At 52.2% G+C, this 57,671-nt stretch carries 50 protein-coding genes (2 of these 50 cut by a window edge); 29 read left to right on the top strand and 21 right to left on the bottom strand.

Going from position 1 to position 57,671, the window contains the following annotated elements:
• Positions 1-959, bottom strand: the 5' portion of a protein-coding gene (locus HUF19_RS15455; protein ID WP_260997456.1) for a protein adenylyltransferase SelO. Its footprint begins 574 nt before the window's first position; the window shows 959 of its 1,533 coding nt (coding positions 1-959); it begins with the start codon at positions 957-959; the stop codon falls past the left edge of the window.
• A gap of 105 nt (positions 960-1,064) precedes the next feature.
• Positions 1,065-1,643, bottom strand: a complete 579-nt coding sequence (locus HUF19_RS15450; protein WP_260977984.1) for an NnrU family protein — start codon at positions 1,641-1,643, stop codon at positions 1,065-1,067.
• A 66-nt stretch (positions 1,644-1,709) separates the two neighbouring features.
• Between HUF19_RS15450 and ansA the strand changes: the two genes are divergently transcribed.
• Both ansA and HUF19_RS15440 read left to right on the top strand, forming a co-directional pair.
• Positions 1,710-2,744, top strand: a complete 1,035-nt coding sequence (ansA, locus tag HUF19_RS15445) for an asparaginase (RefSeq protein ID WP_260997455.1) — start codon at positions 1,710-1,712, stop codon at positions 2,742-2,744.
• 46 nt (positions 2,745-2,790) lie between these two features.
• Complete coding sequence (locus tag HUF19_RS15440) at positions 2,791-3,165, top strand: hypothetical protein (RefSeq protein WP_260997454.1); 375 nt, start codon at positions 2,791-2,793, stop codon at positions 3,163-3,165.
• Between the two features lie 2 nt (positions 3,166-3,167).
• On the opposite strand, the gene HUF19_RS15435 is transcribed toward HUF19_RS15440, so the two are convergent.
• Both HUF19_RS15435 and HUF19_RS15430 read right to left on the bottom strand, forming a co-directional pair.
• Complete coding sequence (locus tag HUF19_RS15435; RefSeq protein ID WP_260997453.1) at positions 3,168-3,989, bottom strand: hypothetical protein; 822 nt, start codon at positions 3,987-3,989, stop codon at positions 3,168-3,170.
• 131 nt (positions 3,990-4,120) lie between these two features.
• Positions 4,121-5,527 (bottom strand): amidohydrolase family protein, encoded by a 1,407-nt coding sequence (locus HUF19_RS15430; protein ID WP_260997452.1) that lies wholly within the window; start codon positions 5,525-5,527, stop codon positions 4,121-4,123.
• Positions 5,528-6,190: 663 nt separating this feature from the next.
• On the opposite strand from HUF19_RS15430, the gene HUF19_RS15425 reads away from it, so the two are divergent.
• The 6 genes from HUF19_RS15425 to HUF19_RS15400 all read left to right on the top strand — a co-directional run bounded on the left by HUF19_RS15425 (position 6,191) and on the right by HUF19_RS15400 (position 13,215).
• A complete protein-coding gene (locus HUF19_RS15425; RefSeq protein WP_260997451.1) occupies positions 6,191-7,243 on the top strand; it encodes an ABC transporter substrate-binding protein in 1,053 nt (350 codons plus the stop codon).
• A gap of 137 nt (positions 7,244-7,380) precedes the next feature.
• Complete coding sequence (locus tag HUF19_RS15420; RefSeq protein ID WP_260997450.1) at positions 7,381-8,445, top strand: isopenicillin N synthase family dioxygenase; 1,065 nt, start codon at positions 7,381-7,383, stop codon at positions 8,443-8,445.
• Between the two features lie 578 nt (positions 8,446-9,023).
• Positions 9,024-10,112: a cytochrome c oxidase subunit II gene (coxB, locus tag HUF19_RS15415; protein ID WP_436317771.1), complete on the top strand. Its 1,089-nt coding sequence runs from the start codon at positions 9,024-9,026 to the stop codon at positions 10,110-10,112.
• A gap of 62 nt (positions 10,113-10,174) precedes the next feature.
• Entirely contained in the window at positions 10,175-11,788 is a 1,614-nt protein-coding gene (gene ctaD / locus HUF19_RS15410) for a cytochrome c oxidase subunit I (protein WP_260997448.1), read from the top strand.
• Between the two features lie 2 nt (positions 11,789-11,790).
• Positions 11,791-12,336, top strand: a complete 546-nt coding sequence (locus HUF19_RS15405) for a cytochrome c oxidase assembly protein (RefSeq protein ID WP_260997447.1) — start codon at positions 11,791-11,793, stop codon at positions 12,334-12,336.
• Positions 12,337-12,357: 21 nt separating this feature from the next.
• Positions 12,358-13,215 (top strand): cytochrome c oxidase subunit 3, encoded by an 858-nt coding sequence (locus HUF19_RS15400; protein ID WP_260997446.1) that lies wholly within the window; start codon positions 12,358-12,360, stop codon positions 13,213-13,215.
• A gap of 24 nt (positions 13,216-13,239) precedes the next feature.
• Here HUF19_RS15400 and HUF19_RS15395 read toward each other — a convergent pair whose 3' ends face one another.
• Complete coding sequence (locus tag HUF19_RS15395) at positions 13,240-13,431, bottom strand: DUF2909 domain-containing protein (RefSeq protein WP_260997445.1); 192 nt, start codon at positions 13,429-13,431, stop codon at positions 13,240-13,242.
• Here HUF19_RS15395 and HUF19_RS15390 point away from each other — a divergent pair.
• Genes HUF19_RS15390 through HUF19_RS15375 form a run of 4 tightly spaced genes read left to right on the top strand, consistent with a single transcriptional unit; the run spans position 13,430 to position 16,728 of the window.
• Positions 13,430-14,185 carry an SURF1 family protein gene (locus HUF19_RS15390; RefSeq protein WP_260997444.1) on the top strand — a complete coding sequence of 252 codons (756 nt, stop codon included), beginning with the start codon at positions 13,430-13,432 and terminating at the stop codon, positions 14,183-14,185. The genes HUF19_RS15395 and HUF19_RS15390 overlap by 2 nt on opposite strands.
• The gene (locus tag HUF19_RS15385) at positions 14,182-14,781 is read left to right on the top strand and encodes a redox-active disulfide-containing membrane protein (RefSeq protein WP_260997443.1); all 600 of its coding nucleotides are present in this window, start codon (positions 14,182-14,184) and stop codon (positions 14,779-14,781) included. Before HUF19_RS15390 ends, HUF19_RS15385 begins: the two co-directional genes overlap by 4 nt.
• Positions 14,774-15,820: a COX15/CtaA family protein gene (locus HUF19_RS15380; protein ID WP_260997442.1), complete on the top strand. Its 1,047-nt coding sequence runs from the start codon at positions 14,774-14,776 to the stop codon at positions 15,818-15,820. The genes HUF19_RS15385 and HUF19_RS15380 overlap by 8 nt, the downstream gene beginning before the upstream one ends.
• The gene (locus HUF19_RS15375; protein WP_260997441.1) at positions 15,817-16,728 is read left to right on the top strand and encodes a heme o synthase; all 912 of its coding nucleotides are present in this window, start codon (positions 15,817-15,819) and stop codon (positions 16,726-16,728) included. Before HUF19_RS15380 ends, HUF19_RS15375 begins: the two co-directional genes overlap by 4 nt.
• Positions 16,729-16,753: 25 nt before the next feature.
• Here the strand turns inward: HUF19_RS15375 and HUF19_RS15370 are convergent, their stop codons facing one another.
• Together HUF19_RS15370 and HUF19_RS15365 are read right to left on the bottom strand one after the other, a co-directional pair.
• The gene (locus HUF19_RS15370) at positions 16,754-17,356 is read right to left on the bottom strand and encodes an SCO family protein (protein WP_260997440.1); all 603 of its coding nucleotides are present in this window, start codon (positions 17,354-17,356) and stop codon (positions 16,754-16,756) included.
• 111 nt (positions 17,357-17,467) lie between these two features.
• Positions 17,468-18,463: an LLM class flavin-dependent oxidoreductase gene (locus HUF19_RS15365; RefSeq protein WP_260997439.1), complete on the bottom strand. Its 996-nt coding sequence runs from the start codon at positions 18,461-18,463 to the stop codon at positions 17,468-17,470.
• A gap of 476 nt (positions 18,464-18,939) precedes the next feature.
• Between HUF19_RS15365 and HUF19_RS15360 the strand changes: the two genes are divergently transcribed.
• Positions 18,940-19,821 carry a hypothetical protein gene (locus HUF19_RS15360; protein ID WP_260997438.1) on the top strand — a complete coding sequence of 294 codons (882 nt, stop codon included), beginning with the start codon at positions 18,940-18,942 and terminating at the stop codon, positions 19,819-19,821.
• A 70-nt stretch (positions 19,822-19,891) separates the two neighbouring features.
• Positions 19,892-22,015: a M13 family metallopeptidase gene (locus tag HUF19_RS15355; RefSeq protein WP_260997437.1), complete on the top strand. Its 2,124-nt coding sequence runs from the start codon at positions 19,892-19,894 to the stop codon at positions 22,013-22,015.
• Positions 22,016-22,204: 189 nt separating this feature from the next.
• Here HUF19_RS15355 and exaC read toward each other — a convergent pair whose 3' ends face one another.
• Complete coding sequence (gene exaC / locus HUF19_RS15350) at positions 22,205-23,725, bottom strand: acetaldehyde dehydrogenase ExaC (protein ID WP_260999516.1); 1,521 nt, start codon at positions 23,723-23,725, stop codon at positions 22,205-22,207.
• A gap of 269 nt (positions 23,726-23,994) precedes the next feature.
• Here exaC and HUF19_RS15345 point away from each other — a divergent pair, with 269 nt between their 5' ends.
• On the top strand, positions 23,995-24,948 hold the full coding sequence (locus HUF19_RS15345) for an AraC family transcriptional regulator (protein WP_260997436.1): 954 nt from the start codon (positions 23,995-23,997) through the stop codon (positions 24,946-24,948).
• Here HUF19_RS15345 and HUF19_RS15340 read toward each other — a convergent pair.
• Positions 24,929-25,621 (bottom strand): class I SAM-dependent methyltransferase, encoded by a 693-nt coding sequence (locus tag HUF19_RS15340; protein ID WP_260997435.1) that lies wholly within the window; start codon positions 25,619-25,621, stop codon positions 24,929-24,931. The genes HUF19_RS15345 and HUF19_RS15340 overlap by 20 nt on opposite strands.
• Before the next feature lie 214 nt (positions 25,622-25,835).
• Here HUF19_RS15340 and HUF19_RS15335 point away from each other — a divergent pair, with 214 nt between their 5' ends.
• Together HUF19_RS15335 and HUF19_RS15330 are read left to right on the top strand one after the other, a co-directional pair.
• Positions 25,836-26,849 carry a type I glyceraldehyde-3-phosphate dehydrogenase gene (locus HUF19_RS15335; RefSeq protein WP_260997434.1) on the top strand — a complete coding sequence of 338 codons (1,014 nt, stop codon included), beginning with the start codon at positions 25,836-25,838 and terminating at the stop codon, positions 26,847-26,849.
• 385 nt (positions 26,850-27,234) lie between these two features.
• Positions 27,235-27,837, top strand: coding sequence for a hypothetical protein (locus HUF19_RS15330; RefSeq protein WP_260997433.1), 603 nt, complete (start codon positions 27,235-27,237; stop codon positions 27,835-27,837).
• Between the two features lie 91 nt (positions 27,838-27,928).
• Here HUF19_RS15330 and HUF19_RS15325 read toward each other — a convergent pair whose 3' ends face one another.
• The 3 genes from HUF19_RS15325 to dapC form a co-directional block, all read right to left on the bottom strand.
• The gene (locus HUF19_RS15325; protein WP_260997432.1) at positions 27,929-29,662 is read right to left on the bottom strand and encodes an ABC transporter transmembrane domain-containing protein; all 1,734 of its coding nucleotides are present in this window, start codon (positions 29,660-29,662) and stop codon (positions 27,929-27,931) included.
• 164 nt (positions 29,663-29,826) lie between these two features.
• A complete protein-coding gene (locus tag HUF19_RS15320; protein ID WP_260997431.1) occupies positions 29,827-30,258 on the bottom strand; it encodes a SufE family protein in 432 nt (143 codons plus the stop codon).
• Positions 30,259-30,267: 9 nt separating this feature from the next.
• Positions 30,268-31,461, bottom strand: coding sequence for a succinyldiaminopimelate transaminase (dapC, locus tag HUF19_RS15315; protein WP_260997430.1), 1,194 nt, complete (start codon positions 31,459-31,461; stop codon positions 30,268-30,270).
• Between the two features lie 138 nt (positions 31,462-31,599).
• Here dapC and HUF19_RS15310 point away from each other — a divergent pair, with 138 nt between their 5' ends.
• Positions 31,600-33,432, top strand: a complete 1,833-nt coding sequence (locus HUF19_RS15310) for a sensor domain-containing diguanylate cyclase (RefSeq protein WP_260997429.1) — start codon at positions 31,600-31,602, stop codon at positions 33,430-33,432.
• Here HUF19_RS15310 and HUF19_RS15305 read toward each other — a convergent pair whose 3' ends face one another.
• Entirely contained in the window at positions 33,433-35,208 is a 1,776-nt protein-coding gene (locus HUF19_RS15305; RefSeq protein WP_260997428.1) for a GGDEF domain-containing protein, read from the bottom strand. It abuts the gene before it with no gap.
• A 183-nt stretch (positions 35,209-35,391) separates the two neighbouring features.
• On the bottom strand, positions 35,392-36,762 hold the full coding sequence (locus tag HUF19_RS15300) for an 8-oxoguanine deaminase (RefSeq protein WP_260997427.1): 1,371 nt from the start codon (positions 36,760-36,762) through the stop codon (positions 35,392-35,394).
• 346 nt (positions 36,763-37,108) lie between these two features.
• Between HUF19_RS15300 and HUF19_RS15295 the strand changes: the two genes are divergently transcribed.
• A complete protein-coding gene (locus tag HUF19_RS15295) occupies positions 37,109-38,767 on the top strand; it encodes a sensor histidine kinase (RefSeq protein WP_260997426.1) in 1,659 nt (552 codons plus the stop codon).
• A 42-nt stretch (positions 38,768-38,809) separates the two neighbouring features.
• Here the strand turns inward: HUF19_RS15295 and HUF19_RS15290 are convergent, their stop codons facing one another.
• From HUF19_RS15290 to HUF19_RS15270, 5 genes are all read right to left on the bottom strand, one after another.
• Positions 38,810-39,508 carry a TetR/AcrR family transcriptional regulator gene (locus HUF19_RS15290; RefSeq protein ID WP_260997425.1) on the bottom strand — a complete coding sequence of 233 codons (699 nt, stop codon included), beginning with the start codon at positions 39,506-39,508 and terminating at the stop codon, positions 38,810-38,812.
• A 143-nt stretch (positions 39,509-39,651) separates the two neighbouring features.
• Positions 39,652-40,389 carry a hypothetical protein gene (locus HUF19_RS15285; RefSeq protein ID WP_260997424.1) on the bottom strand — a complete coding sequence of 246 codons (738 nt, stop codon included), beginning with the start codon at positions 40,387-40,389 and terminating at the stop codon, positions 39,652-39,654.
• A 283-nt stretch (positions 40,390-40,672) separates the two neighbouring features.
• Entirely contained in the window at positions 40,673-41,599 is a 927-nt protein-coding gene (locus tag HUF19_RS15280) for an ABC transporter permease (protein WP_260997423.1), read from the bottom strand.
• 3 nt (positions 41,600-41,602) lie between these two features.
• Positions 41,603-42,673 carry an ABC transporter permease gene (locus HUF19_RS15275; RefSeq protein ID WP_260997422.1) on the bottom strand — a complete coding sequence of 357 codons (1,071 nt, stop codon included), beginning with the start codon at positions 42,671-42,673 and terminating at the stop codon, positions 41,603-41,605.
• Positions 42,666-44,225 carry an ABC transporter ATP-binding protein gene (locus HUF19_RS15270; protein WP_260997421.1) on the bottom strand — a complete coding sequence of 520 codons (1,560 nt, stop codon included), beginning with the start codon at positions 44,223-44,225 and terminating at the stop codon, positions 42,666-42,668. Before HUF19_RS15270 ends, HUF19_RS15275 begins: the two co-directional genes overlap by 8 nt.
• A 241-nt stretch (positions 44,226-44,466) precedes the next feature.
• On the opposite strand from HUF19_RS15270, the gene xdhA reads away from it, so the two are divergent.
• The 9 genes from xdhA (at position 44,467) to HUF19_RS15225 (ending at position 54,466) form a co-directional block, all read left to right on the top strand.
• Positions 44,467-45,927, top strand: coding sequence for a xanthine dehydrogenase small subunit (xdhA, locus tag HUF19_RS15265; protein ID WP_260997420.1), 1,461 nt, complete (start codon positions 44,467-44,469; stop codon positions 45,925-45,927).
• Positions 45,924-48,284 carry a xanthine dehydrogenase molybdopterin binding subunit gene (xdhB, locus tag HUF19_RS15260; protein ID WP_260997419.1) on the top strand — a complete coding sequence of 787 codons (2,361 nt, stop codon included), beginning with the start codon at positions 45,924-45,926 and terminating at the stop codon, positions 48,282-48,284. The genes xdhA and xdhB overlap by 4 nt, the downstream gene beginning before the upstream one ends.
• Positions 48,281-49,204 (top strand): xanthine dehydrogenase accessory protein XdhC, encoded by a 924-nt coding sequence (gene xdhC, locus HUF19_RS15255; RefSeq protein ID WP_260997418.1) that lies wholly within the window; start codon positions 48,281-48,283, stop codon positions 49,202-49,204. The genes xdhB and xdhC overlap by 4 nt, the downstream gene beginning before the upstream one ends.
• A 333-nt stretch (positions 49,205-49,537) precedes the next feature.
• The gene (alc, locus tag HUF19_RS15250; protein WP_260997417.1) at positions 49,538-50,533 is read left to right on the top strand and encodes an allantoicase; all 996 of its coding nucleotides are present in this window, start codon (positions 49,538-49,540) and stop codon (positions 50,531-50,533) included.
• Between the two features lie 47 nt (positions 50,534-50,580).
• Positions 50,581-51,093 (top strand): 2-oxo-4-hydroxy-4-carboxy-5-ureidoimidazoline decarboxylase, encoded by a 513-nt coding sequence (gene uraD, locus HUF19_RS15245; RefSeq protein ID WP_260997416.1) that lies wholly within the window; start codon positions 50,581-50,583, stop codon positions 51,091-51,093.
• Between the two features lie 10 nt (positions 51,094-51,103).
• Positions 51,104-51,463 carry a hydroxyisourate hydrolase gene (gene uraH, locus HUF19_RS15240; protein WP_260997415.1) on the top strand — a complete coding sequence of 120 codons (360 nt, stop codon included), beginning with the start codon at positions 51,104-51,106 and terminating at the stop codon, positions 51,461-51,463.
• 11 nt (positions 51,464-51,474) lie between these two features.
• Positions 51,475-51,993, top strand: coding sequence for an ureidoglycolate lyase (locus HUF19_RS15235; RefSeq protein WP_260997414.1), 519 nt, complete (start codon positions 51,475-51,477; stop codon positions 51,991-51,993).
• Positions 51,990-53,291 carry a guanine deaminase gene (guaD, locus tag HUF19_RS15230; RefSeq protein WP_260997413.1) on the top strand — a complete coding sequence of 434 codons (1,302 nt, stop codon included), beginning with the start codon at positions 51,990-51,992 and terminating at the stop codon, positions 53,289-53,291. Before HUF19_RS15235 ends, guaD begins: the two co-directional genes overlap by 4 nt.
• On the top strand, positions 53,291-54,466 hold the full coding sequence (locus HUF19_RS15225; RefSeq protein WP_260997412.1) for a urate hydroxylase PuuD: 1,176 nt from the start codon (positions 53,291-53,293) through the stop codon (positions 54,464-54,466). Before guaD ends, HUF19_RS15225 begins: the two co-directional genes overlap by 1 nt.
• Before the next feature lie 90 nt (positions 54,467-54,556).
• Here HUF19_RS15225 and HUF19_RS15220 read toward each other — a convergent pair whose 3' ends face one another.
• Both HUF19_RS15220 and HUF19_RS15215 read right to left on the bottom strand, forming a co-directional pair.
• Entirely contained in the window at positions 54,557-55,798 is a 1,242-nt protein-coding gene (locus tag HUF19_RS15220) for a hypothetical protein (RefSeq protein WP_260997411.1), read from the bottom strand.
• 202 nt (positions 55,799-56,000) lie between these two features.
• Positions 56,001-57,422 (bottom strand): hypothetical protein, encoded by a 1,422-nt coding sequence (locus tag HUF19_RS15215; protein WP_260997410.1) that lies wholly within the window; start codon positions 57,420-57,422, stop codon positions 56,001-56,003.
• Between the two features lie 247 nt (positions 57,423-57,669).
• Between HUF19_RS15215 and HUF19_RS15210 the strand changes: the two genes are divergently transcribed.
• Positions 57,670-57,671, top strand: a 2-nt sliver of a protein-coding gene (locus tag HUF19_RS15210) for a DUF3137 domain-containing protein (RefSeq protein ID WP_260997409.1). The gene runs 1,270 nt beyond the window's last position; just 2 of its 1,272 coding nucleotides fall inside the window; the start codon is cut by the window's right edge — 2 of its three bases fall inside, at positions 57,670-57,671; its stop codon lies off the right edge, out of view.

Raw genomic sequence — 57,671 nt, 5'->3', positions numbered from 1 at the left:
AATAACGGCAGCAGGGTTTCTGCCAGTCGCGCTAAATTCCATTGGCCGATAGCTGGCTGATTCTGATAAGCGTAACGGCCATTACGGTCGATAGAGCTGAATACCGTTTCCGGGTGATAAGCATCCATAAAGGCGCAGGGACCATAATCGATAGCTTCACCGCTGACGGTCATATTATCGGTATTCATTACGCCGTGAATAAAACCGAGCTGCATCCACTGGGCAATTAATTCGGCCTGCTTACGGCAGATGGCTTCGAATAATTGCAGATAGGCATCATCATCGCTGCTGTTAATGTGCGGATAATGACGGGCCAGTACATGGTCGGCTAATTGTTTGACGGCTTCGCCGTCGCGGCGCAGGGCAAAATACTGAAAGGTGCCGACACGGATATGGCTGGCGGCAACGCGGGTAAATACCGCTCCGGGTTCGCGGCCGTCGCGTATCACCCATTCGCCACTGCTGACCGCAGCCAGTGCGCGGGTGGTGGGTACACCTAATGCGTGCATGGCTTCGCACAGAATATATTCGCGCAGCACAGGCCCCAGCGGAGAGCGGCCATCGCCGCTGCGCGAAAATGGCGTGCGGCCGCTGCCTTTTAACTGAATATCACGGCGCTGACCCTGAGTATCGAGCAGGTCGCCGAGCAGAATAGCGCGGCCATCCCCTAATTGCGGATTTAACTGCCCAAACTGATGGCCACTGTAAGCCATCGCCAGAGGGGCGGCGTTGTCGGGAATTTCATTGCCGGAAAATATCTGTGCCAGTTGGTTGTCACTGTTGTTGTCGGTGGAGCAGGCGCTGTCGGCATTAAGCTCTATACCTAATTCCTGCGCGAGAGCGCTGTTAAAACGGATTAACGCCGGATTTTTTACCGGCGTTGGCAGTACCCGTGCATAAAAACGATCGGGCAGAGCGGCGTAGGCATTGCTGAAGGGGATATGCAGGGAAATAGACACGGCGCTTCCGGAATAAATAGGTGGGTTAGGGTCTTTTCAGACCCTAGGATATTCCGGCAGCGACTGTCTGGCCAGCCGCGGGTTAACCGCCCTGGCCAGAGGTAATCAGCCGAACGGCTTCACGCCAATCAGCATGCCATGCAGCCACAGGGCAAAGGCCACCCAGGCGCCGATACCCACAACCAGCGTCAGTACGTCGCGTACCGCTCCTTTATACACTTTCTGCACTCCGGCGATACGGTCACGGCGACGGGATAGCGCAAACCCGGCAATAGCCCAGATTAAGAACGTGCCGAACAACACCAGATCGTGCAGACCGCCATTGGCGATTAAATGGGCAAAGGCCCAGAGCTTGATGCCCAGATACATCGGATGGCCGAGCTTAACCTGCAAACGGTTGCCGGGAATCTGGCTGGCAAACAGCAGAATAAAGGCGGGCAGGGTGATCAGTGCAGCCAGGTGGCGTGTCCATACTGGTGGTGTCCACAGCCAGGTCGGGTTCATACGGGCTTCGCCGTAACCGATCACCAGCAGAATAAAGCCGCCGATGGCGACCACAGAATACAGACCCTTCCACGGCAGCAGCCCCAGACGGCTGACCATGGCGTTACGCCATTGCGGCGCGATCAGATTGGTACAGTGTCCGCCGATAAACAGCAGTAGTCCGGCCAGCAATAACGTCATGGTCATTCCTCAGTTTGTAGTATTTGTGCCATCATGCAGGCATATCAGCGCGGATAAAAGTTCTGTATGACGTCAGCACGCAAACGTATTTACATCGCCTACACCGGCGGCACTATTGGCATGGCCCGTACTGAGCGCGGTTTTCAGCCGCTGGCTGGGTTTCTGGAAGATAAAATCCGCAGTCTGGCAGAATTCAGCCGTGACGAAATGCCGGAATTTGAGCTTCATGAATACCAGCCGCTGCTCGACTCGTCGGATATGACCCCGGCGCAATGGATGCAGATTGCCACCGATATTCTTGCCCATTACGACCGTTTCGATGGCTTTGTTGTGCTGCATGGCACCGACACCATGGCCTATACCGCCTCAGCCCTGTCCTTTATGTTGCCCGATCTGGGCAAGCCGGTGATTGTGACCGGCTCACAGATTCCGCTGTGCGAGCCACGCTCCGACGGCCACGATAATCTGCTCAATGCGCTTTATATTGCTGCGCATTATCCGCGTGCCGAAGTGGGCCTGTTTTTTCATCACCGATTATTGCGTGGTAACCGGGCGACCAAAATAAACAGTCAGGGCTTTGATGCCTTCGATTCACCGAATTGTGATGCGCTGTTGCATGCCGGAATTACTATTGAACCGGGCCTGCCGGAGTTACGCCCGCTGCATAATACACTGCCACAATTCAACGCCCTGAAAAATGCGGCGGTGGCGGTGGTAACCCTGTATCCGGGAATAGATTTTTCACTTTTACAGCGCCTGCTGGAACAACCACTGGACGGCGTTATTCTGCAGACCTTTGGCAGTGGTAATGCACCGCAAAATCCAGCCTTAATGGCAGCGTTTAAACAGGCCAGCGAGCGAGGCATGGTGCTGGTTAATCACAGCCAGTGCTTAAGTGGGCGGGTGGATATGGACAGCTATGCCGGCGGGCACGCCCTGCGCGAAGCCGGTTTTGTATCGGCCGCTGATATGACGCTGGAAGCAACGCTGACCAAGCTGCACGTATTATTAAGCGCTCCCGGAGAACGCAGTCATGTAATCAGCGAAGCCCGGCGTTTAATGGAAGTGCCACTCTGTGGTGAGCTCAGCGCGGCGATATAAAAAGCCGTAAAAGAGCCTGAATAAACAGCAGTAAACGGAGAACGTGATGACTGACTTACCTCATCCAACCCTGATTGAGCTGGCCGCGATTCTTGCCGAAGCAAATGATCGTGATCACTGCCTGCAATTACTGGAGAAAACCGGCTTAAATTCACAGAGCGCAGAATGCTGGGCTGATTATATGCCGCTGGCCTTTGCCCGTGCGGCCTACCGTTTTCAGTTCAGTGGACCTTACCCGCTGGATCAGGCCCGTGCCGAGCGTGGCTTGCTGCCATTGCTGGAAGATGAGGTTTATCAGCAGGCCTGGTTCTGGGCCTGCGATTGCGGTGCGATGGACAGTATTACCAGTGCACAATTTAATACCATTGTGCGTTTAAGCCCGGAGCTGGAGTTTATCCGCGCGCAGGCTGGCATTCTGTAAATTCAGCTCAGGGCCGTGTCGCCGGTGCTGGCTACCTGCTCTTCGCGATGCTTATACAAATAAGAAAAACTCAGTGATAACAACCCCACCTGAATGGCACCGAGCAGCAACCAGAGTGCAAATTGCAAAAGAGCATAAGCAACAGAATCGTAGCTGGGCAGCAAGGTGTGCGACAGATTAATCAGTAATGGCAGAAAGCCCGTTAACAACAGCAGGCGCCAGCCATTTCCGGCCGATAATTGCCAGGCCCAACTCAATCCTTTACCGCGTAAACCAACGGCTGCTGCAGGTAAGGCCAGTGACCAGCGCGAGGCAAGGTAATAAAGGGGCAATTGCGTCATAATGGCAAAAATAATGAAAATTAACGGCATCATATTCGTGAAATCTTTCGCTGCCGTTGCGAATATTCCCATTACCGGGGTGAGAATGAGCGATAGTGGCATGCTGACCAATGCACAGCAAAGCGCGATCAGAATCGCCCAGCCAATATAATATGGTTCCTGACCGCTTAACGGGAAAAAGCGGGTATTCATAACCTTGTCGTTGTCCAACAGAAATATACGGTGACAAGCGATAATCGCGGCGATGAAACTGGTCAGAGCTATAAGAGCAACCGATAAAGCCGTAATCATGAATAATGCAGTATTTTTTTCCTGCGGCATATAAGGAGCGGAAAGGACTATAGCGCTCATGACTATGAGTAAGGGAAGGCCAGCTCTCAGCAGCATGGGGAAATGCCTGAATGGCAGAAGTGAAGCTTCTTTTATAATAGATACAACAGGGAGTTTTACGGTATTCAACGGTTTATCCTTAATATCATCCATGTGACGGATCTTATTGTCGTTATGATGCCGCAGTATAAGTAGATGGAAATACATCTGCCAGCAAAAGGCAGTACCCTGCTATTTCTGATTTTTCAGGTGATTGACCGGAAGCCGGAGCTTCCGGAAAACTGTTAAGATACACAGCGCAGTAAATCAGCCACACCCGCGCGCACTTCGGCGACCAGTTCGGCTTCATCAAGACCGCAGACCTGACCGTTGTCGACCACTACGCGGCCATTAATCAGCGAATATTTTACGTTCACCGGTTCGGCACATAACAGCGGTGCAATCACTTCGCTGTGTACCCCGGCAAAACGCGGTGAGCCGATATCGTACAGCACCAGGTCTGCAGCTTTGCCGACGGCAATATCGCCGCAGTTATTCAGCCCTAATAATTGTGCGCCGTTATGGCTGCCCCAACGGATAATCTGTTCGGCATGAGTCGCATCGGCACCGTTAACAGCGCGGTGTAAAAGCCAGGCGAGATTCAGCTCCTGAATCATGGAGCCGGATTCGGCTGAGGCGGAGCCATCCACGCCGAGGGTGATGTTCATTCCGGCCTGCTCCATCGCCAGCGCCGGAGCAATACCGCTGCCGAGACGGCAGTTGGAGGTCGGGCAATGGGCAATACCGGTACCGCTGGCAGCCAGTTGCTGGATGGTATATTCGTCGCTTTTGACCAGATGGGCGAACCATACATCCTTGCCCAACCAATCACAGCTGGCGGCGTAATCGATGGCACGCTGGCCGTATTTTTCCTGCGCCTGAATATCGTCGAAGCTGACCTCGAGTAAATGCGAGTGCAGTTTTAATTGCCGCTCCCGTGCCCAGGCCGCCAGTGTGCGTAAATCGCCAGGTGTGGCGGAATGCACCAGACTGGTGGGCGCGACGACTAAGCGGCGCATGGCGTTATCTCCGGCCTGATGATATTGCCGGTAGCTGCGTTCCATGCGCTGCATCACCAGCTCAACATTTTCCGGCTGTATACCATGTTTAAGCATGCCTTTATGGCTGCCCTGTACCGTGGCGCTGCCACGGCACAGTACCAAACGGATTCCCAGCTCATCGGCCGCGGCCCATACGGCGTCTTCCACTTCAGGGCTGGAGTCGGCATGGTACAGATAATGGTGATCGGCACAGGTGGTTGCGCCAGAGCGCAGCAATTCATAAAGACCGAGACGGGCGGCGTGATACATTAATTGCGGTGAAATTTTCGGCCAGAAACGATAAGGCACTGACCCCAGCCAATCGCCTAACGCCTGATTTAAACCTTCCGGTACGCCTTTTAAAACAGACTGCGCCAGATGATGATGGGTATTCACCAGCCCTGGCCAGACTACGCAGCCGCTGGCATCAATAACCTGTTCATCGTCAGTGGGCAGCAGTTGGTTACCGATTTCAGTAATAACACCATCACGGATGCGGATATCCGTTGGTACGGCCGGGTTTGAATGATTGACTGAAATCTGAGATTCGTGGTGAGTGTGCGATTCGGGCGCACAATAAATGGCGCGGGCATTGCGGATCAGGGTGTTCATAGCGGCTCCTTTAAACTGCAAAGAGCAATGTCCCGGAGGCTGATGCCTTTCCTGACCGCTTATACTCTTGAAACTTTTACTGAGGTTTTCTTTAAACTTTAAACCGATTGGCTTTTATATCGGGGTTAAAATTATCGCAATGCCATTCTGTTTCCAACTGTTTTTTACCAGACCTGTCATCAGGGCCAGAACCGTTTCCGGTTGCAGAGGATAATATTTGAATTTTGTGCGCAGAAATAAAGCACGCGCTGTTGCTCTGCGTTTATTTGGTGCGTAAATAACGCTGTTTTTTGGCCTGAAAGCACGGCGGATGCGTATCTTTTGTCTGGCACAGCGGTTGCTAGAAATACTCTGTACATGTTTTGAGTAGAAGCAGTCAGGGATTGAAGATCGTTTCAATCCACGGGTCATTGCTCACTGTACGGCGGATAGTTATCTGCGGCCGGAAAGCGGACGCAGGGTAAGCCGGTGCAGTGATGAAAAGAGCAGTGACAATCAAAAAATCTGAAGATACTCAGCGCAAGATATTCAGTTCGATATTGTCATTCTGACCTCATCTTTTCTTCGCACGCTTCCTGCCCCTGCTTTTCTGGTTATCGGATAACTGCCTGATCGGTTCGGCAAACAGATAAGACTGTTTGCTTTCATACTCAGGAGTGAACGATGAAAAAACAATTGCATAAAAATGTTAAATCTCCGTCTGCGCAGCGTCGCCTGCTACCGGCATTGGGATTGGGCTTGCTGTTATCGTTAAACAGCATAACAGTCCTGGCTGCAGACAAGGTGAATTTCCAGCTGGACTGGTTGCCGGGCGGTGATAAAGCACCGGTTTATGTTGGTCTGCAGCAGGGCTTCTTTGCGGAGCAGGGACTGGACGTTAAGGTTGCACAGGGGCGTGGCTCCCACGATGCCATTACCAAGCTGGCAACCGGCAATGCGGATATTGGTTTATCGGATCTGGTGGCTTTACTGCAGGCGAAAGCGGCGGAAGAGGTGCCGGTGTCGGCGGTTTATTCGGTATTTTCCGAAGCGCCACATGCGTTTTATGTGCGCAGCGATTCCGGTATTAACAGCGTCGCCGATGTTGCCGGTAAAAAAGTAGCCACTTCGCCTTTTACTTCATCCAATGTGTTTCTGCCGCTGCTGCTGGATGTTAATAAGGTAGATGAAAGTTCGATCAAGTTACTGAAAGCTGATCCGGGAGCACTGAATCCAATGCTGTTAACCGGTAATACCGATGTGGTGATTTCCTGGATTACCGATGCCGAAGTCTATAAGGCTCAGGCAAAAGAGGCCGGAAAAACCCTGAATGTACTGCCCTGGTACGACGCCGGTCTGGAGTTTTATTCCACCGCCCTGATTGCATCTGAGCGTTTCCTGCAGGAGCGTCCGGATGTTGCTAAGCGCTTTATAAAAGCCTATGCCAAGGCCATTGATTTTACCTTTAAACATCCGGCAGAAAGTGCGGCTGCGGTTAAGGCTGCAGTGCCAGAAGTGGATGCCGTAGTAGCGGAAGCAACCATCCGCTCAATTAATGGCCTGGTGTATAACGCTGCCAGTAAGAAGGCGGGGCTTGGGCAGTTTGATGCAGAACGTCTGGCGACAACCTGGAGCTGGACAGCAAAAGCGCAGGGGCTGGATATCAACAGCTTTGATCCTGAGCAGGCAATTAAACGGGACTTTATCCCGGAAACCAGCCTCAGCAGTGCTGAATAAACGATTTTAATCTGGAGTATAAGCAGCAGGACAGTAAGCTCTTTGCTCATGCTGTCCCGGCATTGCTCCATGGTCTCTGCGCAGACAGCGGAATATTCCGCCGTCTGCTGCAGTTAACTGACTCTGGAGAATCAGATATGAATAACGTAATCAATAATACAACCAGTAATGCCGTCGGTAATACGACAACTGACAGCCGTTATGGTCTGCAGGAACTGAATTTTGAACGTACTATCGGTGGTATGGGGCAGGAGAATAATGAACGCACCATTCCGCTGATTGATTTAACGGATTTTGACCAGCGTCGTGCTGAGATTCGTGAGCAACTATGGCAGGCGGCAACGGATACCGGTTTTTTTCAGCTGATTAATCACGGTATTGATGTGGAAAAAGTACGCGAGGCTTTTGCACTGTCGGAGCAGTTTTTTGCGTTAAGTGCAGAAGACAAAGCCCGCTTTCCGTTAAAAGAAGGCCTGAACGCCGGCTGGGAATTTATGGCGCAGGTACGTCCGTCGACCGGCACTGCCGATCAGAAAGAGTCTTATCAGGTAACGCTGCCACATATGGATAATCTGTGGCCGGACCAGACGTTGGTACCTGAATTTCAGCGGGTGATTCTTGATTTTGAGCAGCGTGCCTGGCAGCTGGGTATGCAGGTTTTATCCTGTTTTGCCGAGAAGCTGGGATTTGCTCAGGACTTTTTTACTCAGGCTCACCGCCGTGATTCAGCTGAATACCAGAGCACGTTGCGGCTGCTGCATTATTTACCGCTGGCTGAGGGGGCGGTTGCCGGGGCGGGCATCTGGCGTGCCGGTGCCCATACCGATTTCGATTGCCTGACCATGGTCTTTCAGAAAACCGGGCAGGGTGGCCTGCAGGTTTGTCCGGGCAAAGAAGCACTGCAGAATCAGGAATGGACCAGCGTGATTCCACAGGATGACATCATTACCTGCAACATTGGCGATATGCTGATGCGCTGGAGCGATGACAAGCTGAAATCAACCCTGCACCGGGTGCGTATGCCGAAACCGGATGAAGCCCGCGGGCCGCGTTACAGTATGGCGTTTTTCTGTCAGGCCAATAAGGATGTGATGATTCAGGGACCGGAGAAAAAGTACGAAGCGATTTCCGCCCGTGACTATCTGCTGCAGCGTATTAACGCCAACTTTGCTGCCGTTCAGGCTGATGAAGCGCAGAAATAACCTTTTGCCGCTGTAAAATATCCGGCCGTTGAGTGGCCGGATACCTGTTTCCGGAATGTCGTTCTTAACAGGTTTGTTATAAACCAGAGCGCTTTGCATGTCTGTTATGACAGGATTCTATATAATTTTTTGGATTGATAAATTTTCTTATATCTCTTCTGATTCTTTCGTCGCCTTCAGGTTTATTTCTGATATTTACGCTCTTTACTCTTCTGTCCTTATATTAATCTGATGATTTTACTCAGGTTTTTATCCGGCCGAATACGTTGGCCGGAAACGCCATAGAATGAATTCCGATAACCAAACCTTATTTAGCGCCAATGGTTATTACGCAAGGCGAGCCATCAGTCTGCAGCGTATTTTGTCTTATTGAGCTTATTCCGGCTTAACGTCTTTACTGTATAAACAATAACGAGGGACTGATCGCGCTTTACTGCAACAGAAATCAATAACAGCAGAAATGCGTGACAGGCCCGGAATAAATGGATGTTGTGGCGGAGGTGGTTATGACGGGAGTCTGGCTCAACCGGATTTGGCATGCCGTGTTATGGATACCTGTCGTCTTTTTCAGTCATCCGTTGCTGGCCAAAAATCTTTACGGCGACAGCAATCTTAATCTTCCCATTGGCGTTACCCATATGAGCCGCGAAGTCTATTCGCTGCATATGATCATCTTCTGGATCTGTGTGGTAATTGCCGTTGTTGTGTTCGGCGTGATGTTTTGGTCACTGATCCGCTACCGTAAAAGCAAGGGCGCAAAGGCCGCTCATTTCCACGAAAATACCCTGGTAGAAATACTCTGGACTGCGATTCCGCTGGTTATTCTGGTGGTGATGGCGATACCGGCAACGGCGACTCTGCAAAAAATCTACGACACCAGCGAAGCAGAAATGGACGTGATGATCACCGGTCATCAGTGGCGCTGGCATTATGAATATTTAGGCGAAGATATCAGTTTCTTTTCCAACCTGGCGACCCCTCCGGAACAGATTGATGGCCGTGCGAAAAAAGGTGAGAACTACCTGTTGGAAGTTGATCAGCCGCTGGTGCTGCCGGTCGATACCAAAGTCCGCCTGTTGCTGACCTCAAACGATGTTATTCACTCTTGGTGGGTGCCGCAGCTGGCGGTTAAAAAAGATGCCATTCCGGGCTTTGTGAATGAGAACTGGACCAGAATAGATGAACCCGGAATTTACCGTGGGCAGTGCACCGAGCTGTGCGGCCGCCTGCATGGTTTTATGCCCGTAACCGTTAAAGCAGTAAGCAAAGAAGACTACCGGCTCTGGCTGGCGGAACAGAAGCAGCAGGCCGTTGAAAAGGCGGCTGGCAACGAGCGTGAATGGACGCTGCCTGACCTGATGGCTCAGGGAGAAACGGTTTACAACACCTATTGTGCTGCCTGTCATATGGTTAACGGGCAGGGCATTCCTCCTGCTTTCCCTGCGCTGGCCGGCAGTCAGGTTGTTATAACCGCTGAAGGCCGCGACACCCATATAGACCGGGTGATTTACGGCAAGTCGGGAACCGCAATGGCGGCCTTTGGCAGTACGTTATCGGCCGCCGATCTTGCTGCCGTCATTACCTATGAACGTAACGCCTTTGGCAATAATACCGGCGATGTTGTGCAACCCGCCGAGATAAAACAGAAGCTTAAACCAACGGAATAATCCGCAGATTGTACGCAGGCCGGTATGCGGTATAAAAAGATGGAACACTGATGAGGTGAGTCATGACGAGCAACAGTTACAGCAGTGCAACAGAGCACGCCCATGCGCCACAGCTCAGTGGACTTAAACGCTGGTTGCTGACAACCAATCACAAAGAAATTGGCAGCCTCTATCTGATTTTTTCTCTGGTGATGTTTTTTATTGGCGGCACTATGGCGCTGGTTATCCGTGCTGAACTTTTTCAGCCGGGTCTACAACTGGTGCAGCCGGAATTTTTTAACCAGATGACCACTATGCACGGTCTGATTATGGTGTTTGGTGCGGTAATGCCAGCCTTTGTCGGGCTGGCTAACTGGATGGTGCCCCTGCAGATCGGTGCACCGGATATGGCCTTACCCCGTCTGAATAACTTCTCTTTCTGGTTACTGCCGCTGGCGTTCTCGTTGCTGTTATCGAGCCTGTTTATGGAGGGGGGCGGTCCTAACTTTGGCTGGACGTTTTATGCCCCGCTGTCGACAACCTATGCTCCGCCATCGACTAACTTTTTTATTCTGTCGATTCATCTGGCCGGTATCAGCTCCATTCTGGGGGCCATCAATATCATCGCCACCATTCTGAATATGCGTACACCGGCGATGAAGCTGATGGATATGCCACTCTTTGTCTGGACCTGGCTGATTACCGCCTTTTTATTACTGGCGGTAATGCCGGTGCTGGCCGGCGTGGTCACCATGATGTTGCTGGATATTAATTTCGGCACCAGTTTCTTTAATGCCGCCGGTGGTGGTGATCCGGTGCTGTTCCAGCATCTGTTCTGGTTTTTTGGCCATCCGGAAGTGTACATCATGATTTTGCCAGCTTTTGGTATTGCTTCCATGATCGTGCCGACCTTTGCCCGTAAGCGTTTATTCGGTTACCGCTCGATGGTGTATGCCACCGCATCCATTGCCATTCTGTCGTTCGTGGTCTGGGCACACCATATGTTTACCGTGGGGCTGCCGCTGGCGGCGCAATTGTTTTTTATGTACGCGACCATGCTGATTGCGGTACCGACCGGGGTAAAAGTATTTAACTGGGTGGCCACGTTATTTCATGGTTCTATCAGTTTCGAAGTGCCGATGCTGTTTACCCTGGCTTTTATTGTGCAATTTACGATTGGCGGCTTATCCGGTGTGATGCTGGCGATAGTGCCGGCGGATTATCAGTATCACGATACCTATTTCGTGGTGGCACATTTCCATTATGTGCTGGTTCCCGGCGCGGTCTTCGCCATTATTGCCGGTGTCTATTACTGGCTGCCGAAATGGACCGGATTTTACCCGGACGAAACCCTCGGCCGCTGGCATTTCTGGCTGTCAGTAATTGGCGTGAATTTAACCTTCTTCCCGATGCACTTTTCCGGGCTGGCGGGTATGCCGCGGCGCATTCCGGATTATGCTCTGCAGTTTGCTGATTTTAATCTGCTGTCTTCCATTGGTGGTTTCCTGTTCGGCATGTCGCAGTTGTTGCTGATCTGGGTGGTTGTGCGTTGCGTGCGTGGTGGCAAGCCAGCACCGGATAAAGCCTGGGAAGGTGCAGAAGGGCTTGAATGGCAGGTGCCCAGCCCGGCGCCGCTGCATACCTTTTCCACGCCACCGGAATTTATTCCGGAACGTGATTCGCCAGGACGGGCATAAGCATGAGCAGCCTGCCTTTAAATCGTCAGCAGCAGGGTATACGCCGAACCCTGTGGTGGCTGTTGCTGATGCTGGCAGGCAGCGTGGCTTTTACCATCGCACTGGTGCCACTTTACGATGTGTTCTGCGAACTGACGGGCATTAATGGCAAAGGCGTTAATTCTGCTCAGGTATTGCAATCCACGGGTATCGACCAGCAACGCAATATTGAGGTGCAGGTGATTACCCGCACTGCCGCGGGAATGGATTGGCATTTTTCTGCAACGCTGGGCCATAAGGCAGTACATCCGGGAGAGATTCATCAGATGTGGTTCCGTATGCAGAATCTGGGTAATACAACCGGGCGTGCACGGGCAGTGCCCAGCCTCAGCCCGGCAGAGGCCTCAAATTATTTTTTAAAGTTGGAATGTTTTTGTTTTAACGACCAGCAGCTGGCTGCCGGAGAAAGTCTGGAGGTGCCGGTGGTCTTTCAGATCCGCTCGGATTTACCCGAAGATCTGCACCGGCTGACGCTGGCCTATACCCTGTATCCGCAAACAGGCCCCTGAAATCAGGACCGGGAGGTTGCAATGAGTGGTTCCTACTACGTACCGGCCAGCAGTAAATGGCCGATTCTGATGGTGGTCGTGCTGGCTTTTGTGGTTATAGGCGCAGCATCCAGCCTCAGCTTTGGCCATGGCTTTGGTCTTTTTCTGGCGGGCATGGCAGGCGTGCTGGTGATGATGTTTGTCTGGTTTCGCGATGTCATTCATGAATCACGCAGCGGCCTGTACGATGCGCAAATGGACCGTTCTTTCCGCATGGGAATGGCCTGGTTTATTTTTTCCGAAGTGATGTTTTTTGCCGCCTTTTTCGGCGCTTTATTTTATATCCGTGTGTTTGCTTTACCCTGGCTGGACGGTGAAGGTGAAAAAGGTATCAGTGCACTGTTATGGCCGGATTTCAGCGCCAGCTGGCCGCTGTTAAAAACACCATCGGATGCCTTTACCGGCCCGGCAGAAGTGATCGACCCCTGGCACCTGCCCTTGCTGAATACGTTGCTGCTGGTCAGTTCCAGTATCACGCTGACCATTGCTCACCATGCTCTGAAAAAAGATCAGCGCAACAAAACCAAGCTATGGCTGCTGCTTACCCTGATTCTGGGCTTTGTGTTTCTGGTTGTGCAGGGCATTGAATATGTTGAAGCCTATACCCAGCTGGGTCTGACCTTACAGGCAGGAGTGTATGGCGGCACCTTCTTTTTACTTACCGGTTTTCATGGCCTGCACGTCACTTTAGGGGCATGTATTTTAACGGTTATTTTGCTGCGTTTATGGCGTGGCCATTTTTCGCCACGCTCACATTTTGGTTTTGAGGCGGCCAGCTGGTACTGGCACTTTGTCGATGTTGTGTGGCTGGGATTATTTATTTTTGTCTACGTTGTCTGAGGCATCGCCTCAGCAACATGACGCTCAGTCGGGTAATTGCCCGGAATAAAATCCGTAGAACAATAAGGTTAACAGCACCACCGCAATGCAGACCCGCCAGGTCAGCGAAGTCAGTACCCGCTGTGAACGTGAACCGTCACTTACCAGAAATCCGGCGGCGGCAAGCAGGCTGATCAGCATAGTGGCAAATAACAACAGGATGGCGAGCTTAAGCATGGCGATTCCTCAGGTTGTGATAACAACAGTACTCAGCACAGCAGATAAACGCGCGCGCAGCAAACAGCGCTGGCGTATTTCTGTCTGGTGGGGCGGCTGGTTATTGCTGGGGGCTATGGGTCTGGGGCTGGCTAACTGGCAATGGCAGCGGGCAGAAGAAAAACGCCAATGGCAGACTGCCCCGCGGGTGGCTGAAGTTAATCCGCAAAGCCTGCCGCAGATGAATCAGGCTCTGCAATTACAGGGTATTTTTTATCCGCAATTTAACCGCTGGCTGGATAACCGCACGCTGAATGGTCAGGTCGGGTTGGCGCTGATTACTCCTCTGCAAAGTACCGATGGCCGCTGGTGGCTGGTGGATCGTGGTTTTGTGGCAACGGCGGGCAGCCGCGCACCACAACCCTGGCCGGATACCGCTTTGACACTGCAGCATCTGCAGGGGTACTGGCAGCCTCTGGAGGGAAGGCGCGGCTTATTACTCGGGGCTAACGATGATGGTCAGCGTATTCAGCAGCTGCGTACCGATGTCTGGCCGCAACTGGATTTACAACCCGGCGTACTGCATCTGGATAACGGCAGCAGTGGTCGCTGGTGGCAGCCGCTTGGCGTCAGCCGGGAGCGGCACCTGGGTTACGCCGCTCAATGGCTGTTACTGGCACTGGCGGCACTGGCTCTGGCCTGGCGTTACCGGCCAAAGCTGAAAGCTCAGCGGGTGCGGGTCTGCACTCTGAAGGCAAAAAGGAGGTGGCTGTGAGTAACCGGGTAAAATTACTGTTATTGCTGGGATTATTAATGGCTCCCGTGCCGGCGGCACTGGCGATGTGGTACTGGCAGATTGGCATTCCTGAAGCACGCGTCGCGCATGGTGAGCTGGTACCGGATATTCCGCCGCTGAGTCAGTGGGCGCTGACTCCGGCCCCGGCGCTGCAGGATGGGCGCTGGCATTTGCTGTATCGCTGCACCTCTGAGCCCTGTGATCTGGATGACAGTTTATGGCGCTTACACCGCACGCTGGGACGCGATGCTCCGCGTCTGCAGCGCTGGCAGCTGAGTGGTACACAGCCGCAGAGTGAACCGGCGGAGAGCGCGGCTGGCGAAAATACCTTACCTCCCGGCGGTCAGCGTCTTGTCTGGCAGGCTCCGGCCGCTCTGACGCAGGATATCTGGCTGGCCGATCCGCAGGGCAATATCGTGCTGGCTTATGGCGCTGACAGCAGCATCAAAGACATTCTGCGCGACGTGCGCTATCTGTTCAGGCGCAATCCGCTCAGCAGCATGCAGGCGGAAACTCTGGCGCTGCAATCCGCCGGGCATAACAGCCATTTCCAGCCGGAGGAGCGCCATGAATAATCTGAAAACAGTGCGCACGCTGGCACTGCTGGCCGCCTTTATGGCTTTTACGGTGGTGATGCTGGGCGCGGCCACCCGTTTACTGGATGCGGGTCTGGGCTGTCCTGACTGGCCGGGCTGCTATGGCCGCTTAGTTGTCCCGCAGGCTCATATCGCTGCGCAATTTGCACCCCACGCACCGCTGGAAGCAGAAAAAGCCTGGATGGAGATGATTCACCGTTATCTGGCAGCATCCCTTGGGCTGATGGCCATACTGCTGGTGTTCTTCAGCTGGCGCGCCCGCACTCAGGCACCGGGTCTGCTGCGCTGGACATCGTTACTGCTTGCTCTGGTTATTGTGCAGGGCGCTTTCGGTGCCTGGACGGTAACGCTGAAACTCTGGCCCCAGGTGGTGACCCTGCATCTGCTGGGGGGCTTCAGCTGTCTGCTGTTACTCAGTTTTATTGCCTGGCGGGTGCATCAGCCTGAGGCTGCTGCAGTGTCCAGCGCAGGAAGGCAGGTGCCGACGGCGCGGAGGCCGCGGATGCTGTGGCTGGCACTGTTGTTACTGGTATTGCAGATTGCTCTGGGTGGCTGGACCTCAAGTAATTATGCCGGCATTGGCTGTATGGGTTTCCCCACCTGTAATGGCCAGTGGTGGCCGGAAATGGATTTTTCCAGCGCCTTTCACCTGACTCAATCAATCGGTCCTGATTATTTATATGGCCAGCTGCATGCCAGCGCGCGCAGTGCGATCCAGTGGACACACCGGCTGGTGGCGCTGGCGTTGGGGCTGACCTTGCTGGTGCTGTACTGGCAGGCGCAGCGCAGTGAGCAGAGGCGTGTGGTTCTCTGTTGTCTCGGTCTGTATCTGTTGCAGGTGGGGCTGGGAATTATTCTGGTGGTCTGGTCGTTGCCATTTCCACCGGCGTTATTGCATACCGCCGGTGCGGCGTTATTGCTGCTGGCCGTGGTGTATTGCGCCCTGATCTGGCCACGACAAAGCGAGCCGGTAAATCAACGGCAGAAAACCTGGCATCTGGCGGAGGAAGTGATATGAGCAGTCTGGTATTAGCAGAAAAAAGCAGCCGGCAGTCAGCCCGCCCGCAGTGGCGTGATTTCTGGGAGCTGGGTAAACCGCGGGTGGTGCTGGTGATGCTGGTCTGTGCTTTGGTCGGCATGGTACTGGCGACACCGGTATTGCCGGATATCGGGCGGGTGATATATGCCACGCTGGGTATCGCTATGGCAGCGATGGGAGCGGCGGCCTTTAACCATTTGCTGGATCAGCGGCTTGACCGTTTAATGCTGCGCACGTCAAAACGTCCGCTGGCACAGGGACGTATTCCGCCCTGGCAGGCAGCACTTTATGCCAGCCTGTTGTCACTGCTGGGACTGAGTCTGTTATGGCTTGAGGTGAATCCGCTGACTTCAGTGCTGACCGCGGCCGCATTGCTGGGTTATGCGCTGATTTATACCCGCTTTTTAAAACACGCCACGCCACAGAATATTACCATCGGCGGACTGGCCGGAGCCGCGCCACCGTTACTCGGCTGGACGGCAATCACCAATCGTGTGGAAGCCGATGCATTGCTGCTGGTGCTGATTATTTTTGCCTGGACGCCACCGCATTTCTGGGCGCTGGCGATTCATAAACAGGATGAATACCGCCGTGCCGGAGTACCCATGTTGCCCATTACCCATGGCGAAGGTTTTACCCGTTTGCAGATCTGGCTGTATGCCTGGCTGACAGTGGTTATGACGCTGATGCCTTACGTCAGTGGTATGTCGGGGCTGGTGTATCTGTTGTTGATCGTGCCGTTAAATATCCGCTTTATGCAGATTAACTGGCGGGTATGGCGCGCCACCTCGGCGCAGGCGCCGATTCAGGCGTTCTGGTTTTCGATCCGCTATATTCTGTACTGCTTTGCGGCGTTATTGCTGGATCATTGTCTGCCGGTTTTCTGAGCGCATAGCATGATTGTTTAATCGTTTATTGCGCCTGCAGCCGGGCGACCGCCCCTTTGATCCACAGTGCCAGCTCGTCGGCTGGCATATGTGGGTCAAGAACCCCCAGTATCTGACCATAACTGCTGCTCAGTAATAATTGTGCAGAATGATCCATGCTGTATTCCAGCGCTCCTTCCTGTGCAACTTTGCGGTAATAAATCCCGAAAAATTTTGTCAGTTGCAGCAGTTGTTCGGTATCAGGCTGAACGCCAAGAATGGCGGCATGAAAGTGGCGGGTATAGGGGCGCAGTACATCAATGGTATCGCGCTCCGGATCAACGGTAATAAACAGAGGTTGTACCAGTTGCACGCTTTCAGGTGGTAATTGCTGCAGTGCTTTGCTGACATTCATCAGCGTGGTGGGGCAAATATCCGGACAATGGCTGAAACCGAAAAACAGCAGCAGAAGCTGATTATCAAAGTCGCTTAAGCGCCGCTCGCCTGCGGTTGTGTTTAAACTCAGCTGGCGCAGTTGTTCAGCTTCGCCGCGGGTCTGGGGCAGGGGAGAGAACTGATTGCCGGCCGTGGGAGAATTGTCGCAGGCGCTCAGCAATAACAACGTCAGTATTAACCATCCTTTGCACATACCGCCTCCTGATGACGTGTTATGGTCTGCATCAGTTATAGCAGATTAAACCCGGCCCTGTATGACAGGCATACGGATTAAGCCGTTATTTTGCCGCAGTCCTTAAGCTCCTTAAGATTTTGCATCCATCAGAATCTGCAGTGCCTGCAGACGTTTCTCCCGGTCAAAAATATCGTTGGTGAACATCAACTCATCTGCGGGTATCTGGCTGACCAGTGCCTGCAGCTTGGACTTAATACTGGCAGGGCCGCCTGTAACCGACAGTGCCAGAAAGGCATCGACCTGAGCTTTAATCTGCGGATTCCAGATACCTTCCATGCTTTCCACTGGCGGTGGCAGATAGAGTGGTTGTCCCTGCATTAACGCCATAATCCGCTGCTGACTGCTGGTGGCGAGAAAGCGCGCTTCATCGTCACTGGCGGCAGCGATGAGTGGCAGGCACAGAATGACATGTGGTTTCTGCAGAATGGCCGAAGGCTGAAAACGATGGCGGTAAAGGGCAATCGCCTCGCGCGCCAGACGCGGAGCAAAGTGCCCGGCAAAGGCGTAAGGCAGACCACGCTCAGCGGCCAATTGCGCGCTGAATAAACTGGAGCCTAACAGCCAGATTTCTACCGCACTGTTGGCACCGGGGTAAGCTTTAACGCGCTTGTGTGCGCCATCGGCTCCCAGCAGGGTCTGTAATTCTTCCACTTCCTGCGGGAAGTGTTCGGCGCGCATATCGTCACGGCGCAAGGCCCGGCTGGTGAGTGGATCGGTACCGGGGGCACGGCCAAGGCCAAGGTCAATACGGCCGGGGTACAGCGCATCCAGTGTGCCGAACTGTTCGGCGACAATAAGCGGCGGGTGATTGGGCAGCATGATGCCACCAGAGCCGACGCGGAGACGTTGCGTACGTGCTGCGACCTGACCAATCAGCACCGCGGTGGCGCTGCTGGCGACCCCTTCCATGTTGTGGTGCTCGGCCAGCCAGAAACGGTTAAAGCCCAGCGTGTCGGCATGTTGGGCATAATCGAGCATAGAGGCCAGCGTCTGCGCCACGGTAAAACCCTGTGGCACCGATGCCAGCTCCAGCAGCGAAAAAGGAATATCTGCCAGTGAGGTCATAATGTGGCCCGCCATGAATGCAATGAAAGGCTCACAGAGTGCCACAGAGCGGTGGCACGGTCAGTGCTCTGGGCGGGAAAGCAGTGTTGCAAAAAGCTGGCAGAATACATAACGGCCGCAGGGTGGGCGCGTTTTACAGGATCGGTCGTTCAGCGGTGGCTGTTCTGTCAGGCTGTTTATGCCGGTCGGTTACGCAGGCCGATTATGCACAGTGGCCTGACAACACTAATGTCGCAAAAAAATAATGGGATTATATGCGACGCATATTGTGAAATAACCTTTCTGGTGACCCGACATTTCGGGCAAACAGGATATCTATCCCTGGCTGCTATATAACTTTCACTCTGGTGTGGCAGGTTATAATCGACAGCTTCATTTGAATAATAATATTATTATACTCACTATAACGGAGCGGATAGTAATCTGCGGCAGTTAACGAACGTCTGTTGCATCAATTCTACTCAGGGAGTGAATGAATGAAAAACCAGCAAAATTACGCTGCATCTGTCTTACGGAATGGCGTGGCAGTGGCGGTTCTGTCAGTCGGTATCATGTACACAAGCCCTGCGCTGGCTGCCGGTAAGATCGCTTATTCGCATGTAAAAACCGCAGCAGCGGATCAGGGCAACGAAATTGATAAAAATGATCTTGTTGTCGAATATAGCCGGGCAATTTATGTCTCAGACGATAAGCACAGCTCAATGTCGCTGGGTATCGCGGTTCAGGATACCAATTTATATTTTGATGAAGCGCAACTGCCGGATATGGATTTGGTAAAAATCAAATTGCCGTTATCCGGCTCTCAGGTTCTGGATTCCGGAAGTATCGTTTCCTGGACGCTGACACCCGGGCTTCACGGTGAAGCGGATGATCTGTCAGAGGCTGAATCCCGGCTGGAAGGTCAGGCGTTTTATATCAAACCATCAGGTAACCTGCGTTGGGTTCTGGGTGGTGGTTTTGGCGATCAGTTCGGGGAAACCAAGCTGTTCCCCGTTCTCGGGGCTATCTGGACAGCATCCGCACAGACCGAAGTTACCTTGATGTTTCCATCGTTAAAATACAAATACACCACCGAACAGAAAAAAGCCTACAGCCTGAGTCTGGTCCCCGTGGGTTCCCAATGGACCTGGAAAGCGGGTGATCTGGGTGGCAATACGGAAGCAGGAAATGTTTCGGTCAGCGGCCTGAAACTGTCTGCAGGGCTGGACTGGCCACTGGCCAATAAACAGGTTATTTCTGCTGAGCTGGGCAGAATTACGGAGCGGGAATTTAAAATTACCCGGCAGAGTGATCCGTCGTTTAACGGCACCGTCGAATTAGAAGACGCCTGGTTTGCTCAGCTTGGCTGGGCATTCTGATTCATTATTAATGTGTTCCGGTCCGGGGTTTTTACTCTCCGGGATATCCCCCAACAACAGGGAAAGGTTAATGACTATGATGGTAAGTTTACTGCGTACATCCACCAGACTAATCGCATTATGTGCTGCAGTACCTCTGGTTTTATTCAGTAACGGTTGCAGTACCGGCACCGATAACAACTCCGCTCAGGAACTACAGGCAATTCCCCAGTTGTCGGGTAAGGCCGCATTGGGGAGTTGGGGCGTGCAAACGGCGAATATTTCGTCTGATATAAAACCTGGTGATGATTTTTATGGCTATGTGAACGAGGGCTGGCTGAAAACAGCTGAATTTCCTGCTGGTATTCCGCGGATGGATTCCTTTGTCGAACTGGCGCTGAAAGCCGAAACGGATATCCGCGAAATCGTTGCGGATGCTACAGAAAAACCTGAAAACTCCAATCAACAACAGATTGCGGCGCTGTATACCAGCTATACCGATCTGGACACACTGGAAAAACAGGGACTGCAACCGGTTAAGGATAAACTGGCGGCGATTGCCGCTGCGACGCAGCGCGGTGAACTGGCAGCGCTGATGCAGCAGCCGGGCTACAACGCCATCGCTGATCTCAATGTGCAGATCGATACACGCGACCCGTCACGCTATATTCTGGCCTTACGTCAGGGTGGTCTTGGGATGCCGGCGCGGGAGTATTATCTGCTCGACGAAGCTCCTTATCCTGCTCACCGACAGGCATATGCGGATTACATTTCCGATTTATTTAAAATGGCAAATATGCCGGAGATGCAGGCTTTGGTTGCCGACATCGTTCAGTTTGAACATGCACTGGCTGATGCTCAGTGGAGCAATTCCGAGATGCGGAATCCTGTCCGGATGACCCGCTATATGTCGCTGGCCGAACTGGCTGAATATGCTCCGGGAATTGACTGGTTGGCGATGCTGAACAGCCTGATGGTTGCACCAAATGAACCGCTGCATAAAGACGTGATAGTTGTCGTTAATACCGATTCAGCGCTACAAAAAATTGCGAACATCTTTCAAACCACAGACTTTAACGTATTGCAGGCGTACATGAGTTTTCATGTGCTGGATAATTATGCCGATTATCTCGCAAAGCCCTGGCGCGACCGTCATTTTGCTTTTTACGGTAAGCAGTTACAGGGCTTAGCCGAGCAGCGTAGTCTGGAGCAGAATGCCATTGCTCTGCTTAATGGTTATCTCGGAGAAGTCGTTGGACAGGAATATGTTAAGCGTCACTTTCCGGCTGAATACCGTCAGTCATTGATGGTGTATGTTAATTATCTGAAAAATGCATTCCGCGAGCGCCTGCAAGCGCCGGGCTGGATGGATGATGCGACCCGTAAACAGGCATTGGAAAAATTATCCATGCTGAAAACTGAAATCGGTTATCCGACCCGCTGGCACGATTACTCAGCGCTGGAGCTTAAAAAAGATGATCTGATCGGTAATATCGACCGCTTATATGGCTGGCTTATGAATGACACTCTGGCCAAGTTACATGAGCCGGTCCGGGAGTGGGAATGGTCCTATAGTCCACAGCAGGTTAATGCATATTATAGCCCGCCACAGAATGAAATTGTTTTTCTTGCGGCCATTCTGCAGCCACCGTTCTTCGATCCTAATGCCGACTTTGCCGTAAATTTTGGTGCAATTCTTACCGTTATTGGTCATGAAACCAGTCATGGTTTTGATGATCAGGGAAGCCAGTATGATGGCACCGGACGACTGCGTAACTGGTGGAGTGAGGCATCTGCCAAAGAATTTAAAAAACGTGGTGATCAGCTGGTGGCTCAGTACGAAACCTTTGAGCCGGTCCCCGGCGCTCATATTAACGGACGTCTGACCTTGGGCGAAAATATCGCCGACCTTGGGGGTATCTCGGTGGCCTATCATGCCTTGCAGAACTATATTCGCGATCATTACCCGGATGGAGCCCCTGTACTGGATGGTTTCAGCGCGGAGCAGCGTTTCTTTTTATCCTGGGCACAGATGTGGCGCTCTAAACGCACGGAAGATTATCAGCGCCAACTGTTGCTGAACGATCCGCACAGTCCGGGGCGTTTTCGTGCCAATGGTACGGTACGGAATCTTGATGCCTGGTATCAGGCGTTTGATGTAGGCCCGGATGCGGCTCTGTACTTGCCGCCGGATCAGCGTATTACAACCTGGTAGCAAGGGTGATCCTGAATAAAGATGCGGCTTCGGCCGCATTTTTTATAGGTATCAGTAAACAGCACACTGAACGTTCGCGCCGGTTAAACGCAACATAAAAAAGTGCCCGCTGGGAAGCGGGCAATGCTGTAAATAATCAGCCAGCGGTATATTGAGAGTGGAGGTGCGGCCCGCAGGCCGCAGGTAAGATCAGAAGAAACCCAGCGGGCTGGTGCTGTAGCTGACCAGCAGGTTTTTGGTCTGCTGATAATGCTCCAGCGCTTTTTTGTGGGTTTCGCGGCCGATACCGGATTTTTTATAACCACCGAAGGCAGCATGCGCCGGATAGGCATGGTAGCAGTTGGTCCAGACCCGGCCGGCCTGAATATTACGGCCCATGCGGTAAGCCAGATTCATATCACGCGTCCAGACACCGGCACCCAAACCAAACTCGGTATCGTTGGCGATGGCCAGTGCTTCGGCTTCGTCTTTAAAGGTAGTCACACTGATTACCGGGCCGAAAATTTCTTCCTGGAAAATACGCATATCATTTTTGCCGTACAGCATGGTTGGCTGAATGTAATAGCCTTTGCTGAGGTCGCCGTTCAACGCTTCGGCATTACCGCCGAGCAGCACTTTGGCGCCTTCGGTTTTACCAATGGCAATATAATTCATAATGCGTTCGTACTGTTCTTCCGAGGCCTGAGCACCAACCTGGGTGTCGGTATCCAGCGGATTGCCACGGATAATTTTTCCGGCACGGGCCACGACCATTTCGATCAGATCGTTGTAAATACTCTCCTGAATCAATGCACGTGACGGACAGGTGCAGACTTCACCCTGATTAAAGAAGGCCAGCGTCATACCCTCAACACATTTACTCAGGTATTCATCTTCGTGCTGCATCACATCGGAGAAATAAATATTCGGTGATTTTCCACCTAATTCAACGGTGCTTGGAATTAATAAATCGGCGGCGCATTTCAGAATATGCTGGCCCACCGGAGTGGAGCCGGTAAAGGCAATTTTGGCAATACGCTGGCTGGTGGCCAGCGCCTGACCGGCTTCTTCGCCGATGCCGTTGACAATATTCAGTACGCCGGGTGGCAGCAGGTCACCGATCAGTTCCATTAATACCAGAATGGATGCCGGAGTTTGCTCCGCTGGTTTCAGTATCACACAGTTACCGCCCGCCAGTGCCGGACCGAGTTTCCAGGCGGCCATTAACAGCGGGAAGTTCCACGGAATAATCTGACCAACAACCCCGAGTGGCTCATGAATATGGTAAGCCACGGTGGTTTCGTCGATTTCGGCCATAGTGCCTTCCTGCGCACGCAGACAGCCTGCGAAATAACGGAAGTGATCCACCGCCAGCGGAATATCGGCGGCCAGAGTTTCGCGTACCGCTTTGCCATTATCCCAGGTTTCGGCTACGGCCAGCATTTCCAGATTCTGTTCCATACGGTCGGCAATGCGCAGCAGAATATTGGAGCGTTCGGTAGCGGAGGTCTTGCCCCAGGCCGCTGCCGCATTGTGGGCCGCATCCAGCGCCAGTTCGATATCGGCGCCATCGGAACGTGGCACCTGACAGAACACCTGACCATTGACCGGGCTGATGTTGTCCATATAGCGGCCGTTAACCGGTTTAACCCAGTCACCACCGATGTAGTTCTGATACTGGCTTTTAAAGCTGACGACCGAGCCGGTCTGTCCGGGGTTGGCATAAATCATGGCGTTCTCCTTGTTATTGTTCACACGCAAGCCTTGGACTTTTGTCTGGGCTTAGCGGGTTGTGTGAGTTCAGGCTATGTGATCTGATGATTAACCACTTGCCTGAGCGTCTGAATCACTGTGCTGAGCGTCCATGCTGCTCAGTCTCAGCCGTAAATGTTGTCAGCGACAGACATAAGGCATGGCCGGCAGGCCCGCATAACAAGCAGATAAAAAATAATTAAAACAAAGAGATACCGCACAAATGTCAGCGGTAACAGGAGGTCAGAATGCGCGATTCAGGTCTGGCAGCTCAGGCGGCGTTTAACCGCCGTAATCTTGTTCGTGGTTCTGGCCCGCAGCAGCTGGTGGAGAACCGCACGGTCTTTGCCAGCCATGGCGCTGAGCTGTCAATCTACGACACTTTTGCCTCTGCAGAAAAAGTCCGACTCGATGCGGAAGAGATTCTCTACTGCGGCATGATCAGCGGCAAAAAAGTACTGCACGGTAAACATCATTTTAATTCGGCTTTTTTACCCCATGAATCTTTTGTCATGGCGCCAGGTGAAACCGTTGCTATTGATTTCCCCGAGGCCACTCTCGATAACCCGACCAGCTGTTTAACCCTGGGTATCAGCCGTGAGCGGTTGCGTGATGTCTGTGATCAGCTCAATCAGAAAAATCCGTTACCGAAAGAACTGGGCAGCTGGCGCCCGCATGATGATCATGTGCTGCATCTGTTTCATACCGAGGCAACGCAACAATTGCTGGAACGTATAGTTGGCAGTTTTGTGCATAACGATGATGACCGTGATCTGGTACTGAACCTGGGCGTTACTGAATTACTAACCCGCATGCTGCGCCAGCAGGGGCGTAATTTTTTACTGAATTGCGCGCGCCATGACCCGACCTTAAATGCTCTGACAGAAACGGTTCGTTATATTGATGATCATCTGGCGGAAACCGTTGATATTGAGCAACTGTGCCGTATCGCCTGTATGTCGCGCAGTAAGTTTTATCAGCAGTTCCGGCATGTGATGGGGACCGGGCCGATGGAATATATCCAGCAGCGCCGCCTTGAACGGGCGCGGGAATTACTGCAGAGCGGCCGTTCTGTTACCGAAGTCTGCTATGACGTCGGCTATGTGAATGCCAGCCACTTTACCCGCCGTTTTCATCAGCAGTATGGTGTGTCGCCCAGAGATTATTTAAAACAACATCAGATTAAGATGGTTTCTGCCTGAAATTTTTTATCCAGGGTCTGGCAGCCACTTTACGGAAAATCACCACTCGCGGGCTGTCGCGCCAGACAATCTCCAGATCATAATGCCGGGCAATCCAGTCCGGCGTTTTTTCCTGCATAAACACCACATGAGTCGGGTCGCGGGTGTAATGCCAGCGCGAAAAATATTCTGCATCTGTCCAGCGGCTGGTCATTAAACCGAGATAACCACCTTCACGTAATAGGCCACTCAGCCTGCTCAGTTCGGCGTGCGGATTATGAAAATGTTCAAAGCATTCGGTGGCGGTAATAACATCGTACTGACTGCGTAACTGGGCAGGAAAGAAAAACGGATCGTAGTTATCGCAGGCAATACCTGCAGCCGCCAGCAGTTTTGATAATGTTGGCCCCGGCCCGCAGCCGTAATCGAGTGCCTGCATGCCCGGTGTTAATAATGGCAGCAGGGGGGTCAGCAGGTGCTGCAGAAACTGCACATAACCGGCATCTTCAATGCTGTTTTCATGGGTGGCGTAATAGGCTTTTTCGTCATCCGCACTCAGCCATTGCTGTGGGTCGGCAAAGGCCAGTGAGCATTGGCCGCAGCTGAAATAACGGCGTTTATCTGCACCCTGAAGTTGCTGGTGCGGACCCTGATCAGAGCACAGGGGGCAGCTCAGAGCGGTGGTCAGAGTCATGGATCTACCTTGTGATGGCGAGGCGGCAATATAGCATTGCGCCCGCCATACTGCGATGCCGGCCCGGTTTACTCTCACTGCCAGCGAGCTGAGCGGCCGCAGCCCGGCTGATTTGGGCGCCTGTAAAGAGCAGCCGCAGAAGGTACTTTGCCAGCACCGGTTAAATCCGCGAGAATAGCGGTCTTGTTTTACTGGCCCGGAGGCCGGGTATTTTATGACCACCCGTATTGCTATCAATGGTTTCGGCCGTATCGGCCGCTGTGTTCTGCGTGCTCTGTATGAAAATGGCTATCGCGATCAGTTGCAGGTGGTCGCCATTAACGAGCTGGCCGATATTGAAACCATCAGCTACATGCTGCGCTACGACAGCACCCACGGGCGCTTTCCGGGGCAGGTTGAGGTGGTGGATGAACGTCATCTGAGTGTGAATGGCGACCGTATCTGTATCCGCCACGAAGCGGATGCCGCCGCCCTCGACTGGGCTGCGCTGAATATTGATCTGGTGCTGGAATGCAGCGGCCAGATAAAAACCCGCGAAGAGTGTGAGCAGCATCTGGCCGGTGGCGCGCATAAAGTGTTGATCTCTAACCCTGCCGACAGTGCGGTGGATAACACCATTATTTTTGGTCTTAATCAGCACACGCTGAGTGACGATCAGCACATTGTTTCCAACGGTTCCTGCTCAACCAATTGTCTGCTGCCGATTCTGACTTTGCTGGATGACGCCTTTGGCATCGAAGCCGGGGTAACCACCACCATTCACTCGGCGATGAACGATCAGCCGGTAATCGACGCCTACCATTCCGATTTACGCCGCACCCGCGCCGCAGGGCAAAGTATTATTCCGGTCGATACCGGATTGCCGCTGGGCATTGCGCGTTTAATGCCGAAACTCGCCGGTAAAATCGAAAGCCTGCATGTGCGCGTGCCCACCATTAACGTGTCGGCACTGGATATCAGCCTGCAATTACAGCAGCCAACCACCACGGATGCGGTTAATGCACTGCTGGCAGAAGCCAGTACCGGTGCATTAAAGGGAATTATCGGTATCACCCATGATGCGCATGCTTCTATCGATTTTAATCACGATCCGCGCTCAGGGGTTGTCGATGCCACCCAGACCCGCGTCAGCGGTGGTCAGCTGCTGAAGTTGCTGGTGTGGTTTGATAATGAATGGGGTTTTGCCAACCGTATGCTGGATACTGCCTGTGCTATGGATCGGTGCTGATTAGGATGACTCCATCGTTCTGCACTACTGGATTTTAAATATTGCCGATGTATAAAGCACCTTCATTATCCTATCTTTACAATGCCAGACTAAGTACTGAGTGTCAGTTTAATTGTTATCTGCGCCGGGTATTTACGCTTATGCTTTATATACTGTTGGTTGTCCAGGTTAGATAATTTACTGAAATCTAGTATTGGTTAATGGTTATAGATGGGAACGTTCTTAGACTATTTGAAATTTTTCTTTTCAGGTGTGTATTTTGCTTGTTGTATTTCTTGAGGTAGTGATAATTCATTATTTTTATTATTAGAGAGGCATTTATTCACTTGTTATCTATTCTTTATTTTCCTCCACTCGACGTGGATTTAATTAAGGAAGGTCAAGGATGCTTAGTAAATTCTCAGTGAAAACACCGGTAGTGACTTTAGCACTACTAATGATTTCTTTATTCTCCGTAAATTCCTATTCTGCTCAGGCAGTCTTTCCAAGTTTTACGGTTGATCGGTTTCAGTTGTGGCAGTTTTATCCAGGCGGACCTGTTAACGGATATCTTGCTGCTGATCATATATCAAATGGTTACTATGGGCGGTCTGGAACAGCACCTTGGCCTGGGGATCACTTTAAGATAAAAGTCGAAATAACCAGTACGGCGGTCACATCAGTTGAGTTTTTTATTGACTACGATTCTGATGGGTATATGGACACTAATGAGCGTATCTATTTGTCAGAAAAGGATCCCACGGCAGGGGTTACGCCTCCGTTAAATTGGTCTTATGAAAATATTAAGACAATAGGGTCAACGTCGGGTGTTAAAAAACCCTATGTCTTTTATACCACTCTGTTTGTGGAGATGACTGATATAAATAGTTATTTAAATTCTGGGTGGCCTGAAGTTGCTACCCCTCTTTCTTCAACTAAGATTTTTGTAAGAATAAAAAATTCAGATGGCGAGTTTCTTCTTAATGATATTGGAATATCGGGGTATTAATTTCAGATTCAAAGTCAGGGGGGTAGGCCCCTCTGGTTTTGATTTTTTTATTATTTTAAAGTGCATTTTTTGTTAGTAGTTTTTTTGATTTTCAATGGCCAAACTGCAGATCCGCCAGCCGTTTATACAGCGGTGAATGTGTCAGGAGTTCGTTATGTGTGCCTATCGCCACCAGTTGGCCATGATCAAATACCGCAATACGGTCAACATTGGTGATGGTTGCCAGGCGGTGGGCAATGACAAAGGTGGTGCGGTTTTTCATTAAGCCATCCAGTGCCTGTTGCACCAGATGCTCGCTCTGGGCATCGAGGGCGCTGGTGGCTTCATCCAGCAATAATATTTCCGGATCGCGTAAAATAGCACGGGCAATGGCCAGCCGTTGTTTCTGTCCGCCCGATAACTTTACCCCTTGCTCCCCTAAAAACGACTGATATTTATCCGGTAGTTGCTGAATAAACTCATCGGCATGGGCAGCTTTAGCGGCGGCCAGAATATCGTCTTCACTGGCATCGGGGTTGCCGTAACGCAGGTTATCCAACACGTTGGCGCTGAACAGCACGGGTTGCTGTGGCACCAGCGCAAACTGGCTGCGCAGCTGCTGTAAATCCCAGTCCCGTAACGATTTTCCATGCAGCAGAATATCGCCCTGTTGCGGGTCGCGGAAGCGCAGTAATAAATCAAATAAGGTGGATTTTCCGGCCCCGGATGGGCCAACCAGTGCGATACGCTCGCCGGGCTGAATATCCAGTGTTAAATGGCTGATGGCTTTACTGTCTGGACGGCTGGGGTAGTGATAATGCACATCGCGGAAACTGACTAACGGCTGGCCTGCTTTTTCTTCAAACGGAATAACTGTGCTTTGTTGTGGTGACTGAATTTCAGCTTCGGTCGCCAGCAGCTCGCGGATACGCTCAGCGGCGCCGGCGGCACGCTGTACTTCACCATAGACTTCGGTCACGGCAGCCAGCGAACCGGCGACCATAATGGCGTAAAACACAAAGGCGGCCAGATCACCGCCGGACAATTTTCCGGCAATTACATCGCTGCCGCCGATATACAGCATACCGGCCACAGACCCCATCACCAGCACCATCACCAGAGCAATCAGCCAGGCGCGCTGGCGGATTCGTTTCAGGGCTACGTCAAAAGCACCTTCAGCGGCGAGGGCGAATTGTTGGGTAACAATATCTTCGCGGGTAAATGCCTGAACCACTTTAATATGCTGCAGACTTTCACCGGCCCAGGCGCCGACGCTGGCAATTTTATCCTGGCTGTCACGGGACAGTTTTTTCACCTTTCGGCCAAAATAAATCATCGGAAAAACCACTAAAGGCACGGCGACCAGAACAATCAGGCTGAGTTTTAAATTGCTTAAAAACATCAGCGTGATACCACCGATAAAGGTCAGCGAATTACGCAGGGCAAATGAAAATGATGAGCCGATAACCGTCTGCAGTAATGTGGTGTCGGTGGTTACCCGGCTCTGTATTTCACCGGCCAGATTGTCTTCAAAAAAGCTGGGAGGCAGGCTGACCAGGTGCTGATACAGCTGCTTGCGGATATCGGCCACCACCCGCTCACCGAGCCACGACACCATATAAAAGCGGAAATAAGCCCCGGTAGAAACCAGTACAACCAGAATGGCGAACAGCTGCAGGGCGTCGGCCAGACCTTCGGTGGATTGTGCGGCAAAACCATTGTCGACCATTAAGCGCACGCCCTGACCGAGGCCCAGGGTAAGCCCGGCGGTGGTGACCAGGGCAATGATGGCGATGGTTAAACGGAATTTGTAAGGACGGATAAATTGCCAGAGCCAGCGCAGCATCGGAGAGGTCTTTGTATATAAAGGATGTGCTTCAGGCTAGCGATTAGTACCAGCCAGAGCAAGGTGAACATCCGCCGGTATTCTGTGTTGTTATGGTGGGATAACTACAGCAGGCTGAATAATTACGATCGCCGCCGTGATTATTCAGCCTTTGCGATTTGTAATCAGGCGTTACGCGCGGTGTCCTGAATGCGCTGTACCATGGCGCGCAGGCCATTGCCGCGGGTCGGACTCAGGTGCTTTACCAGATCAATCTTGCTGAAATAATCATCGATATCGAAGGCGATAATGTCAGCCGGGGTTTTATGGTTGTAAGCGGCCAGCACCACACCGAGTAAACCGCGCACGATATGGGCGTCGGAGTCGGCTTCAAAGGTCAACACGCCGTTATTTAATTCGCTGTCGATCCATACCTGACTCTGGCAGCCGCGCAGCAGGTAGGTATCATTTTTCTTGTCATCACTCATCGCCGGTAATTGTTTACCCAGGTCGATGATGTATTTGTAGCGCTCTTCCCAGTCGTCAAAAAAGCCGAGGGTGTCGAGGATATCTTCGGTGCTGATGTCTGCGCCGAACGGGTTCTGTACTAAAGCCATAATCAGTCCTTACAGAGATTCAACAAAACGGCGGATGCGGTGAGCGGCTTCGATGCATTCATCAACACCAGCCACCAGAGCCATACGAACGCGTTTTTCACCGGGGTTAATGCCATCGACGGTGCGCGATAAATAGGAGCCGGGCAGCACAGTCACATTCTGCTGGGCAAATAATTGCTGGGCGAAGGTTTCTTCATTAATCGGGGTTTTTGCCCATAAATAAAAACTGGCGTCGGTCTGTTCCACCGCCATCACCGGATTCAGAATGTCGATTACCGCGCGGAATTTCTGCGTGTACAGCGCACGGTTATCGGCAACGTGCTGTTCGTCATTCCAGGCGGCAATGGAGGCCAGCTGGGTCTGCAGCGGCATCGCGCAGCCGTGGTAAGTACGGTACAGCAGGAAAGGTTTTAACAGCGCGGCGTCACCGGCAATAAAACCGGAACGCAGGCCCGGCAGGTTGGAGCGCTTGGACAGCGAATGAAACACCACGCAGTTTTTATAATCGTGACGGCCTAAACGGGCACAGGCTTCGAGCAGGCCCATCGGCGCTTCTTTGCCATCGACATAAATTTCGGAATAACACTCATCACTGGCCAGTACGAAGTTGTAACGGTCGGCCAGTTCAATCAGCTGTTTAAACTGTTCGAAGCTCAGTACCGCACCGGTCGGGTTGCCCGGCGTGCACAGGAACAATAACTGGCAGCGCTGCCAGACATCGGCCGGTACGGCGTTGTAGTCCGGGTGGAAATCGTTATCGGCCAGACAAGGCAGGAAATGCGGTGTGGCACCGGCCAGATAGGCTGCGCCTTCGTAAATCTGATAGAACGGATTCGGGCTCACCACCAGAGCATCGGGCTGGCTGCGGTCAACCACCGCCTGGGTGAAGGCAAAAATCGCTTCGCGTGTACCGTTGACCGGAATCACCTGCGCTACCGGATCAATGCTGTTCAGGCTGAAGCGGCTTTTGAGCCAGCTGGCAATGGCTTCGCTCAGCTGTGGCAGGCCCTTGGTGGTCGGGTAATTTTCCAGACGGCTGATATTGTCGATCATCGCCTGCTGCACAAAGGCCGGAGACGGATGCTGAGGTTCACCGATGGACAGGGCGATATGCGGCAGCTGCTCATTCGCCGTAACGGCGGCTTTCAGCTTAGCGAGTTTCTCAAAGGGATAGGGCTGTAATTTGCTCAGATCGGGATTCATGCCTTCCACCGGAGTTCGGAATTTCAGTTGCGCGGCATTATACAGGCATTTGCGCAGGATGCTGCTTTGCGCTCCGGTTTGACGCTGTCATTCAGGCCCGCCATAGTTTCATCAGAGGATTTTGACTGCGGAGCCAACATGCAGCGGCTGGTTTGGATGATATGGAGTCTTTGGCTGATGATGCTGCCTGCGGCGTTGCAGGCGGAGCCGGACGGCGCTTTCCGTGCCCGTGAAGGCGTGCTGGATCTGTCTGGCTGGACGGCGGCACAGCCGCTGGCGCTGGCGGGAGAGTGGCGTTTTGCCTGGCAGCAGCTGAGTGATGGCATCGGCAGTGATGACTGGCCGTTGTTTGTTATGCCATCGACCTGGGATCAGAGCGGCCAGGCCGGTTATCAGTACCCGGGGCAGGGCTATGCCACCTTTGTGCTGGATATTCAGGGCCTTGATCCGGCCATTAACTGGGCGCTGTTTATTCCTGAAATCACCAGCAGTTTTCGCTTGCTGGCTAATGGTCGCGAGCTTATTCACGGCGGTAACGTAACTGCTGCTCTGGAGTTGGTGCAGCCCTATCAGGGCAATCGCTGGGTCAGTCTGGGGCGCATCTCTGAAGGGCGTATAAAGCTGGTGCTGCAGGTGGCTAACTATCACCATCACAGTGCTGGTCCCTGGCAGTCACTGTTACTGGGCTCTGAGTATCAGATCACCCGCAGCTATGCCCATCATGTGATTTACGAAGCCGTTATTCTGCTGCTGCTGGCACTGATTGGCCTGCTGCTGTTGCTCGAATATCTGGTTGACCGTAAAGACCGCACCGGATTGTGGCTGGGCTTGTTTACCCTGATGCTGGGCGTGCGCCTTGGTACCACCTCCTTTGCCCCGCTGTACTGGATGCTCGATATCAGCCCTTCCTGGATACTTCATATCCGGGTTATTTACATCAGTATGCTGCTCAGCCCGGTGCTGTTGTTTACCTGGCTGCATTCTGCCTTCAGCGGCGACTTCAGCCGGCGTTTGCGCAATCTGTGCAGTCTGCCTTTTCTGCTTGCCGCCCTGACTTGCCTGTTGCTGCCGCCCTTATGGTTTACCGCATTACTGGGCGTCTTTGGCGGCTTATTGTTGCTGGTGGTGGTGGTTGCCATGGCGGTGTTGCTGCGCGCTGTTTATCTTGGCCGCCGTGGCGCCTGGGTGATTCTGCCGGGCATGGTATTGCTTGGCGTGGCGGTTATTCACGATGTGCTGCTGATAAATCAATTACTGGTAGGTCAGTTCTGGTCGCCACTGGGTTTCCTGATTTTTATAGTGTCGATGATCTGTAACTTCCTGCTGAACCGGGTCTGGGCCCGGCAGGAAATCGTACGCCTCAGTGAGCAGTTGTTGCAGGTTAACCGCGAACTGGAACAGCGGGTGGCAGAGCGTACTCAGGCGCTGGCGGAAAAAGCCAACGCCCTGCAGGATGCCAACCAGCAGCTGCAGGTGCTGGCGGATGTGGATGGCCTGACCGGCCTGCTGAATCGCCGTGCCTTGCTGCAGCAATTGCAGCAACTGAAGCAGTGGCAGGGTAGCGTTGCGGTTTTGTGGATCGATCTGGATCACTTTAAACGTATTAATGATGGCTTTGGTCACGCCGCCGGTGATGCGGTGCTGGCGGCCTTTGGTGCATTGCTGCGCCGTCTCGGGCGTGACCGTGACCGGCTGGCACGGCTGGGCGGTGAGGAGTTTGCGGTGCTGCTGCTTGATTGTGGAGCCGAGGGCGCGGAAACCTTTGCCCGGCGTCTGCAGCAACAGTTACGCGAGTTGCAGGTGCCGGACTGGCCGCAGATTCATAACCTGAGTGCAAGCACCGGCATCGCCATTGGACGCCTGGGAGAAACCGATGGCGAGGAGTTATTGAATGCGGCTGATCAGGCGATGTATGAAGTGAAACACTCGACCCGTGACGGTTACAAAATTGCTGCCGACTACCGTCGCTGATCAGTGGCCTGCGGCTTTAATGGCAACCGGCAGGATAGGTTGCATCTCCTGTCCCAGACAGTGCCAGCCACTGCCTGTTTTTTGTTTGGCCTGTTGTTTGGCCTGGGCTGCCAGCTGGGCCAGACTCTGCGGGTCCTGATTTTCAATCAGCGTTGAGGGCACCACGCCAATGGCTAAACCGAGCAGCGGAATACGGCTCAGCTGGCCGCTGCGGTCATGGGCGTTAAGGTAGCCGCGGCTCCAGTCATCGTTGCGGTGAAATTCAGAACATTGCTGATTAAACGCCTGCAGCAGTTGCTCACACAGCGGATAAAAATCCGCTTCCTGACTGATCAGCACAAAATCATCGCCACCAATATGGCCGACAAAATTAAGCGCCGAACTGTGCTGTTGCAGCAAGCGGCCGAGCCAGCGTAATACCGCATCGCCCTGACGGTAACCATACTGGTCGTTGTAGGGCTTAAAATGGTTCAGATCGAGGTACAGCAAATAGAAATGACTTTGCTGACGCAGCAGTTGCTCAATATGTTCGTCGATCGGAACATTACCCGGCAGCAGGGTTAGCGGGTTGGCATAACGGGCTTTCTGAATCTGGCTGTCGGTAATGTGTTTGAGCAGGTCTTTGCTGTTTACCACGCCCTGATAACGGCCTTCGCAGGTAACAATCAGATGCTGGCGCAGGTCTTCGTCGTCGTCATCGGTGAGTACTTTGCTGACCGCCTCAAGCGTCATGGCGCAATCGACGATCAGCGGATTCTGCTGCATAAAATGGCCGACGGTTTTACGCTCAAACAACGCACGGCCGTATGGCTGGGCGAATAATTCCAGCAATTTACGCCGGTGCAGTAAACCGACCGGGCGCTCCTCTTCCAGCACCGGCAGCGACATTAGCAGCGGATTATCACGGAACAGTTCATCAACTTCGCGCATTGGCAGCGAGGCGGCAATGGTTTCCAGTGGCTGGCACAGGTTGACGATTGGCTGTTCGACGCCATTGGCATGCACCGGACTGGTGAGGCTCAGGCCGTGCTCCGGGGTCTGGAATTCGGCTTTGCTTTGCGGTTTACCGAGCAGATACCCCTGACCGATATGAATACCCATACTGCGGATTAAATTCAGCTCGCCCTGAGTCTCAATACCTTCGGCAATCACTTCGCACTGCAGCTGCTCGCACAGATGCACCACTGAGGAAACAAAGGCCTGCTTTACCGTGTCCTGATCGATGCGGTCGATAAAGTGGCGGTCGATTTTGACGTAGTCGGGGCGGATCTCTGACCAGAGTTTCAGGCCGGAATAACCACTGCCCAGATCGTCAATGGCAATGCCATAACCCAGCTCTTTCAGATGGCCGATCAGCGTCAGGAACTGACCGGTATTCTCAATCGGAAAGCGCTCGGAAATTTCCAGCACAACATCGGTTGGCTGCAGACCATTGTGGGCCAGACGCTCAGTCAGCTCGCTGATCTCCTCAGCATAGTTGAGCAGACTTTGCGGGCAGATATTAATAAATAACAGGCCGTCGCTTTGCTGCCGCGAAAAATGACGGATAGCCGAACGGATGCAGAGAATCTCCAGATCCGGAATCCGGTCAAACTGGTGGGCCGCCTGGAACATCAGATCCGGGCGCTGTAATAAATGACCCGGAGCTCCGCGGGTGAGTGCTTCATAGCCAAGGGCGCGGTTGCGGCTCAGATCGACTATGGGTTGCAGCACGGTATGAATGGCTTCCTTGCTGATCAGCTCGTCCAGACTGCGTTGCAGAAGATGGGGCGCCATATCAAAACCAAACAGAAAAAGTCAGCGTATAGTGCGGCGCTTGCATGACCTGCAGATGACAAAATGGTAAACAAAATCAGCGGTTGTGTAAGAGGATGTGAGCAGCGCAGGCCTGCTGAGAAAAAGCATAAAGATAACGCTGGTCAGCAGGCAGAAAATGGTCCTGCTGACCGCTTCCCGGATTCAGTGTCCGCTGAACAACTGGCTGGCCGCCTGCTGGTGGTTGGCCGCCTGCTGGTGGTTGGCCATCAGCTGGTGGATATCGCCGCCCAGCCATTGTTTATCGCGTACTTTCCAGTCCCCGTTGATCATCACCGCGTCAGCCTGACTTGCACCACATAGCACCAGCGCTGCCAGTGGGTCATGAGCGCCGCTGAAACGCGGTTCATCCAGCTTAAAGAAAGCAATATCCGCACGCTTACCGGGCGCCAGTTCGCCAATATCATCGCGCCGTAATACCTGCGCCGAGCCTTTGGTAGCCAGATGTAACGCATCCAGATGGGTGAACTCATCGGCCTGATAGCGCAGGCGCTGAATTAATAATGCCTGCCGCACTTCCTGCATTAAATTGCTGTGGTCGTTGGAGGCGCTGCCATCGACACCCAGTCCGACGGGGCTGCCAGCGGCACGTAATTCATTTACCCGGCAGATACCGGATGCCAGCACCATATTGGATGACGGACAGTGGCAGATACCGGTACCGGCACGGCCCAGTCGCTGCACTTCTTCATCGTTAAAATGAATACCATGCGCCAGCCAGGTGCGGTTATTCAGCCAGCCGACCGAGTCCAGATAATCCAGTGGCCGCTGGCCAAACATCTTCAGGCAGAACGCATTTTCATCTTCGGTCTCGGCCAGATGCGTATGCAGGCCGACATCGTATTGTGCCGCCAGCTCCGCACTGGCCCGCATGATGTCCGGCGTGACGGAAAACGGCGAGCAGGGCGCCAGAGCGACTTCCAGCAGCCCCTGATCATCACGCTGGTGCCAGCGCTCAATCAGGCGTTTGCTGTCATCCAGAATCACCTGTTCGGTCTGCACCACCGAACGCGGTGGCAGGCCGCCATCATCCACACTCAGGCTCATCGAACCACGGGTCAGGGTGGCGCGCATACCCAGTTTTAAGCTGGTTTCGGCCTGAATATCGATGGCGTTTTCCAGCCCGGCCGGAAACAGATAATGATGGTCGGCCACCGTGGTGCAGCCAGACAGCAACAGCTCGACCATCGCCAGTTCGGTGGCCAGCGCATGTTGTGCCGGGGTCAGTCCGGCCCAGATCGGGTAGAGGGTTTGCAGCCAGGGGAATAAGCGCTTGTTGAGTGCTGGTGGGCAGGCGCGGGTCAGGGTCTGGTAGAAATGATGATGGGTATTCACCAGGCCGGGCAAGACAACGTGCTCGCTGGCATCGAATACCTGACTGACAGGGCCGGAGGGTTGCTGCCCGGCGGCCAGCACTTCAAGGATACGGCCATCGGCGATCACCAGGCCGCCACTGGCGTCCTGCAGGTTGCCGCTGAATACGGCACGGGGGTGTTTAATCCAGAGAGTGTTCATGGTGTGCTCCGCAAAGGTTCGCTGCGGTGGTGGCAGACAGGAAGGACTGGGCACCGGTCGCTAACGAATAAGAATAAACCGCACAGGCGTGCGGCGGATCGTTAGCAGTGACCAGGTGTTAATCTGCTGGCGTTGATGATAACAGGCTGCAGCGGTCGGGCAAGTAATGTGGCGAGGTTAGTGGCCACTTTGTGATGTGATTTATAAATAACAGGTATATCGCAGCTCACCTACAGACTGTTTTTTATTCTCACTCCTGTTGAGCTGGCTATCAGCCGCAGTCTTTCTAGACTCATAGAACCTGTGCTCACTGAACGCTAAGCAAGGGAATATGCAGGGAGGGAACATGAGTACATTTTACTGGCGCAGTGCCTCTGGCCTGAGGTTGCTGATCCGGCTGTTTATAGTCAGTCTGCTGTTGTCTGTATTGTCCTCTGCTGTGGCGCTTTACGGCGCTTACCGCTCGGAATTCCGCCACAATGAAGCCCTGCTGCAACAGATCCGCAGTGGCTACCTGCCGGCTCTGGCGCAGAGCGTGTGGAATTTTGATATTCCACAGGTCGAATCCCAGCTGGCGGCTCTGGTACAGTTTCCCTATATCCGCGCTGCTGTGCTGGATGCCGGTAATGGCGAGCACTTTTCCGCCGGACAGGCCGGGAACGAAAAACCCGCTGACAAGGTTCTGCAGGAGCGGCAGTTTGATCTGCATTATCACAATGGCGAGCGCAGTATTCTGGTCGGCAGTCTGCATTTGCAGCTGGATTTGGCGGCAATGCGTCAACAGATTCTGGCGATGGCTCCGGTTGTGCTGTTACAGCATCTGATGACGGTTCTGTTGTTGGCGGTTTTACTGTCGTTTGCGGTATTCAGGTGGCGCAAACGTTATGCCGGCTCTCAGCTGCGCGCTCTTACTGACTGGGCGGAGCGTGGTGATATTCGTGCACTGGTACAGTTGCCGGATGATGGTGGCGGCAGTGATGAGCTTAACCGCATTGGCCATACTATTAACCGTTTATGCCAGCAGCTTCAGCAGGTAATGGCAGAGCGTGATGATTCCGACCGTGAGTTGCAACAGCTTAAAAATCAGCTGGAGCAGAAAGTAGAAGAACGGACGGGCGAACTGAATAATGCCATTCTATCGCTTAACCGTCTGCTTGATACCCTGCAGGAAAACCAGCATGAGCAGGTAGAAAATGAAAAAATGGCGCAGCTGGGCAGTCTGGTTGCCGGTGTTGCCCATGAGCTGAATACGCCGCTGGGCATTTGTGTAACGGCCCGGAGTTATATCGAAGATTCAGTATTGCTGATTCAGCAGCGGGTGAAAGACGGCAGTCTGGATAAAAATACCTTCTCGGCGCAGATTAATAATATTTCCGAAGGCTTATTGTTAATCGACGAAAACCTGAACCGATCACACCGGTTGGTGCGCACGTTTAAATCACTGGCGGTGGATAAAGAAAGCGATTTCCGCTCGCGCTTTTCGCTGGAGGAGTTTCTGCAGGAATTCTCCGGTAATAGTAACGATTTCTTTGTTGAAGATAATACCTGTCGCATTGAATACGACCTTAGTCAGCCGTTTATTCTTAATACCTGCCGGCAGACTCTGGGGTTGGTTGTAGGAGCTTTAATAGGTAATTCGCTGGATCATGGTTATCCCGAGGGAGGGGATATTTATATTCAGATGCACGCCTACGTTGATGTGTCAGAGAATCTGCTGACGCTGATCTATAAAGACGATGGCGTCGGCATCAGTAATGAAGTGCGCGAGCATATTTTTGATCCGTTTTTTACTACAGGCCGTAATCGCGGCAAAACCGGTCTGGGGATGCATCTGGCGTATAATCTGGTTACACGTATTCTGCACGGCAGCATTGAGGTGTGTGAGCGCCGTCAGGGTGCGGAAAACCAGGGCGCAGAAATTCACCTGCGTATACCGCTGGATCTTGATCGTTATGAGCGGACAGCAGGAGATCAGGGATTAAAGCTGGTGATTAATAATCACTGAAACACCCCACAGAGACCTGTACGGATTCTGTGGGGAGCCTGATTAAACTTCAGCGGTATCTTCGCTACTGATTTCATTGCCGTCAGTACTGGCCAAATAAGCCGCACGCCCCGGCGGAGTCAGGCCGCAGCCACGCAAAATCATATCTTCGAGAAAATCACCAATACGCAGAATATCTTCTTCTTCGTACTGACGCTTGTTGGTTACTTCGAGAACCTGAGTTTCAAAGTCAGCGTAATGCTGAGTTGATGACCAGATCATAAAAATAAGATGGGTCGGATCGACGGCGCGGATTTTACCGGCATCAATCCAGCTCTGAATAACCTGGGTTTTCTCCCGCACCCATACCCGCATAGCGCCACTGATATAGTCTTTCAGGTAAGGTGCACCCTGAATGATTTCCATCGCGAAAATTTTAGAAGCATTCGGATGGGTATAGGAAAGGCGAATCTTAGTGCGGATAAACAAACTCAGAATATGAGCAGGATCACTGTCGGCATTAATATCAGACAGTACTTCGTTCCAGGTGGTCAGGATATTTTCCAGCAGGGCGCGATACAGATTGCCCTTGTTCTTAAAGTAATAATGAATATTGGCCTTAGGAACGCCGGCACGGTCAGCAATAGCCTGCATGCTGGTGCCTTTAAAGCCATGCAGAACAAACTCCTGCTCAGCAGCGGCAAGAATATTCTCGTTATTGCGCTCACGAATAGCGCCGGTTTTGTATTTTTGTGTGCTCATATCACTTCCCGCCAGTAAGAACCATATCTGGCATAACATAGTCTGTGAGGGCCTAAGGGTATCATATCCGCCATCGGGAGTGATAAATCTGTAGTCACAGACAATAAGGGGAGCACATGGCTCCCCTTATCACACCCGGATAATTACAGGTGTACTTTCAGCAGAGCGCTGACAACGTTCTGGTCAACACCTTCGATGCCGTATTTGTTACCCCAGTAGCTGTATTCGATACCAACTTTCACTTTACTGAAGGTTTTACCGATGACAGGCGCCAGATCATAGGTGATCTGTGGGTTGAAGTGCAGGTTGGCTTTACTGCCACCACGATTACCATCTGCCTCTACCTGAGTGGAGTAGTCAATATAACCGTCGATATTGAAAGCGCCAGCAGACCAGCCATAGGTCAGAGTCAGCTGATAATCGTCTGCGGTATTGTCGTTCACAGCATAAAATACAGTGGCACTTGCGAAGTTCATACCAGGGATGTTCAGGTCTGCACCAACACCGTACAGGTAGTTATCAAAGCCGCCCGAACTGGATTCCAGGGTGAAGGCTGCATTAACACTTTTAACGAGGCCGCCTTCAAACGAGGTCAGGGTTACTTTAGGTGAGAATTCACTGTAAGTAGCAGAGAAACCATCTTCACCTACGTGACGATCCATAAAGTAGAATAAGCCCCCCCAGCTGTGACCGGAAACGTGTTCCAGAGTATAGGTAGTCAGTGCGAAAGTATCGTCTTGCAGGTTGCCATTAAAAGGACCATCGACTTTATAGTCGGAGCCATACAGCACAGATACGCTGTTATCAGCCCAGAATTGTTCTGCCTGAGCAGTGCCGGTAGCGGCAGCGATAACGGCCAGAGCCAGAAGTTGCTTTTTCATTTTTTCTCTCCAGATTTTACAAGGTTTTATTTCTGATAAGTTGCTTTAATTTGGTTTAATCAACGCACTCAATTTATCAATCAATTCCATTTATTTCATCCGTTAAAAGATGAATTTCCTGTTATTTTTAACATTGACCATTTTGGTCTTTTTATCATTTCCGGGAATTTTCCGGATAATGATTTAACGCTATTCAGAAATGCATTTATTCTGAATCATGGTCAGAGAATCAGGCCTGTCTGAGGTTCTGTAAACAGCAGATCAGGCCAGTATCTTTTAGTTCCTAAGCAAGTGGCCGGTACGGCTGGCCAATAGACTTTGGCGCACTCATTTTGGTTTTTATGGCATCAGACGACAGCCAGACCAGAACAATAATGGTCGCTACATAAGGCAGCATTGCCATAATGTTTGGCGGTACTTCAAAGCGTGTGCCCTGCAGTACCAGATGCAGAATGCTGGCAAAACCAAACAGATAAGCACCCAGCAGAATACGTTCGGCTTTCCAGCTGGCAAATACCACCAGAGACAGGGCAATCCAGCCACGTCCGGCAGACATGCCTTCACTCCACATCGGGGTATAAACCAGTGACAGGTAAGCACCGGCCAGACCAGTCATGGCACCACCAAACAGCACAGCCATAAAGCGGATTTGCTGAACATTAATACCGATGGCATTGGCCGCTTCCGGATTTTCGCCCACTGCACGGATTTTTAAACCCAGACGGGTGCTGCGGAATACCCAGAAAACCAGCGCGAATAACGCCAGAGTTAAATACACCAGTGGGTCGTGCTGAAACAGCACTTTACCAATCACCGGAATATCGCTGAGCAGCGGCACTGACCAGACCTGAATACCCTCAAGACCGATACCAATATAATTGGTGCCCAGAAATGCGCTCAGGCCACCACCAAAGATGGTCAATGCAAGACCGGTTGCAACCTGATTGGAGGCCAGGGTGATAGACAGGTAACCAAACAGAAAAGCCATTCCCATACCGGCGAATATGGCGCAGAACGTAGCCAGAAAATAATTACCGGTCACAGAGGCTGCGATAAATCCGACGACGGCGCCGACCAGTAACATCCCTTCCTGCCCAAGGTTAAGAACGCCGGATTTTTCGCAAACCATCTCGCCCAGGGCAATCAGAATCAGCGGAGTGCCGGTTTTGAACGTGGCAAATAAAACGTTTGTAATTAAATCGATATCCATGACTCAGGCCTGGGCAGTACGAGGTTGAAAGACAATGCGATAACTGATCAGCAGATCCGCAGCCAACAGGAAAAACAGCAGCATGCCCTGGAATAATCCGGTCAGGGATTTAGGCAGGCTCATTTCAATCTGAACCATCTCGCCGCCCATAAAGGTCAGGGCAAGCAGCATGCTGGCCAGCAGAATGCCGAATGGCTGCATACGGCCAAGAAACACCACAATAATGGCGGCGTAACCGTAACCCGGAGATACGTGGGGAATTAACTGACCAATAGGGCCGGTCACTTCGGCCACGCCAGCGAGTCCTGCCAGTGCGCCGCAGACCAGCAGGGCGAACCAGGTCAGACGGTTGGTGTTAAAGCCGGCGTAGCGTGCTGCTTTGGCATCCTCACCCAGCACCTGAATCTGATAGCCAATCCAGCTGCGTGCCATGACCGTCCAGATAACCACGGTAAAAAACAACGCAAATAAAATCGAAACATTCAGGCGGTAATCTTCATTAAATAACGGCAGCAGGGCTGCATCGGCGAACATCGCAGATTCCGGGAAGTTAAACCCGGCCGGATCGCGTAATGGTCCGTGAACGGCGTACAGCAGCGCATTCAGCGCAATGTAGTTGAGCATAATGGTGGTGAGAATTTCATTGGCGTTAAAGCGTGTTTTCAGCCACGCAGCCAGAGCCCCCCACAACAGACCACTGACAGTACCGGCCAGCAGAATGGGCACCAGCACCCAGCTGCTTTCGGCATCAAGAAACTGCAGGGCCGCCATGCTGCCGCCCAGTGCACCCATAATGAACTGGCCTTCGGCGCCGATATTCCAGATTTTTGCACGATAACAAAGGGTCAGACCCATAGCGCAGAGTAACAACGGTGCTACTTTTATTCCCAGCTCAGTCCAGCCATAAGTGCTGGTCAGCGGTGAGATAAAAAAGGTGTACAGGGCATGGAGGGGGTCGTGTCCCAATACGGAGAACAATACAGCTCCGGCAAATAATGTCAGCACAATGGCAATAAGAGGGGATGTGTAACTCATCAGGCGCGAGTCGGCCTGGCGTTTTTCAAGCTTAAGCATGTGCACTCTCCAGCACAGATGGATTGGCACTGTCCTGGCCGAATTGACCGGCCATCCATTGACCCAGCGTTTCAATACCCACTTCTCCGGTTGGTTTTACCGGGCTCAGGCGTCCGTCACAGATGGCCCCGATGCGGTCACAGATCTGATAAAGCTCATCGATATCTTCCGATACCACAATAATGGCGGCACCTTCGTCGCGCAGCTGAATCAGGGCATGACGGATTAAAATCGCGGCACCGATATCAACGCCCCAGGTCGGATGAGAGCACACCAGTAATTTCGGCTGCTGTTCAATTTCGCGGCCGATAATAAACTTCTGCAGATTACCACCGGACAGGCTTTTCGCCTGAGCGTACTCGTTGGCGCATTTGACGTTATATTTTTCAATAATATCGCGGGCGAACTCACGCACTTTGCGGTAATTAATCCAGCCATTGGCTTTTAAATCACGATGGCTGCTGCTGAGCAGTGTGTTTTCCACCAACGACATATTGGGTACCGCACCGCGTCCCAGACGTTCTTCGGGTACAAAGGCAAAACCTAGGCGGCGACGCTGATCGGGTGTCAGGCTGCCGATATTCTGGCCAAGCAGTTCGATGCTTTCAGGGCTGGTAATTTCTTCGCCGCTGAGCAGAGCGCAGAGCTCATCCTGACCATTACCGGCAACGCCGGCGATACCAAGAATTTCGCCTGCTTTAACCTTGAGGTTGAGATTGTTCAGGGTGACGCCGAAAGGATCTTCCGGAGTAAAGCTGAGGTCTTTCAGACGCAGGGCGGTGTCGCCGCCTTCGGCTTTCTGGTAATTCTGATTCAGCGGAGTATCTTCACCCACCATCATCCGCGCCAGATCTTCACTGCTGACTTCCTGTGGATTACAGCGCCCGGTAACACGACCGTTGCGTAATACGGTAGCGGCGTTGCAGAGTTCGGTCACTTCATCGAGCTTGTGGGAAATAAACAGAATGGAGCAGCCTTCGGCGGCGAGGGTTTTCAGGGTACGGAACAGTTCGCGTACTTCCTGCGGGGTGAGAACCGAGGTGGGTTCATCGAGAATCAGAAGCTTAATGTCCTGCAGCAGACAGCGGACAATTTCGACCCGCTGCTGTGCCCCGACAGAGAGCGTATGCACATGACGGTCAGGGTCCAGTGCCATACCATAGTGCGTGGATATCTCGCGGATGCGCTGACTCAGTGCTTCCATATCACGGCTTTCTTCTGCCGGCAGACTGAGGGCTATGTTCTCCGCGACGGTCAGGGTTTCAAACAAAGAGAAATGCTGAAACACCATGCCAATCCCCAGCTGGCGCGCATGAGCCGGGCCGTTCATCTGAATGCTGTCACCCTGCCAGACAATCTTGCCGGCGTCCGGTTTGATAACGCCGTAAATGATTTTCATCAGGGTACTTTTGCCTGCGCCATTCTCACCCAGTAAGGCGTGGGTTTCTCCGGCATTCACCCGCAATTCAATATCATCGTTGGCGAGGCAGCCCGGATACTCTTTGCGGATGCCATGCAGGTGCAGGCGGTTCGTTGCTTCTTGTGCTGGCACTAAGATTCCTCAAGTTTAAAAGCTGACCACTTGGACAAACTGTTAGCAATTAGCTTGCCACATGCAGCTACTGCACATTTCAACCGGTTTTGTTATATGCTTGACCAGTTGGTCAGGAAATTGCAAAGCACTCCCCGGACAGTATTCTTTACTGAAATACAGCGCTGTCGGGCGATGTCGCCACTAATGTGTGCACAACGCACGGATAAACAGAGCTGTCTGGCAGAAAACAGGTGTAAGCGTGATTCGATTTAACCTAAACGGTCGCTGGATTGAAGACAATAAAATTGATCCGAATTGTACCATTCTGAAATACCTGCGCACCACGATGATGCAGCCGGATGTTAAAGAAGGGTGTGCGGCAGGCGATTGTGGTGCCTGTACGCTGATGCTTGGCGAGATGACAGAGCGTGGTATTGAGTACCGCACACTGAACGCCTGTATTGCATTAATGGCGAATGTGCATGAGCGCTATTTATTAACCCCCTCGGGCATTGGCCGGGCTGGGCAGTTGCATCCCGCACAGCAGGCTCTGGTAGATTGTCACGGTTCACAGTGTGGTTTCTGTACACCGGGTTTTGTTATGTCGCTGGCCAATCTGTATCAGCAGACCGGGCAGTATGCACAGCAGAGTGCATTAAGTGATGAGCAGATTCATGCTGCATTATCCGGAAATTTATGCCGTTGCACCGGTTACCGGCCAATTATTGAAGCAGCACACAAAATGGCTGACTTTCCTGCCTGTGATTTAACCGCTGTGTCATCCCGCAGCGGAGTGCAGGTTTTTAATCCACAAGGTGAAAAGCCCGTCGAGGGGTCACCGGCGGCGTTGCAGGATATTGATGGCCGCCGTTTATTTATGCCATTAACCGAAGAGCAACTGAAAGCGTTACTGCGCGACTACCCGGATGCCTGCCTGTGGGCCGGCGGTACCGATGTGGGGCTGGAAATTACCCAGCGCTTTAAACAATTCGACACCATTATTTGCCTTAACCGTATCAGCACGCTTGCCCGGACTCAGATGCTGGATAAGCAGTTATGGTTGGGCGCCGGTGTTACCTACAGTCAGGCTGAGCATGAGCTGGCTGATCTTTTTCCTTCGTTTGCTCAACTGTTGCACCGGATCGGCTCACGCCAGATCCGCAATATGGGCACTTTGGGGGGCAATATTGCCAATGCTTCACCGATTGGCGATACGCCCCCCGCTTTTTTGGCGTTAAATGCGACGCTGGAAATTGACGGAAACCATGGCCGCCGTGAGGTTGCCATTGATGATTTTTATCTGGGTTATAAGCAGACCATGCTGCAGCCCGGTGAATATTTACGCGCCATACGCATTAATAAATTGCAGAGCAGTGAATCACTGACGCTGCATAAAATCAGCAAACGTTACGACGATGATATTTCTGCCGTGATGTTTGCCCTGTATCTGGATGTACAGAACGGCATTATTCAAAAAGCGCGTCTGGCCTGCGGTGGTGTTGCGGCCACGCCATTACGGGCACAGAAAACCGAACAGGCATTAGTTGGCCAGCCGTTTTCTGAAAATACGTTTTTACAGGCTGCGAACTTCATCGGCCAGGATTATCAGCCGCTGTCGGATGTTCGCGCCAGCAAAGAATATCGCCTGCAGGTTACGCGTAACCTGTTGCTGAAAAGCTATCTGGAATTAACCGCCGGGCAGACAGGAGATGCAGCATGAGCCACGTTTCTTCAAAAGTAACGCCCTGGGAAGCACGTCGCCAGCGTCCGGCCAAAGGTAAAAGCGGCAGTAAGCTGGCGCATGAAAGCGCCGAAAAACACGTACTGGGTACGGCAACCTATATTGATGATATGCCGGAGCTGGCCGGAACCTTATTTGCTGCCGTCGGAAAAAGTACCATCGCTCATGGCAAAATCCTGTCGCTCGATTTAACCGCCGTGCGTAATGCGCCGGGTGTGGTCGATGTCATTACACTGGATGATATTCCTGGTGAAAAAGATATTGGCCCGGTCTTTAAAGGCGACCCGATATTTGCCGATGGCGTGGTGGAATTTCATGGCCAGGCATTATTTGCCGTGCTGGCAGAAAGCTTTGAACAGGCCAAGCGCGCCACCTTGCTGGCTGAAGTCAGCTACGAAGAACAGCCGGCGTTGTTAACCATTAAAGATGCGTTACAGCAGAATGCTTTTGTACGTCCTGCACACAGTATGCAGAAAGGTGATGCTGCGTCGGCTATTGCGGCAGCACCGATACAGATGAGCGGTGAGCTGTATGTAAAAGGGCAGGAGCATTTTTATCTGGAAGGGCAGATCAGCTACGCCCTGCCAGCCGAAGACGGCGGTATTAAACTCTATTGCTCCAGCCAGCATCCGACGGAAGTGCAGAAGCTGGTTGCTGAAGTGCTGGATCTGCCAATCAACCATGTGCAGGTGGAAGTGCGGCGCATGGGCGGTGGTTTTGGTGGAAAAGAAACTCAGGCGGCACAGTGGGGCTGTATCGCTTCGGTTTTTGCCCGGCGTCAGAATCGTCCGGTAAAAATGCGTCTCGACCGCCAGGACGATATGGTGCTGACCGGTAAACGCCACGATTTTTATAACCGTTATCAGCTGGGCATTGATGAAAATGGAAAAATTCTCGGTGCTGATATTGAACTGGCTGGTTTTTGCGGATACTCACCGGACTTATCCGATGCCATTGTGGACCGCGCGATGTTCCATGTGGATAACGCCTACGATCTGAATAACGCCCGTGTAATCGGTCACCGCTGTAAAACCAATACCGTATCAAATACCGCTTACCGTGGTTTTGGCGGGCCGCAGGGAATGATCTTTGCCGAAGCCATGCTGGATGATATTGCCCGCAAAGTGGGTAAAGATCCGCTGGATGTGCGTAAAGCCAACTTTTACCGCGACGGCGGCAGTACCCATTACGGTCAGCCGGTTGAGGATTTCTTTTTACCTGAACTGGTTGAACAGCTGGAGCAGGATAGCGATTATCGTGGCCGTCGTGCCGCCATTAGCGAATTTAACCGCGCTAACCGCTGGAAAAAACGCGGGCTGGCATTAACACCAATCCGCTTTGGTATTTCATTCACCATTCAGTTTTTAAATCAGGCCGGTGCGCTGGTGCATATCTATACCGATGGTTCAATTCATCTGAATCACGGTGGTACCGAAATGGGGCAGGGGTTATTTACCAAAGTGGCCCAGGTAGTCGCCCATGAATTCGATCTCGATATCGATATGATTCAGGCCAGTGCCACGGCAACCGATAAAGTTCCGAACACCTCGCCAACAGCGGCATCGTCCGGCTCGGATTTAAATGGTAAAGCGGCACAGAATGCCTGCCAGATTCTTAAGTCGCGGCTGGTGCAGTTTGCGCAACAGCATTATCAGGTGAATGCCAGTGACGTACGCTTTATTAATAATCATGTGGTGATCGGTGCCGATGAGAACAGCGCGCAATGGATTTCCTTTGCTGATTTCGTCACCCTGGCTTATCAAAACCGGGTATCGCTATCGACCACCGGTTATTACGCCACACCGAAGATTCATTACAATCGCGATACCGCCAGTGGTCGGCCGTTCTTTTATTTTGCCTTTGGTGCCTGCTGTGCCGAAGTCGAAATTGATACCCTGACCGGTGAATATAAAGTGCTGCGTGCTGATATTCTGCACGACGCTGGCCGCTCGCTGAATCCGGCGATTGATATCGGCCAGATTGAAGGGGCTTTTATTCAGGGAATGGGCTGGTTAACCACCGAAGAATTATTATGGGATGATAAAGGCCGTCTGCAGTCCAACTCCGCTGCGACCTATAAAATTCCAACCTCGGTTGATATGCCGGAACACTTTAATGTACAGCTGTTTGACCGCGCGAACGCTGAAGATACTATTTATAACTCCAAAGCTGTTGGCGAGCCGCCATTTATGCACGGTATTGCCGTCTGGTGTGCTCTGCGTGATGCGGTTGCCAGTGTGGCGGATTATAAAATCAGTCCGCCGCTGGATACCCCGGCAACTCCTGAGCGGGTATTAAATGCTGTGATGTACTGCCTGCAGGAGAGCAAAGCATGAAATTTTTGCGCTGGTACGATGCGATTGCCCGCTGCCAGCAACGCAGCGAGTCTTATGTGATTGCCACGGTAATGGGTAGTGCCGGCTCTGTACCACGCGACCCCGGCAGCAAGATGGTCATCACCGCTCAGGATCAGTTTGATACCCTGGGTGGTGGCCAGCTTGAATTTCAGTTAATTCAGAAAGCGCGGACATGGTTGGCTGAAACTGCAGGAAAAGTCAGTACACAGCCCAGTAAAACAGGCCCGCTTGCTTTGCAGAAAATGGAAAAAATTCCTCTGGCAGCCAAAGCCGGGCAGTGTTGTGGCGGCAGTGTCAGCGTATTGCTGGAATTATTTCAGTTGCAGAGTGCGCCACTGGTGGTATTTGGTGCCGGTCATGTGGCCAAAGCCCTGATGAATATTCTGGGCGGACTGGAGCAACCGGTTATCTGGGTGGATAACCGCGCGGAACAATTTCCGCCGGCAGACACACTGACAGCCAATATTGATTGTATTTGCCTGGCTGAGCCTGTTGATATTATCGCGCAGCTGCCGGCGGGCAGTGAGCTGGTGATTCTGACCCATAATCATCAGCTGGATTTTGAATTATTACAGGCGGCACTGGCGCGTACAGATTTTCACTTTATTGGCTGCATTGGCTCGCAAACCAAAACCGAACGTTTTGCCCTGCGTTTGCAACATGCCGGATTCAGTGCTGAGCAGCTGGGGCAGCTGACCATGCCCATTGGCCTGCCACAAATCGGTGGGAAATTACCGATGGAGGTGGCGGTATCAGTCGTCGCCCAGCTGCTGGCACGGAAAACCTCAGTGGCTGCGGCAGATACAGAAGACAAAGCGCGGCGCAAAGGCCTGAGCTGGAAACAATTGCAGGAAGGGCTGAGCGATGACGCAGTGGCGTCATCAGACATCAGCCTGTAAGTCATCCTTAGGGCCTGTCGACACTAATTGAATAGGTCCTGCTGAGAGCTAGTTTTTCTCAGAACAAGGAGAGAGGAGTGATATTAGCGGGCTAAATGAATGATGAACGACGAAGTTAATGAGGAAAACTGGCCTCAGCCCGAAGGGTTATGGCTAAAAATCCCTCATCCTGCGTTGCTGTTCGTTCGCTTAACCCGTTAGGCCACACTCTCAGCGCCTTGTTTGAGATATTTTTAGCCAATAACAGGCCTGTTTAATTAGTGTCGACAGGCCCTAATAGCCTGACGATCCGATCATCGTCAGAATTATCCGTCTGATTATGTTGAGAAGAATATGAAAAACGAAGTGCATCCTTACAGTGAGTGGATTGATCTGGCAAACCGTCGTCTGGGCGGTCAGGTGCTGAGCTGCAGTGATGATTTCTTTGCTGAGATGGAAAATCTGATCAAGCCGGAAGCCCCGGTGTTTATTGAAGGTAAATTCACCGACCGCGGTAAATGGATGGATGGCTGGGAAACCCGCCGTAAACGTGTTGCCGGTTATGACTGGGCCATCCTGAAACTGGGTACTCAGGGGCGTATCAAGGGCTTTAACGTGTGCACCACGCATTTTGCTGGTAACGCGCCGAAGCAGGTATCCATTGAGGCCTGTAACAGCAAAGCAGAACCGGATAACAGTACTGAGTGGACCATGATCGTGCCGCAGCAGGACGTAAATCCGGACAGCAATAATTTTATTGATTGTGACTCCACTGGCGTATGGACTCATTTACGCATCAACAGTTTCCCTGATGGTGGTATTGCCCGCCTGCGTGTGTACGGTGAAGCGGTGATGGATACTGACTGGTTCCTGCCGGGTGAGCCTGTGGATCTGGCTTTTGTGAAAAACGGCGCGCGTCCGGTGGAATGCAGCGATATGTTTTTCAGCTCGATGAGTAACCTGATCATGCCCGACCGTGGCGTCAATATGGGCGATGGCTGGGAAACCAAGCGTCGCCGTGGTGGCCGTGAATGTGACTGGATTATTATTAAGCTGGCCGGAACCGGCAGCATTAAAAAAGTGCTGGTTGATACCGCGCACTTTAAAGGTAACTATCCGGATGGTTTCTCACTGCTGGGCATTACCATGCCGGAAGGTGAGCATCCGCAGGAAACATCTGAGTGGGTGCCGGTGATAGAACGTCAGAAACTGACCGCCGATGCCGAACATTTCTACAAAGATGAAGTGATCAGTGGCGAGCAGACCTTTACTCATATCAAGCTGAATATGTACCCGGATGGCGGTATCAGCCGTTTACGCGTGTTCGGTTTTTTGAACACAGATAAATAGTCGGTTTTTTGAACACAGATAAACAGTGGATTCCTGAAGGATACCCAATGACACTCGATGAACTGAATAACCTGACGGTGGCGGAGGCCACCGCCGCCTTCACCAGCTGCTGTGCGGCGGAACGCTGGGTGGCAAAAGTGGTGGCCGCGCGCCCCTATGCGTCGGTGGATGAGTTGCTGCAGAAGGCGGATGAATTCTGGTGGACGATGGAAGAACCGGATTTTCTTCAGGCCTTTACCGCTCACCCGAAAATCGGTGATGTAAACTCATTGCGCGCCAAATATGCCAACACTAAAGCCATTGCTTCACACGAACAAAGTGGTGCGACAGGTGCTGCGGAAGATGTACTGCAGGCACTGGCGGCTGGTAACAGTGCCTATGAAGAAAAGTTTGGTTTTATTTTTATCGTATTTGCTACCGGAAAAAGTGCGGAGCAGATGCTGGCACTGCTGGAGCAGCGATTGCCGAACAGCCGTGAGCAGGAAATCCATAATGCCGCCGAGAATCAGATGATGATTACCGATCTGCGCATTAAAAAAATTCTTGGTCTGGTACAGTGAGGAGCGGATTATGCAGAAAAGTGTAATTACCACGCATATCTTAGATACTCAGCGTGGCCGTCCGGCGGTTGGAGTCGGGGTGCGTTTATTTAAATCGGCAACCGGCTCTGTCGCCGACCCGCAATGGCAAAGCATGGCCAGTGCCGCGACCAACGATGACGGCCGCATTATTGACTGGCTGGGCACCCGTGAGCGTGAGTCCGGACTGTACAAACTGGAATTCGCGACCGGGGCATATTACGCCGCGCAGGGGTTGAGCACTTTGTATCCGCAGGTCGATATCCTGTTTGAAATTGATACGCCGACTGAGCACTACCACGTGCCACTGTTGCTGTCGGCCAATGGTTTCTCGACTTACCGTGGCTCCTGAGGAATTCAGTGATGGAATTAATTCTGCAACCTGAGCCTTTAACCGCCGAAAGTTTTGCACCCTTCGGTGAGCTGGTCAGCGTGCGCGGTAAACCGATTATGATTAATAACGGCACCACCGAGCGTTACCATAATCTGGCGCAGGTTACGGTTGGGGCGGAGCCACAAAGCGGGCAGGGTATTATCAGTATTTTCCGTGCCCAGCCGCGAACCCTGCCGATGAGTATCGGCATGATGGAGCGCCATCCACTGGGCAGTCAGGCATTTCTGCCGTCGTCGGATGAACCCTATCTGGTGCTGGTATGCCTCAGTCATATTGTTAATGGCGATGAGGTGCCGGACCCGTCCAGCTTTAAGCTGTTCCTCGCCAGTGGCGAGGAAGGCGTGAATTACAAAGCCAATTGCTGGCATCATCCGTTGCTGGCATTAAACCGTGTGTGTGATTTCTGGATCGTCGACCGCGTTGGTCCGGGCAATAATCTGGAAGAGTTTTTCTTTCCGGATGATTGGAATATCCGAATAAACTTGTGAGAAAGAACATGAATTATCAGGGCTACCGGGGACGCGTTCTGCACTTCCTCGACGAACAGACTCCCCAGTATTTTGCCGATGGTCTGCTGATCACCGACACCGATGCCGGCACAGTGGTTGGTTGTGGCGATGCAGCCACCATGCTGGCTCAGTATCCGGGCCTCAGCGTGACTCAGTACGATAATGCCCTGATTATGCCGGGCTTTATCGACACCCACATTCATTATCCGCAAGTGGACGTGATTGCTTCCTACGGCGAGCAACTGCTCGACTGGCTGAATAATTATACCTTCCCGACGGAAGTGAATTTTGCCAACGCCGACGTCGCCAATAATGCAGCGGAGTTTTTCCTGCAGGAATTACTGAAAAACGGTACGACCACAGCTCTGGTATTCGGTACTGTGCATAAAAGTGCGGTGGATGCCTTTTTCGAAATCAGTCAGCGTCTGAATACGCGCATGATCTGTGGCAAAGTGATGATGAATCGCCATGCACCGGAAGCGTTGTGCGATACGGTGGAAAGTTCGGTCGCTGATACTCAGGAGCTGATTGACCGCTGGCACAATAATGGTCGTCAGCTGTACGCCATTACCCCGCGTTTTGCTATTACCTCGACCCCGGAACAACTGGCGGCGGCGGGACAGCTGCTGGCCGATAATCCGGGCGTTTATATGCAGACCCACCTGGCGGAAAATCTGGATGAAATTGCCTTTGTAAAAGAGCTGTTCCCGGAGCGTAAGAGTTATCTGGATGTGTACGATCATTACGGCCTGCTCGGCGAGCGCAGCGTATTTGCCCACTGTGTTCATCTCGACGCAGAAGATTATCAGCGCATGAGCGAAACCGGCAGCAAAATTTCGTTCTGCCCGACGTCGAACCTGTTTCTTGGCAGTGGTTTATTCCAGTTGGATGATCAGCCATTTCCGGTGGATGTCAGCGTAGCGACTGATGTTGGTGGCGGTACTAGCTTCTCTATGCTGCAGACCATGAATGAAGCCTACAAAATCTGCCAGTTAAAAGGCAGTAAACTGGCGCCGCAACGCGCCTTTTATATGATGACACTGGGTAACGCTAAAGCGCTGTCGGTGGACGATAAAATCGGTAACTTCGAAAGCGGTAAAGAAGCCGATTTTGTTGTGCTGGATCTGGCCGGCACCGATCTGATGAAGCGTCGCCAGTCAATCTGTAAAACCCTGGACGAAACCCTGTTCAGCCTGATGATTCTCGGTGATGACCGTGCCGTACGCGAAACTTTCGTCGCCGGTCGTTCCGTCTGGACCAAGCCGGAGGCCTGTTAATGGAAGGCTATATCTTTGACTGGCTGAACCTGTTTCTGCGCTGGTTTCATGTGCTGGCCGGTATCGCCTGGATTGGCGCATCCTTTTATTTTGTCTGGCTCGATCTGAGCCTGGAAAAACCCAGCGACGAAAATGAAGCGCGCGGTATTAAAGGCCAGTTATCCGCCATTCACGGTGGTGGTTTTTATGAAGTGGTAAAATACAAACTCGGGCCGCAGGTAATGCCGGCCAATCTGCACTGGTTTAAGTGGGAAGCCTATACCACCTGGCTGACCGGTTTCTCATTGCTGGCGGTGATGTATTACTGGGGTGCGCAGCAGTATCTGATTGATCCGGCGAAAATGGCATTTTCACCGGCGGAAGCTATCGGCAGCAGTCTGCTGTTTCTGGCCGTGGGTTTTGCGGTTTATGAATTGCTGATTAAAAGCCCGTTGCGCAACAGCAATAAAGGCTTTGCTTCTGTTCTGTTTGTATTTCTGGTGTTTATGGCCTGGCTGGCGGATCAGCTGTTTGCTGACCGTGCAGCTTATATTCATGTTGGTGCTTTAATCGGCTCGATTATGGCCGGTAACGTCTTCTTCGGCATTATGCCGTCGCAGCGTGAACTGGTACGTGCGGTAACCGCCGGTGAAACCCCGGATGCGCGTTATGCCATGCTGGCCAAATTGCGCTCAACCCATAACAATTACCTGACCCTGCCGCTGGTCTTTATCATGATCAGTAATCATTATCCGATGACCTATGGCCATGAATATGCCTGGCTGGTACTGGCGATGATTGCGGTAATTACCGGTCTGGTGCGTCATTTCCTGAATTTAAAAACCCAGGGTGCCGGAGTAAAACCGGGTTATTTAATCAGCGCCTTTATTCTTACTGTCGTACTGGCTTTCTGGATGGCGCCCAAACCGGTTGCAACGGTAGGTAGCGTCATTAATGCCGACCAGGCGTTGCATATTACCCATCTGCGTTGTGCCGAATGCCATGCCGCTGCACCAACCAGTGATATGTTTAAAATCCCGCCGGCGGGTATTATCCTCGAGTCTGAAGCACAACTTCTGCAGTACAAAGACCGTATGCTCAGCGCACTGCAAACCGGCTATATGCCACTGGCCAATATCACTGCCATGACTGAAGACGAGCGGGCGCAGTTGATTGTCTGGCTGCAATCGCGATAGAACTGTCGTTGGCTGCGCACCAGGCACCAATCAAATAAAAAGGCGATAAAATCATCGCCTTTTTATTTGCCTTATTGCTGGTGATTCGCTTTACAGAACCGGAAGATCCGGTGCTGTGAACTCCAGCAACTCCGCCTTATCCGTGCTGTCCTGGCACCAGAGTTTCGGGCTGGCAGTGGGGGAACGGAAACCAGTAATAACATCGCCACAGTGCTGGGCATCACCGGTTGTGAAGGTGTGATCCCCATTTTTGCTTAAGGCTGTCTGATCGAAGCTGATTGCGAAAGTGCCTCCGCCCGGGGAGGTCATGTATACCCGGGTGTCATTAGCTGATTTTGTCCAAACGTGCATATCAGCGACCTGCCACAGGCTGGTCGTACCGTCGAATTTATTCTGAGTACTGATTATCAGATCCAGTGGGCTGGCCCATTGGCGAATAAGACGAACACGGTTTTCACCAGGAACTGGCGCAGTGTAGGCAACGACTACGGAATTGGCATTGACAGCGTGCATAGCTTTGACGTGATAGCTGTACGTGCTTAGCTGGTATATGAAGGTAGGGCTACCGCCACTCACAGCAGTATTAAGCTCACCAGTAGCATTAATGTTATAAGAGAGTACCGCTTTGGCGATATGGAACTGGCTAACAGTTGCAGCGGAATCTGTTCCGGTTCCGCCAGCGTAGAGGGTGACTTCGAAGCCTGAGGTACTGGTAGATGCGCCACCAATAGACAGAGATTCACAGATATTTATTTTTTTGCGATGGATCGTGCTGTTTAACTGATAGTACGTATTCAGTGGCAATGAGGCTGGTGTTGCCGCCATATCAGACTCTTTATAAATCCTGATTTCTGCCGGCGACGTACTGTTATCACAAGTGTAAATCAGGCGGTCAGGCTGACCATTGGCATCGATGAATCGGTAGGCCTCGATTGCAGCGACATAGGTTCCGGTAAAACTTTTTAACTCAGTAAAGTCTTCTGCATTTTCGGTCGTCGTTGCAGCAGTTCCTTTCAGAATTTTTGACGTATTGCTGCTTGTGTTTTGCTTTATCAGGTAGACAGGTGCACCGACCTGAGAGTCGCCATATGGCCAGACCATATCGACCATTTTATCTAAGCCAGAAATCCAACCCTGATCGGTAATCTGGCTATCAGTTATCGTATTGTTACCACCGCTTCCATTTCCGCTATCACCCGACCCGGAACCGTCTCCTGAGCCATTGCCTGAGTTGTCAGCAGATGAGCTGCTACCAGAAGACCCGCCACCGCAGGCGGTTATCATGAATAGGGAGGTCAGAGTGGCGACCAGTAGTTTTTTTGAAACTTGCATAAATACTCCGTTATTCGATTTTTTACTGGTGTATTGTCGCTGCGCTAATGCTCCGAATCTTCACCCTGAAAGGTGACTTTAATATTTTTATAAATAAAAAAAGCCGCTGATTTCAGCGGCTGTTTCAGAATCATCATCCCTGATTTTCTGAAATCGGTAAGATGAGCAGACAGGTATTCTGAATACTTCTCTTGTGGGTCAGTTAATTAATAACACGGCGCGTATAGAACGTTTTTGGTTCGGTTGTCAGTTGCGTTGCTTTATAGGCGTTATAAACCACGGTAACGTCATCTGAATTATCCAGATAAACGCCCACACCGCCTTTGAAAGAAATAAATGATGCTACGTCGATGCCGCTGTCGATGGTCTGTACATCCAGCCATTGACTACCGTCGTAGAAGCGGGAGTATAAAGTCCCGTCGCCCGGGGTTCCGCTTGTCATATCAAAGTCATAGCCAAACCAGACGATAACTGCTTTGCCGTTATCGTTAATTGCACCCTGTGCAAATCGGATTTGATCATTACTCTGCGGGTGCTCTGTAGCGCTGCTGGCGAACGAGCCAGCATTGGAAATATTGGTTTTTAAAACGTTCCCGTTATTTACCCACAAGCTTAAACCATAGTCTGAACCCTTGCTCAGATAAGCTTCTAACGTAGCATCGTAGTTTGCACCGGCAAGGTCGTTATCCAGCTCAACGCTGGGTGCAAAGCCTGAGCCGTTGTCAAAGCGGGCCTGCAGTGTGTTGTAGTTATTGAACAGTGCCAGAGCATGGTTAGCATCGTTGACAGCAACTCGTGCTAAACGGGATTGCCCCGGATAATCACCGATATTCGCCGACGAACCTGTGTAGCCATCAGAGAAACTGGTGACAAATACCCCGGACTTGTTGGTGGCAAATTTGCTGGTTTCCATTTTGATAATATGGCCTTCACCGCCATTGCCTAAACCCAGAGCGACAGCTTTGTAGTCGTTGCCCAGTGTCGCAGGAGACACGTCAGCATCGGTAACGCAGGTATCGGTGCTGTCACAGCCCTGAACACGCCCTTTGTTCGTCGTTAAGTCGCGGCGATTCCAGATCAGTGCCACGCTGTCGTCATCGGATAAGGCGATTTTAAGATCTTCGACATTGTGGCAGGTGTAGTTATTACCCGGATTACTGAGAGTGCGTGCACGGGATAGTCCGCTCCACTGGGTACCGTTGTAGCGATAGTAGTCCAGTCGGCACTCAGTGAAACCGGTGGTGGCATTTGTAGCGTTGTTCTCCCGCACCAGTGCCGCTTTACCATTGGCATTGAATGCCCAGCTGACATCATTGGTGCCGTCGTGCGAACTGGGCTGATGGGCAGTGCTCCAGTTGCTGCCGTCGAATTCACGGATATTGAGGAAACTGCCTTTGGTATAGGCAATCATCGGCTTATTGGCAGTGCCGCCGACCATCAGCTGACTGACGGTGACAGAGCCATCTTCCAGCTCGGCTGGTGCGGTCCATGCAGCCTGTCCAGCGCTATTGTTCCCCCCACCCAGATCAGCAGAGCCACCGCCGCCGGAGGAGCCACCACCACATGCGGTTAATAAAAATGAAGAAGTGGCTAACATCGCCAATGAAAATCTGTTCAGTTCCATCGTCATCCCCGGAAATTATTTGTAGGTGATGACTATTGAACCTGACCGGCTGGTCAGAATCTTCACCCCGAAGGGTGAAGCTGCTGTTCTGCATATCTGGTGTATATCCGCAGATATGGCTTCGTTGTTTATACAATGCGTTGCTGATTTCCATGGTAATCGTTGATGAACGATAACTTTCTGTTACTTGATTGTTTATCAATAATGATAAAATGACAGGGCTATATAGTATCGCTAAGGATCGTTTAT

The organism is Thalassolituus hydrocarboniclasticus, assembly GCF_025345565.1.
Taxonomy (GTDB): Bacteria; Pseudomonadota; Gammaproteobacteria; order Pseudomonadales; family Oceanobacteraceae; genus Venatoribacter; species Venatoribacter hydrocarboniclasticus.
Note: the sequence above shows the minus strand (reverse complement) of the source record. Positions and strands in the feature narration are given on the sequence as shown.

Bases quoted from the DNA above. Each gene is read 5' to 3' on its own strand.
- HUF19_RS15450 (WP_260977984.1), bottom strand. From the start codon at position 1,643: ATGACGTTATTGCTGGCCGGACTACTGCTGTTTATCGGCGGACACTGT.
- ansA (WP_260997455.1), top strand. From the start codon at position 1,710: ATGACGTCAGCACGCAAACGTATTTACATCGCCTACACCGGCGGCACT.
- HUF19_RS15440 (WP_260997454.1), top strand. From the start codon at position 2,791: ATGACTGACTTACCTCATCCAACCCTGATTGAGCTGGCCGCGATTCTT.
- HUF19_RS15435 (WP_260997453.1), bottom strand. From the start codon at position 3,989: ATGGATGATATTAAGGATAAACCGTTGAATACCGTAAAACTCCCTGTT.
- HUF19_RS15430 (WP_260997452.1), bottom strand. From the start codon at position 5,527: ATGAACACCCTGATCCGCAATGCCCGCGCCATTTATTGTGCGCCCGAA.
- HUF19_RS15425 (WP_260997451.1), top strand. From the start codon at position 6,191: ATGAAAAAACAATTGCATAAAAATGTTAAATCTCCGTCTGCGCAGCGT.
- HUF19_RS15420 (WP_260997450.1), top strand. From the start codon at position 7,381: ATGAATAACGTAATCAATAATACAACCAGTAATGCCGTCGGTAATACG.
- ctaD (WP_260997448.1), top strand. From the start codon at position 10,175: ATGACGAGCAACAGTTACAGCAGTGCAACAGAGCACGCCCATGCGCCA.
- HUF19_RS15405 (WP_260997447.1), top strand. From the start codon at position 11,791: ATGAGCAGCCTGCCTTTAAATCGTCAGCAGCAGGGTATACGCCGAACC.
- HUF19_RS15400 (WP_260997446.1), top strand. From the start codon at position 12,358: ATGAGTGGTTCCTACTACGTACCGGCCAGCAGTAAATGGCCGATTCTG.
- HUF19_RS15390 (WP_260997444.1), top strand. From the start codon at position 13,430: ATGGCGATTCCTCAGGTTGTGATAACAACAGTACTCAGCACAGCAGAT.
- HUF19_RS15395 (WP_260997445.1), bottom strand. From the start codon at position 13,431: ATGCTTAAGCTCGCCATCCTGTTGTTATTTGCCACTATGCTGATCAGC.
- HUF19_RS15380 (WP_260997442.1), top strand. From the start codon at position 14,774: ATGAATAATCTGAAAACAGTGCGCACGCTGGCACTGCTGGCCGCCTTT.
- HUF19_RS15375 (WP_260997441.1), top strand. From the start codon at position 15,817: ATGAGCAGTCTGGTATTAGCAGAAAAAAGCAGCCGGCAGTCAGCCCGC.
- HUF19_RS15370 (WP_260997440.1), bottom strand. From the start codon at position 17,356: ATGTGCAAAGGATGGTTAATACTGACGTTGTTATTGCTGAGCGCCTGC.
- HUF19_RS15365 (WP_260997439.1), bottom strand. From the start codon at position 18,463: ATGACCTCACTGGCAGATATTCCTTTTTCGCTGCTGGAGCTGGCATCG.
- HUF19_RS15360 (WP_260997438.1), top strand. From the start codon at position 18,940: ATGAAAAACCAGCAAAATTACGCTGCATCTGTCTTACGGAATGGCGTG.
- HUF19_RS15355 (WP_260997437.1), top strand. From the start codon at position 19,892: ATGACTATGATGGTAAGTTTACTGCGTACATCCACCAGACTAATCGCA.
- exaC (WP_260999516.1), bottom strand. From the start codon at position 23,725: ATGATTTATGCCAACCCCGGACAGACCGGCTCGGTCGTCAGCTTTAAA.
- HUF19_RS15345 (WP_260997436.1), top strand. From the start codon at position 23,995: ATGCGCGATTCAGGTCTGGCAGCTCAGGCGGCGTTTAACCGCCGTAAT.
- HUF19_RS15340 (WP_260997435.1), bottom strand. From the start codon at position 25,621: ATGACTCTGACCACCGCTCTGAGCTGCCCCCTGTGCTCTGATCAGGGT.
- HUF19_RS15335 (WP_260997434.1), top strand. From the start codon at position 25,836: ATGACCACCCGTATTGCTATCAATGGTTTCGGCCGTATCGGCCGCTGT.
- HUF19_RS15330 (WP_260997433.1), top strand. From the start codon at position 27,235: ATGCTTAGTAAATTCTCAGTGAAAACACCGGTAGTGACTTTAGCACTA.
- HUF19_RS15325 (WP_260997432.1), bottom strand. From the start codon at position 29,662: ATGCTGCGCTGGCTCTGGCAATTTATCCGTCCTTACAAATTCCGTTTA.
- HUF19_RS15320 (WP_260997431.1), bottom strand. From the start codon at position 30,258: ATGGCTTTAGTACAGAACCCGTTCGGCGCAGACATCAGCACCGAAGAT.
- dapC (WP_260997430.1), bottom strand. From the start codon at position 31,461: ATGAATCCCGATCTGAGCAAATTACAGCCCTATCCCTTTGAGAAACTC.
- HUF19_RS15310 (WP_260997429.1), top strand. From the start codon at position 31,600: ATGCAGCGGCTGGTTTGGATGATATGGAGTCTTTGGCTGATGATGCTG.
- HUF19_RS15305 (WP_260997428.1), bottom strand. From the start codon at position 35,208: ATGGCGCCCCATCTTCTGCAACGCAGTCTGGACGAGCTGATCAGCAAG.
- HUF19_RS15300 (WP_260997427.1), bottom strand. From the start codon at position 36,762: ATGAACACTCTCTGGATTAAACACCCCCGTGCCGTATTCAGCGGCAAC.
- HUF19_RS15295 (WP_260997426.1), top strand. From the start codon at position 37,109: ATGAGTACATTTTACTGGCGCAGTGCCTCTGGCCTGAGGTTGCTGATC.
- HUF19_RS15290 (WP_260997425.1), bottom strand. From the start codon at position 39,508: ATGAGCACACAAAAATACAAAACCGGCGCTATTCGTGAGCGCAATAAC.
- HUF19_RS15285 (WP_260997424.1), bottom strand. From the start codon at position 40,389: ATGAAAAAGCAACTTCTGGCTCTGGCCGTTATCGCTGCCGCTACCGGC.
- HUF19_RS15280 (WP_260997423.1), bottom strand. From the start codon at position 41,599: ATGGATATCGATTTAATTACAAACGTTTTATTTGCCACGTTCAAAACC.
- HUF19_RS15275 (WP_260997422.1), bottom strand. From the start codon at position 42,673: ATGCTTAAGCTTGAAAAACGCCAGGCCGACTCGCGCCTGATGAGTTAC.
- xdhB (WP_260997419.1), top strand. From the start codon at position 45,924: ATGAGCCACGTTTCTTCAAAAGTAACGCCCTGGGAAGCACGTCGCCAG.
- xdhC (WP_260997418.1), top strand. From the start codon at position 48,281: ATGAAATTTTTGCGCTGGTACGATGCGATTGCCCGCTGCCAGCAACGC.
- alc (WP_260997417.1), top strand. From the start codon at position 49,538: ATGAAAAACGAAGTGCATCCTTACAGTGAGTGGATTGATCTGGCAAAC.
- uraD (WP_260997416.1), top strand. From the start codon at position 50,581: ATGACACTCGATGAACTGAATAACCTGACGGTGGCGGAGGCCACCGCC.
- uraH (WP_260997415.1), top strand. From the start codon at position 51,104: ATGCAGAAAAGTGTAATTACCACGCATATCTTAGATACTCAGCGTGGC.
- HUF19_RS15235 (WP_260997414.1), top strand. From the start codon at position 51,475: ATGGAATTAATTCTGCAACCTGAGCCTTTAACCGCCGAAAGTTTTGCA.
- HUF19_RS15225 (WP_260997412.1), top strand. From the start codon at position 53,291: ATGGAAGGCTATATCTTTGACTGGCTGAACCTGTTTCTGCGCTGGTTT.
- HUF19_RS15220 (WP_260997411.1), bottom strand. From the start codon at position 55,798: ATGCAAGTTTCAAAAAAACTACTGGTCGCCACTCTGACCTCCCTATTC.
- HUF19_RS15215 (WP_260997410.1), bottom strand. From the start codon at position 57,422: ATGGAACTGAACAGATTTTCATTGGCGATGTTAGCCACTTCTTCATTT.